The organism is Treponema rectale (genome assembly GCF_014202035.1).
GTDB classification, from domain to species: Bacteria; Spirochaetota; Spirochaetia; order Treponematales; family Treponemataceae; genus Treponema_D; species Treponema_D rectale.
On the sequence record NZ_JACHFR010000002.1, the window covers coordinates 57672 to 115342 of the forward strand.

Sequence of the window (57671 nt, forward strand, 5' to 3'; positions counted from 1 at the left end):
CAGCACATTACAGATTCCATTAAAATGAGCAGCGTAAAAAAAATGAATCCTGAAGAAGTTTTCAAAGCTTTTTATTATGACAGAACGGAATCAGAACTCACCGAAGAACAGACAGAATATTTAAAAACTGTTATCGAAGAAATCTGGAGCAATGAAGAATGAAACCTATAAAACTTAAAATGACAGGCTTTGAATCGTACTGCAAGCCGGTGGAAATTGACTTTGAAAAAGCCGGGAAAAACGGTCTCTTCCTTATTTGCGGTCCAACCGGAAGCGGAAAAACAACTATCTTTGACGCAATTACCTATGCTCTTTACGGCGAACCAAGCGGTGACACAAGAAAAGAAAGCATGCTTCGCTCTACACTTGCAGATGAGACAATCCCGACAGAAGTTGAATTTACTTTTGAAATAAATTCAAAACGTTATACTGTAAAAAGAAATCCAAAATATACACGCAAAGCAAAAGTTGGTAATAAAACAGTAACTGAGAATGCAAATGCTGAACTTATTTTTCATGACGGAAGAGAAAGCATCGTTCAGAGTTCCAAAGTTACGGCAGCGGTAGAAAATATTTTAAAACTCGTAAAAAAAGATTTCTGTCAGATTTCAATGATTGCACAGGGAGCTTTTCAGAAATTCCTGCTGGCACCGACAGAAGACAAAAAGACTATTTTCAGAGAAATATTTAAAACCTCAAAATATCAGCAGCTGGAAGAAAAACTTGATGAAAATGCAAAACTTCTTGAAGCTCAGTGCAGGGATGCCTACACATCCATATGTCATTACATCAGTCTTATGGATGTATATGAAAATGAAGTCCTTCAGCAGCAGCTTGAAACAATAAAACAAAAAAAGATACCGGAAGAAAACGATATTACGATATTAAAAGAAATTCTAAACGATAATTCAGTTAAGCTTGAATTGAATGAAAAAGAAATTAAAAAAACAAATTCTGCACTGAACAAAATCAACGAAAAAGTAACCCGCGCAAATGAAAAAAGAAAAATCATCGAACAAAAGAATAATCTCGAAAAAGAAAGCCTCAGCATAAAAGAAAAAATAAACGGCGCTCAAAAAATCCTTGAAAACGCACTTTCCCTTGAAACCGAAAAAAATAAGCATACAGAAGAACTGACTCTAATAAAAAATTCCCTTGCGGACTACAGCACGCTTGAAGAATCAGAAAAAACAATCAGCAGCCTGAATAAAAAAAATGCAGAGCTTCAGAAAAGCATAACTTCAATTACAAAAAAAATAACGGAACAAAAAATTGAACTCGAAGAAAAAAACAAACAGCTTCCGCTTTTAGAAAAAGCCGGAGAAAATTATATTTCAATAAAAAACAAACTGGAAGAAAGCTCTACAGATTTTGACAAATTAGATAGCCTGCTGAAAAAAATAAAACTTTTCACTGACGAAAAAAAAGAATTGTCTTCCTGGCAGGAAAAATCAAAAGCTGCTTCCGAAGAATATAAAAAAACAAATACTCTTTACATAGAAAAAAAACAGCTGTTCTTTATGGAACAGGCAGGTATTCTTGCACAGGATCTTTCTGAAAATACTCCGTGTCCGGTATGCGGTTCTTTAACTCATCCGTCTCCTGCAAAAAAATCAGGACATGCACCTACAAAAGAAGAACTGGATATTTTTGAAAAAGATGCCGAAGACGCCAGCAAAACCTTTATTTCCATTTCAAAAAAAGCATCAGAAATGAATGCAAGTATTTTAAATGAAGAAAAAAACATTTATGAAAGTGCAGGACAATTTTTTTCTGACGAGGAAATAAAAAGCGAAGAACTGGAATTAACTGTAACGGAGAAAAAAGCTGAATTAAAACAGACAATAACTTCACTGCGTCAGGAACTTCTAATTGAAAAAGAAAACGCTGAAAAGAAAAACAAACTTCAGGAAGAAATACCTGCATTAAGAAATTCCATACAGAACGCAGAAGCAGAACTTTCAGAATTAAAAATTAATGAAGGTAAAACAAAAACAGAACTTCAGGAAAAACAGAGTTTCATTGAAACACTCAAATCAAAGCTTTCATTTGATTCAAAAGCAGAAGCAGAAAACCAGCTGAATAAACTTTCCAGCCTTATTACTCAAATTGAAAAAAAGATAACTGAGGCAAAAGAAACAAAAGAAATTCTTGAAAAAAAAGATGCAGAAATTTCAGGACAGCTTAACCAGAGCAGACAGTTATTGGATTCCTTTAAAGATATTGATGAAGGTAAAATTTTGAAACAGCAGGAAGAACTGCAAGAAAAAAATGAACAGCTTGAGAGAATTCACAATACATTACTGCCGGTATACTCTACATGCAAAAACAGTATTGCCAGTATAGAAAAAACATTCTCAGAAATTTCTAAAATAGAAAACAGACGAAGAATGGTAAGTGACCTGGCTTCAATTGCAAATGGTGCTGTTTCTGCAAACGGAAAAGTAAGGCTTGAAACTTATGTACAGGCCGCTTTCTTTGACAGAATAATAGCAAGAGCCAACAGACGGTTCCTTGCCATGTCATCAAAACAGTTTGAGCTTATTAGAGATATTTCTGTAGAAAACCGCCGCAGTCAGATAGGATTAGATTTAAATGTAATCGATCATCACAATGGAAGCATCCGGGCTGTAAGCACGCTTTCAGGAGGAGAACAGTTTCAGGCTTCATTATCCCTTGCCCTCGGGCTTTCTGACGAAATACAGGAGTCTTCTGGAGGCGGTGGAATTCATTTAGATTCCATGTTCATAGACGAAGGTTTCGGAAGTCTTGATTCTGCAACACTTGATAAGGCAATGACTTCCCTCTCCGGTCTTACGGCAAATGACAAAATCATCGGAATCATTTCTCATGTCGAGGAACTGAAAAACAAAATTGACAGTAAAATAATTGTTAGCAAAGATATAAACGGAAACAGTTCAGTTATAATTGAAAACTAAACAGGAAATAAACATGGAAGAGAACAACATCATAAAAAAAGCAATCACAGAAAACATTACAAATCAAAATACAGTATTTATTTTTCCTACACAAAACGCAGCAGATTTATGGGCAGACTATATAACTTCAAACGGTCCGGTAAAAGCTGTTGCCATGGAACGCTTTATTGCATGGGACAACTTCAAAGGGACATCCATACGCTCCCAAAATCAAAACAAAAAATCTGTTCCTTCTACAATGAGAAAAATATTTGCTGACAGACTCATCTCTGAAAACGCAGAAAATCCTTTTTTTAAAAATCTTATTACTCCGGAATACGCAGCTTCTGCTTCAGGTTTTACAAGCTGGATAGCCTCTCTCTTACCGGGACTTGCAGTATGGAAAAAACAGTTCGAACTAAAAAATCTTACCCCTGATGAAGAAGATGCAGACCTTCTTGAACTTTACAAAAGATATTCAGCCTTTCTTGATTCTCATTCGCTCTTTGATCCGGCATGGGAAACTCCGCCTTTTAAGAAAGACGGCAACACATACATCCTGTTTTTTCCTGAAATCCTATCTGACTGGTTTGAATACAAAACAATTCTGGAAACAACCCCTGACATAAAAATAATTCATCTTGATAAAAAAGAATACGTTGAAGCTCCTGTAAAGATGTTCAGTAATTCCAGGATTGAACTTACCTATGCTGCACTTCAGATAAGAAAACTTCATGAAGAACAAAATATTCCATGGACCGACATTGCCCTCAGCATTCCAGATATGGAAAACTATGGTCCCTATATAGACAGGGAACTGACCCTCTGTGAAATTCCTCATGTCATGAGAATGGCAGCGCCGTTAACAGCAAATCCTACAGGTGCTTTTTTTAATCTTGCACAGGAATGCGTTACATCAAACTTCAGTTATGAATCCGTAAAAAATCTTTTACTGAACCAGCAGCTTCCCTGGATTGAAAACCTGCCTGTAAACCGTTTTATAAGTTACGGTCAGAACAATCACTGTCTATGCAGTTACGAATACAAAAATGAAAAAATCGACATCTGGAAAAAATCCCTCGCTAAAAATTACGACATGGAAGTAGAAACTTTTTATAATGATTTTTCCAGCCTGCTGAAAAAAATGGTAAACAGCAGCAGTTTCTCACAGATTCGTGATAACTATTTTGCATTCCGGAACAGTTTTTTTGACATGGACTTATGCCCTGAAAAAAGCGACAGAATAATAAGCCGGTGCATCAGCGAACTTGGAGCCCTTATTGATCTTGAAACAGAATTCTCTGAGTGTAATTTAAAGAATCCCTACAGCTTTTTTGTAAGCTGCCTTTCTGAAGCAAATTATCTTGAGCAGTCAAAAACAAATGGTGTTACGGTTCTTCCATACAAAACAGCAGCATCATCACCCTTTAGCTATCACGTAATTATTGACTCAAGTCAGAAATCGTTATCTGTAATTTACAAAGAGCTTTCTTTTCTGCGAGATGACAAACGTAAACAACTTTTTGGAACTGATTATGAAGACAACAATGCCTCACAGGAATTCATTCAATTGTACTGCATGAACTCTCTGAAAGGACTTCCGATTTTTACCTGCAGTGCAAAAACCTTTACAGACTACGCTCAAAGTTCAAGTTATCTGATTCCAGAAAACCTTACAAAATGTACAGATGAAAATATTCTCAACGCAGGCGATACATACAATGAAGAAAAAAACTGGCTGCTTAATAACGCTGCAGTACCGGAAAAATTTTCATCCATACAAAAAAATGGTGCGGACTTCTGGATAAACTGTCAGTCAAAAAAAGATCAGACAATTCCTCAGGAAACCGTCAGACTTATAGAAAATACAATAAATGAAAAAAGAATGTCCGGCGATAAAATAAATATTTCCGCAACAGTGCTGAATCAGTTCTTTCAGTGCCCAAGAAAATGGCTTTTCAATTCAATTGCAAAATTACGTGAAGAAACAACAGAAGCTGAACTCATGCGCAGTACTGAACTGGGAGATTTATATCACAAGGTTTTTGAGCTCTACTGCAACTTTCTAAAATCAAAAGACATGGCGATTATTGTAGAAGATGAAAAACTACCTGAAGAGAATAAAAAAATTCTTAAGCAGGCTGTTACCACAGCAATAAAAGAAGCACAAAAAAGCTTTCTGACGACAGAGCTTCTTTCAACTACCGAAAAAGCCCTTTCAGATTTGATGAACACCAGCATCACAGGATTTTCCAGAACTTTCAACGGCTGCAAAATTATTGCAACAGAAAAAAATTACAGTTATACCGACGAAAAAACAGGAATCCTTTTTGAAGGAAGAATAGACTGTCTGCTTTTAGACCCGGATGCAGAAGAATACATTCTTGTAGATTTTAAAAGCCGCAGCATTCCTAAAAACATATATCTGACGGAGGATGACTCAAATCTTCTTCCACTTGAAGAACAGGAACTTCCAGATTTTCAGATGCCGTTTTATATATACCTGCTTAGAAATCAGACACCGGCTGTTAAAATTGAGAACTGCTGCTTTTTTAACGTAACAAAAGCAGAAGCTGTCCCTGTTACAGGAATTTCCATCTATAACAGGATTTATAAAAAAACAAAAATTTCACCGGAAGATTTTGAACCAGTCATTAGCAAAATGATTGAATGTTCAGAATACTATGCGCAGCATATAACAGACAGAAATTTTTCTGTAAATGACAACGCTCAGGATTTTTCAACTTGCAGCAGCTGTTACTACAAAGCAATCTGCAGACGAACCTTTACAGTCAGCAGAAAAAACTAAAACCATAAAAGAAGGACTGATTACAATGGCAGATACAAAAAAAAATATTCCTGATGAATTTCAATCCGCAGCAATAAAAGCAAAAAAAAATTCTGTAGTAAGCGCAGGAGCAGGCTCTGGAAAAACAAGTGTTCTTTCCCAGCGATTCTTAGATCTTGTACAGAACCGGAACTGTAATGTAGATGAAATACTTACCCTTACATTTACAAAAAAAGCTACAATAGAAATGTCCTCAAGAATTTACGATGTCCTCAAAAAAAATTCACCGGAAAAAGCAGCTGATTTCTATAAAGCAAACATAAAGACCTTAGATGCATACTGTAATTCCGTAGCAAAAGCAGGTTCGCATTTTTACGGTATATCACCAGACTTCACTCAGGATAAAGAAACCGCTCAAAGAAAAATTCAGGAAATGGCCCTCCCATTCATTTTAAAACACAGGGACAATCCTGCAATAAAAGCCCTGGTAAAAACAAACGACTATGCAGAGACTGCACAAGCAATTTTTGTAGACGTTATTGCAAACAACTCTACTGTCGTAACTCCAATTGATTTTGATGCAGACCTTAGCCGTCAGAAACAGCTCATCATCAAAGCCTGGGATGAAAACCAGAAAAAAATATTTTCTGACATGGATAATTTTTTAGGCCTCTGGAATTCTGTCCCGGAAAATCCAGGCTCCAGTATCTACGTAAAAGCACAGGAATATCTTAGAGACTTTACAAAACCATATAAAACAGAACTCACTTTGACAGCTGTAGAAAACCATTCAACGGAAGAAATAGAAGAAACCTTCTCTACCCTGGCATATTTCTGCAATACACCAAAAGTCGGCAGGTTAAAGAATTTAAAAGAAGCAAATGAATACCTGATATCTGCAGCAGAAACTCTGAAAATACTTCAGCAGATAATAACATACGTTCAGAGCCTTGATATTATAGAAGCACTCTTTCCGCTGTTAAAAGAATTTCAGAAAGCCGCAAATGACTTTAAGAGACAGAGCGGAATACTGTCATTTAAAGACATTTCAGATATTGCACTGAAAACTCTCATTGAGCATCCTGAAATAAGAAAAATTGAAAAACAAAAATACAAAGCAATAATGATTGACGAATTTCAGGACAACAACCAGACACAGAGAGACATGCTGTTCCTTCTTGCAGAAAAGCAGGACCGCATGGACAAATCCGTTCCTTCTGTTGACGAACTGGAAGAAGAAAAACTTTTTTTTGTAGGCGATGAAAAGCAAAGCATTTACAGATTCCGTGGAGCAGATGTTTCTGTATTCCGAAAACTGTCAGAGGACTTTAAAGACGGAAACCTTCAGATGTCCACAAACTACAGATCACATCAGTCGCTTATTGCAAGCTTCAATACAATCTTCGGAGGAATACCTTTTCCGCCTGCATTGAATTCCACAGAGAAAAAAGACTTGCAGCCGTCTGTATTTTATACGGAACAAAATGAAGAGGAATTAAAAAAAGAAGGACTTTCCATTCCAGAATACGAAGCCGTATATCATGAAGTAACGCTTTCTAAATCTGCAAAAGAACAAATTACTGCTGAAACTTACAAAGACATTTATCAACCACACATTCACCTTGCATTTACAGATGATTCAGAAACAGAAGCTGAATGGGTTGTACAAAAAATAAAAGCCCTGATTGAAAACGGAGCTGATGAAAATAAAAAAGTTTCTCCGGGAGATATTGCAATACTTTTCAGAAGCTATGAATCACAGGCACTATACGAAAGAATTCTCCTCAAGCATGGAATTCCATATAACACGGAAACTGTAAAAGGTTTTTTCTCTGACGGACCGGTAAACGATATTTTCTCTTTCCTCAGATTATGTGCCTACCCTTATGACACGCTTTCCTACGCACAACTGCTTCGCTCTCCTTTTGTTAATCTTTCAATTACAGAAGTCAATGCAATACTTATTAAAAACAAGGAACCCTTTTCTTCAGAAAATGAATCCCTGCTTTCTCCAGACGGATGCCTTCACTACAAAAAAGCAGCTGAACTTTTTATTGAATTAAAAAACAAATGCAGGACCGCCTCACTCACCGAACTTATAGACACATTATGGTACGAAGCCGGTTACAGATATGAAACTCTATGGAACACACAGGTTTCAATGTATTCAAAACTCTATGATCTTATATTTGAATTTGCCAGAAAATGTGAATCAGAAAATATGAGCGTAGCTGCCTTTGTCGATGAATTAAGAAACTATAAAGATGACAGGAAAAAACTTGAGGATATGGATATTCCTATTGTACAGCACGAAGGCGTTCACCTTATGTCCATTCATAAAAGTAAGGGACTTGAATTTGAAATTGTATTCATTCCCGTTACAAACAAAAAAGGAATGGCTGAAAAAAACACCCTGCCTGTATACTTCAGCAAAAACTACGGCTTTACAATAAATACAGTTGCAACAGAAGACTCACACAGTGACAATAAAAACATAAACTATTTCTTTACGCTTGCAGAAAAAGAAAACATTCAGAAAGAAAATGCTGAACTGCGCCGTCTTACATATGTAGCTTTGACCAGGGCAGTAAATTCCCTTTACATTTCAAAGTCAAAAGAAGATCCTGCAAATATTTCTCCAGAAAAATTTACACCGGGAAATGAAGAAAGATTAAGTACAATTTACAACACACTTTTCCCGGTAATAAACTTCTACAAAGAAAAAGAGGAGCTTAACTTCTGCCCTTTTACCTTTGAAGATATAGAACTTAATGATGAACCTGAATCATCCCTCAAGCACAGACGGAATACACAGGAAGCAAAATACATGCTTCTGGAAGATATAAAAAAGCTGGATGTCTACAGCGAAACCTCCGGAACAAAAATCCTTTCTCTTGATAAAGTTCAGCCACGATATATTCTCCCGAGTCAGTTGTACCATGAGGAAGAAAACCTCAGCAGGGAACAGTTCTCAGAATTATCAGAACAGGAAAAAGCAGCTCCATATAAAGAAATAGATGAAATCATTATTCAAAGCATACCTGAAAAAAAATCCGACAGTCCCGTCAGACCAAGATTCAGTTTTACTGATTTCGGAACAATTGCCCATTCCTTTCTTGAATCAGCCCTGTCTCCGGAAAAAAATCTTCCTAAATACTCAAACAAAGACATTATCGGACTTGAAAACAGCAGGACAAAACTTGAAACCGTAACAAAGGCATGCAATAAAATGACGGATGCATTTCTAAACAGCCCGCTGGGTCAAAAAGCCGTTAATGCAGAATGGAAGAAGTGTGAATATGAATTTAAATATCACGCTGACGGCTACATCATCCACGGAACCATGGATCTTATTTTCAAGAATTCAGACGGTACCTATACTGTTGTAGATTACAAAACAAATCAAACAATAAAACCGGAAATGTACTATAACCAGCTCAGCGCTTATAAAGAAGCAGCAAGCCAGATGCTGGGGCTTCCTGCAGAAAAAATAAAATGCTCACTGTTTTATCTGAGGTACGGAAAGGAAGTTGACATTACAGAAAAGTGCAGCAAACCTTTAGACTGGAAAAGCATAATTACCATGTAACCCCCATTCCAAAAGAATAAGTTACATAGTCCTCACGCTTTACGTCCGTTAAAGATGAATTGACAAAATCATTTATCAGCGGCGTAAGGTTCCAGTCAAAATTATAATTTGCTGCTGCCGTAAAAAGAAGATAACCTATTTTAAAATCAAGACCAGCGCTTGCCTTTAATGTAAAATGATTATCGGTTGCAATTTCTGCAGCCCCCTGAACATAAGGCCTGAAAAATTTAGTAATACTCATATTCAAACCTGCAAGCAGTCCAAAATCATATATTGCCGTACTGTCTATGGAAGTAAGGTCATAACCAACAGTCGCTCCTGCAAAACCAAACCGTCCCATTCCCCATGTAAGGCTGCCCCTTACAAAAACAGGCTCCTTCTCCCTGATCTCAACTTCACCAAAAAATACCCGTCTTCCACTCTGCAATGAATCATTTCCGTCTTCAGATTCATCCTGAAAATCTGAGTTTTCATCAATCCCGGCTTCAGATTCAAGTATTGAAGCACAGCGTTCATAATCTACCTTAATCTGATAGTCACTTCTTATTTCAACCTGAGTCTTTTCTATAAAAGTAACATGCTTAAGATTTTTTTCTCCGACAGAAAACAATGGTTTATCAATTCCATTTCTGCTTTCATAAAAAACAACTGAATGAGGAACAAATCTATATTCAGAAGCTGCTGCCCATTTTTTAATAGAATAATTAAGTTCAGCAGAAAGAATTATTCCGGAATTATTCAAGAGTTCATTATAAATCTCTACAGAATATTCATAATCTTCCTTCTGATGAGATGTCATCCGTTTAACCGGTGTAAATTTCTTTCCTGTAAAAACGGAATAAGGAAGAGACAGCTTTTGGTTAAACAGTTTTTTTCTTCCTGCAATATCTGCTTCAAGAAAAACATCCCACCCCTGCTTTTCCTTATCATAATTTCCTATCCGCAGTTTTAAGCCGTTATCAGTTTTTACGACAAAATTTTCATTTTCAAAAAGGTCATATATATCAGACAACTCATTACGAAGCTGACGAACAGTTCTGGAAGAAACATTATCATCTGATTTAACTTCATTTATCTGAGTCTTTAAGTTTTCAATATACTCAATATATTCCCCGGGAGTCTGTGCAAAAAGACATCCTGACGCAAATATATAAACAGTTATAAAAATTATTTTTTTCAGCATAAAAGTACTCTCCATTTTAATGCAAAAACGTATTTTCTTAAACGACTTTTTTTTAAATTTATTGTATAGTAACGAAAAGAGGTTTTTAATGTTAAAAAATAAAACAGTTATACTTGGTGTTTCAGGAAGCATTGCAGCTTACAAGGCAGCATCCCTTGCCAGCCTGTTAGTCAAAGCCCATGCAGACGTTCACGTAATAATGACAAAAAATGCACTTAACTTTATCAATCCAATTACCTTTGAAACCCTTACAAACAATAAATGCCTGACAGATACTTTTGACAGAAATTTCCAGTTCAACGTTGAACATGTTTCCCTTGCAAAAAAAGCTGATCTGTTTATCATAGCACCGGCAACGGCAAATGTTATTGCAAAAATTGCAAACGGTCTTGCAGATGACATGCTCACAACAACATTTCTTGCAGCCTCCTGTCCGAAAATAATTTCACCTGCAATGAATACAGGCATGCTTGAAAATCCTGTAACACAGGATAACATAAATAAATGCACTCACTACGGAATTAAAATAGTAGAATCAGAAACCGGCCGTCTGGCCTGCGGAGACACAGGAAAAGGAAAGCTTCCTGAACCGGAAGTACTTTTTGATTCAATCATAAATGAAATCGCATTTGAAAAAGACCTTTCCAGTAAAAAAATATTAATTACAGCAGGACCAACTCAAGAAAGCCTTGACCCTGTCAGATTCATTACAAACCACTCCAGCGGAAAAATGGGATACGCACTGGCACAGGCAGCAGTAATGAGGGGTGCCACTGTTACACTTATAAGCGGTCCTGTAAACTTAAAACCACCGGCCGGAGTCACGGTTCACAAGATTGTATCAGCACAAGACATGTTTGAATGCGTAAAAAAATACTCTCCGGAAAACGAAATAATAATAAAAAGTGCCGCCGTTGCAGATTATAAACCTGCAGATATTTCTGATGAAAAAATAAAAAAGAGCGACACTGAACTTTCTATAAAACTGGCACGTACAAATGATATTTTAAAATGGCTCGGAGAAAACAAACGCCCGAATCAGTTTCTCTGCGGATTTTCAATGGAAACACAAAATCTTATTGAAAACTCCAAAGCAAAACTTCTCAAAAAAAATCTGGATTTAATCTGTGCAAACAACATAAAAACAGAAGGAGCCGGATTTCAAAAAGACACAAACGTTATAACAATGATTTCAAGGAATTTTATTGAAGAACTTCCGTTACTTTCAAAATTTGAAGCCGCAAATAAAATTCTTGATGAAATAATTCAGCTGAGCAATTAAAACACAGGAGAATATATGGAAAACGAAAGCACAGAAAATGTTTCTGAGACAGTATCTGAGTCTGTTCGAGAAGCAAAAAAAGTTCTTCACCTGGATGACCTTAAAGAATTCATCACCTGGCAGAATCTGGCAAAACTTACTACAACAATAATTGCAATCCTCATTTTTTACATCGTATACCGTATCATAAAAAATGTCGTACTGAAAAAAGCAAAAGATAAAATGCAGCCCCATAATGCAATGCTTTTGAACAAAGTTGTAAGTTATGTTTTTTACATTCTTATTTCAATGTACATTCTTGGTTTATTCGGAATCAACTTAAGTGCAATATGGGGTGCAGCCGGAGTTGCCGGTCTTGCCATTGGTTTTGCAGCACAAACAAGTGCAAGCAATCTTATAAGCGGACTCTTCGTGCTCAGCGAAAAAACAATTAAAATGGGAGATTATATTTCCATCGGAGACGAAAGTGGAATCGTTGACAGCATAGGTTTACTCAGCATAAAAATCCATACGCTTGACAATCAGCTTGTCAGAATCCCAAACAGCACAGTAATCAACAGCAATCTGAAAAACTATAACAGTTATACTAAGCGGCGTCTCGTTTTTGATATTCCGATAAGTTACGAAGCAGATTTAGATAAAGCCCTTAATGCAATAAAAAAAGTTCCGGCTGCATGCCCTGCTGTTTTACCGGTACCGGAACCAAATATCTTTTATGATGGATTCGGTGATGCCATCAGCCTTAAACTCGCAGTCTGGTTTGAAAACGGCCAGCTAGCAGAAGTAAAAAATCAGGTCTACACAAACATTGTAAAAATATGTCGGGCTGACAACGTAGAAATTCCTTACACCCGCTACGACGTAAAAATCATCAACAATAAATAATCCTGAAAATTTATTCCGGAGCACCATGGTCTGCCAAACCGGCTTTCCATGGCTTGCCCTCACGGCCGGTCTTCCGCCCTGCTCCAGACGTGCTGCGCACCCATTCCAATCCGGGCTAGCCTGGTTCTAATCTTTCAAGCTTAAAACTTCATCAACAGAAAGTCCTGTTCCCTGTGCTATCTGTTCCGGTAATATATTCATGCGTAAAAATTTTCTTGCCGTTTCAATTCTGGCATTCCGTGTTCCTTCTTTAAGTCCTGCTGCATGTCCCCGGCGTTCAGCTTCTTCCGTCTTTACCTGTATGTCCGTTTCGTAGTCATATTCGTTGAATACCATGCTTATTACCTCCGAAGCCTTGCGGCGCAGGTAATCGGGAAGGAGGTTCTGCTTCTGCGCCTTAAGTACTGCCCTTGTCATGAAGTCGGATGCTCCGCTGCTTTTTTCTTCTTCTACAAGGCAATCTCTATTTAACTTTCAAGATCTCTTCTTCCGAAAGTCCTGTGCTTTTCATAATCGTCTGCACGGATACACCTTCTTTAAGAAGTATTTCAGCCATTTCAATCCTGGCATTCCGTGCTCCTTCAGTTCTGCCTTCGCTAAGTCCGGCAGCACGACCTTCACTAAGTCCGGCTGCATGTCCCCGGCGTTCAGCTTCTTCCGTCTTTACCTGTATGTCCGTTTCGTAGTCATATTCGTTGAATACCATACTTATTACCTCCGAAGCCTTGCGGCGCAGGTAATCGGGAAGAAGGTTCTGCTTCTGCGCCTTAAGTACTGCCCTTGTCATGAAGTCTGATGCTCCGCTGCTTTTTTCTTCTTCTACAAGGCTGATGAATTTTACATAATTATCCAGCGGCTTGCAAGAAGAAAAGTCCAGCGTACATTCTGGATGCTTTATGTTGAACACCTTTACGTTAAGCTCCAGGGGAACTTCACTTCCTGCCTTTTTATCAATGAAGGAATCCGACAGCCTGAGTATTTTCTGCGGAGGATAGTTCCTGCTTCCGTTGTAGATGACGTAGAACTCCGGTGAAGGAATCATCTTTCGCTCCGTTGAAAACTTGAGCCTTGAATCCACGATCCTTTCATAGATGCGGGAACAGTAAATCAGAAAGCGCAGGGGCATATTCTCGTTTACTGAAGACTGGTGCTCCAGAAGGACGACAAGCTTTCCGTTGACGAGCATGGATATGTCGTTGCAGAAAGACTTGTAGATTACCTGCTCAATCTTTACGTCTTCAAGAACCGTATCTTCAGGCGAAAGGGAATTCCCAGAAATGCAGTTGTACAGCTCAATGAAGTTTTTCTTTCCAACGACTGCATCCTTTGAAAAATAGTCTACGAAGAGACTGTCCTTAACCGTTCGGTTTTCATTTTTGTCCATACATATATATTTGCACTGAATTTTAAAAATCACTACAAATGGACAAAAAAAAGACTGGCTCCCGTTATAACACAGAAACCAGTCTTTACTATTTTTACACTCTAACTAAATGCTGTTTTTTACTATTCTATAACAACAAACGTCCATGTATGGCAGTACCAGGTCGAATTCCAAGCAGAATTACTTCCAGTAACATCTGTTGTATCTTTAGAAGCATAAGCACGGAATGTATTACCTGCAAGATAATAAGTTTCATCTGCTGCAAGGGCAAGAGTAAAGTTACCTGATTCATCATCTTCCGATTTTATAAATGTTGCGTACTGTTTACCAGTTTCTGTTGCAGGTTCATCTACAAGAAGCAGCGGCATTGTAACAGGACATCCGGAATCACTATATCCCCAATCAAATTGCTCTCCTTTTACACCAACCTTACCATCTGTAGTAAGATCCCCTGCACTAAGACTTGTGTCTACATTCCTATCAGAAGAAATCTGAAGATACTTTCCAGGTGTCAGATAACTTTCAAATGATACTCCGCTGCCATCAGAAAGTCCTGAGTGAACAATCCATTTGTTTTCAACAGCAGCTGTATATGCGGCGTCAGTTATTCCCGGAATATATGTTCCGATTCCGGTACCCCCCCCCTTTGTATTTCCTGCACTTCCTACAAGATACTTTGTTCCTCCACCACACTGAGTGTTGCCAGTGCAGTTTTTAATATATACAACGTTACAAGCTTCACAACTTGCAGTTGAATCAACAGCAGAAGTATATTCAGTTGCATCTTTTACTGCTGTAACTTCGAATTTATAAGTGGTTCCAACAGTCAGATCCGTAAATACTGCTTCCTGAGTTCCCTCTGCAATATTGTCAATTTCTGTTACCCCGTTATCACATGATACTTTATATGTATAACCTGTGGCAGCAATATCTGTCCATGTTACTGTAATTGCCTTTGTTGCAGAAACAACAGCCTTTACACTTGTCGGATATTCAATCAAAGCTTCTGTAGTTACATTTATACTCTGAGCAGCAGTACACTCATTTCCAAAGAAATCCACAGTTGTTACTGTGAATGTATAAGTTGTTCCTGCAGAAAGCCCCGTAATTGTTGCACTCGTTCCAGTTGAAGTCTTAGTTGCAACACCACTGTCTGAACAAGAAATCTCTACATGATCAAAATCTTTATCTGTCGGGTTTGTCCATGTAAGAGTAACAGAAGAATCTGTTATATCGTTTGCAGCAAGAGCTGTTGTTGAAGCAGGCGCATCTGTAAATTCTTCTCCAGTCCAGATTGTCTTAAGTACGGCAACATCACTGTCACCATTTGTAGCAATCGTTGTCTGAACAGAAATATTGAAGCATGAACCAAACATTGCATATGAAGAATTCTTTGTACTATATACGTTATACCAGCAGTCATAGCCGGCAATTGAAGTAGCTGTATAACCTGAAGTACTGCTTACAAACTTAAATCCAGCTTCACTCTTCTGAGTTTCAGTCAAATCATTTGAAACCCACACCTGTGCACTACCAGAATAACCATATCCCCATCCACTCTTATTTGAGCAATTGCTGCTCCATGACTTTTCTTTAGCAAGATCAGCGTACATGTAGTAACCGCTTGATTCACATTTATAATTAGTAGCTTCAAGTGAAACTGCATCTCCGTCATTTACATCTGCATCAGCAACAGAAGGATGAACGATCCAGTCAGTATATGTTGCACTTTCAAACATCATATCAGAAGTCTGGCCTGCACCAGACATACAGGCTGCAACAACATTAGAAGCTGTTACGCCAGAAGCAATATGAGGAACAATTACCGGAGGAATATCAGTAGGCCAGAATGTCCTTAAACGATATACAGTTATAGTTGGAGCAACTGCTTCTCCAGCCGTAACAGGAGGATATGTAACAGTTCCGTTATCAAACTTTTCTACAAACTGAACTGTTGGTGCAACAGAAACTCCAGGCTCAAGTCCGTTAACAAATACCTTTTTATTTGCAACATCAACACCTGCACTTGTACCATCATCAGCAATAATTTCATATTCAGAATCTTCATTAAGAGTAACGTCAGAAATTACAAGCTGACCTGTCCATCCTGCAGTTACAGAACTACTCAAAGCCGGTGCTGTTCCTATTGTAATTTCAACACCATCACTTTCATTTCCTACTGTATCAACAGTTGTAACTTTTACAGAAGAAGAAACAGTAGCAGTATAGCTTGTTTCATTCTTTGAAATCAAAGCACTCTTAACTCCACCAACATATACATATACACCTGCAAAATCAGAGTCCATGTTATCTGGCAAAGTCCAGCTGATTACATTTGTATTAAGATTTACATCAACACTCTTAACATTTTCAGGTACTGTTGTATCAGCTACTGTTTTTGCAGCAATACTTGCACTTGATGCATAATTATAGCATCCGTCATAACCGGTAACCACTACCGTGTAATTTTTATCAACAGTTGCAGCTGTTAATCCCGATACAGTAACTGTAATTTTTGCACCGGCTGCAAGTGAAGCAACATTAATACCTTTTGCCACAACAGTTCCATTTTCATCATCAACATTCTTAAGTGTAACAGTTGAATCTGTGTCATAATTATTATCAATAGAACATTCAACAACCTGATTTTCAGAATCCTTTACGCTGATAACAAGTCCTACAGTATCATCTGTATCATCACCCTTTGTATAAACAACAGTAAATGAATCTTCCTTTGAAGTTCCAAATTCAACAGCAGGCTCAACCGGAGGTGTAATATCGTCAGTTGTTGTAATCCATCCGCCGTCTGAATCACCAATAACAGTTGAATACCATCCGTCTGTACCAATTACTTTTACTGTTACACGATAATCTGATTTACCTGAAAGTGTTGTCGCAGATGTAAGCTCTGTTGCATTAGATTCAAGAGCACCAGATTCTACAGCAGTAAATACAAATTCACCTTCATTATCAGTTGAAACTTTTTCAATTACATATGTAACAGAAACAGGTTCTATACCAGAACCATAAGACCACTTAACGGTTAACGAATGTTCTGCCATTGCTTCAGAATCCTGAGCTGCACCGATAAGTTTATATGCTTCGCTTTCCTGAATAAAGCTTGCCTTTACATTCAGATTGAAAGAAAGAGCTTCATATTCAGATTCAGAGAACATAACAACAAAGCTGCATTCTCCATCAACAGCTTCCGTCAGTTCATCATTAACGCTGTAAGAAACAACAGACTTCCATGCACCGGATCCTACGGCATCAGAGTCCGAAGTAGCAGTAAAAGCAGAAGATCTTATTGAAACATCAGACACGCTGTTCTTTACCAGCAGTTTGGCAGGCTTTACGTTCTTAACGAAAACCGTAAAAGAACCGTCGCCTTCTCCTGGTAAAATATTACGTTTATCAAGAAGATAAACATTTTCTTCATCGCCAGAAACAGCAGTAATTCCAGCAACAGAAAGAACAGGATCTTTACCTGAACCGTCTACATAATCAAAGCCGTCTCCCGATTCACAAGATGTAAAAAGCATCGCAGCCGTAAAAATCACAGCTGAAAAGACTTTTAAAGTTTTTAACATTTTGTCCTCCAATCTAAAATGCAAAAATACATTTTTTATGAAAACCTTTTCATAACATTATCAGTTGAGATTTTTCAACTGTCAACAAAAATTTATCTTTTTATAAGAAAAAATTAGGCTTTTATTAAATTTCAGTTAAAGAAAGCAGCCTGCCCCAGACCGCTGAAAGAAACTCTGTATATGCAGTGCAAATGTATAAATTTGGCAAATCATTTTACAAATCGAACTTTGCGTAATATAATGTTCTGTATGGCAGATTTATTAACCGATGCAGAATTCAATCAGTTCCGCAAGATTATTTACGACGCAAGCGGAATTACATTCTCAGAGACGAACCGCTCTATACTTGACAGCCGTTTAAAAGAACGTCTTAGAGAAAAGAATATAGAGAAGGTTCAGGATTATTATGCCCTGATAACAAGCGACCAGGGAGAATTCAAGACATTCCTCGACAGCATAACGACTAACCTTACGCGCTTTTTCCGTAACCAGCCACATTTTGACGCTCTCATCAACTATGTAATTCCTCACTTGATAGAAGAAAAAAAGGCAACCGGAGACAGAAAGATCCGCATCTGGAGTGCCGGCTGTTCCACAGGAGAAGAGCCATACACAATTGCAATGCTTCTTAAGGACAAGCTTCCGGCCCCATATACTTTTGAAATCATTGCATCAGATATTTCCCTCAAGTCCCTTATGGTCGGACAGCAGGGATTCTATGCTGATTCAAGAATTGCAGGAATTCCGCAGAATTACCTTGCAACCTACTTCAACAAAGGAGAAGGCGGTTATCAGGTAAAACCGGATTTAATGAAGACAATACGGTTTGACTACCATAACCTCCGCAATGACAGCGGTTCCCGAAACCTTGATATTGTTTTCTGCCGTAACGTTCTCATCTACTTTGATGAAGCTGCGCAAAAAGCAACAATAGACCGTTTCTGGGCTTCCATGGCTAAGCATTCATACCTTTTCATAGGACACTCAGAAAGTCTTTTCGGAATGGATACAAAGTTTGAGTTCCTTAAGACTCAGTGGGCTTGTCTTTACGAAAAAAAAGAATAAAACAATAAAAAACAAGTGCTTTTTAGAATCTTTTTAAAAAGCACTCATTTCAAAACAGGGATGGCTGACTCAAAGAAAAAGAAATTTCCTCTGCAAAATCTCTTTCTGTCAGCTTTTTTTTAGAAAATGCGGTTTTTACCGCTGCAATATCAAAGGACTGATTTTATGGATAATATTGAAGTTTTAGTATGTGACGATTCAGCTTTGATGCGTAACCTTATCTCACGAATCATTGATTCTACAGACGGAATGACTACCATCGGAACAGCAATGAACGGAAAATTCTGTCTCCAGAAAATTCCTCAGCTTAAGCCGGACCTGATTCTTCTTGATATAGAAATGCCGGAAATGACAGGCGTTCAGTTCCTGGAAGAACGTAAAAAACAGGGAATAGATATTCCTGTAGTCATCCTCTCATCAATAGCTACTAAAGGTGCTGCCGTAACAATGCAGTGTCTTGATCTTGGCGCCAGTGACTTCATTACAAAGCCGGGCGGTTCAACATCAAGCAACATCTCATCCATCACAAGTTCCATAATCGAAAAAATTGCCTCATACGGAAGCCGCTATGCCCGCAGAAAGGGTAAGCAGATTTATCCAATTGAAGCATTCATGCAGCAGGCAAAGCTTAAAGAAGCTACTGATGCTGCAATAAAAACAGGGCTTCTGGACAAAATAAATCCTCAGGCTACAAAAGTTTCTGAACTTCCGCCAACACTCTGGCAACCTAAAAAGAAAGAACCTCAGACAATTACTCCGGAACGGGAACCGGGACCAATTGATATCGTTGCCATAGGAATTTCTACGGGAGGCCCTAATGCCCTCAGGGAAGTTCTTGCAAAAATAGATCCTAAATTCCCTAAACCGATACTTATAGTTCAGCACATGCCGGCAGGATTTACTAAAGAATTCGCTTCCAGTCTGGACAGAATATGCCCGCTGAACGTAAAAGAAGCAGAAGACGGAGATCTGATACATCCGGGACAGGTTTACGTAGCCCCGGGAGACTATCATATCAAGGTCGAAAAATCCACCCTCTGCAACGTAATCAGGCTTTCCCAGGAACCACAGAGAAACGGACACAGACCATCGGCAGATGTTCTCTTTGAATCAGTCGCAAAAATGTACAAAAACCGTGCTCTTGGTGTAATCATGACCGGAATGGGTAAAGACGGAGCCGTTGAACTTGCAGAAATGAGAAAGCAGGGAGCCTGGACTCTGGGTCAGGATGAAAAAAGTGCAATCGTATACGGAATGCCTCGCGCAGCCTTTGAGCTTGGAGCCGTACAGAAGCAGGTAAGTCTTGAAGACATGGCATCAGAAATGAACAAGCTTCTTGCAGAACATGCTTCACATTAAACCACTGTACTGAATTTAATTTTTCTACAGCAAGGGCTGCCTGACAAAAAAGGCAGCCCGATTCTTTAAACTCCTCCATCCTCGACAATACCTTTTATACAAGTTATAATATGATGATATGACTTTACAGATAAACGAAATACTTAAAAAAATAGAAGAAAATATATCCTCAGCACTCAGCACGGAATGTTCCCCGGAATGGAAGTCCCTGGCATTCGGAAAACTTGATTCTGCCATAAGTGATTCACACCTTGAACCTCTGATACAGCCAGCTGTAGAACTCATTCAGGCAGGCGGAAAACGCTGGAGACCTCTTTTTCTAGTCCTTTGTGCCCTTACAAAAGCAGAAAATCCAGAACTTTCAGAAGATGAACGCAATTCAATTACAAGCAATGCATTTCATCTTGCACCCCTCGTGGAATTTATCCATACCGCAAGCCTCATCCATGATGATATAGAAGATTCCTCTGATTCAAGAAGAGGCAAACCTGCAGCATACATTACTTACGGAACCGACACGGCAATAAATGCAGGCTCATGGCTCTACTTTGAAGCATTTACAATAATCGACAGCATGAACTGCTCTCAGGAACTTAAAAACCGGCTTTACTCAGCAGCCCTTATGGAAGTACGCCGGCTTCATCTGGGACAGGCTATGGATATTGCATGGCACCGCAGCAAAGACTGCATACCTTCAGTAAACGAATATCTTGCAATGGTAAAAGGAAAAACCGGAACCCTTTCAAGCCTTGCGGCAAAAACCGGATGTATTGCAGCCGGATATTCAGAAACAGAAGCCTCACAGGCAGCCTTATATGCTTCTGAAATCGGAGCAGGCTTTCAGATAATAGACGACGTCATAAACCTTACTTCCGGAAACCCGGGAAAGCTTAGAGGGGACGACATCGTTGAAGGAAAAAAATCCCTGCCTGTACTTCTTTTTGCACAAAAGGAACCTGAAAAATTTAAGACTCTAAGCCAGTATTTCATTCAGGCACAGAACGAAGGAATAAAAAGTCCAGCCGTAGAAAAAGCTATAACTCTTCTTGAAACCTCCGGCTGCATCCAGGAAGCAAAAAACCGGGGAATCTCCCTGATAAATTCAGGAACTGATTCACTCCTTGAACTTTTTGGAAAAGAAAAACAAAGTTCAGCTCAGATTAAAGAGCTTTTCACAAGGATGATACCTGCATGATGAAAGAAAATGTAGAAGAACTTAACAACAATGCAATTCATCTCGCCCAGAAAGGAAACTTTGACGAAGCAGTCGCCTGTTTTAAAAGAGCACTGACCCTGGATAAAGAAAACTATCTCCTTTGGTTCAATCTTGCCCTTACCTATCGTGATGCAGGATATATTGATAAGGCAATTTCATCAATGGAAAAGGCCCACATCATGAATCCTGAAGATCCGGAAATTCTTGAAACCCTTGCAAACCTTAATATTTCCGTAGACAGAACACAGACAGCCCTGCAGTATCTCTTTTACGGTTTGAGCCTGAACGAAAACAACGACCATCTGTGGAACAGTCTTGGCGTTCTTCTTTTTCAGAACAGCGAATACATGAGTGCCTGTGAATGTTTTGAACATGCAGTTACGATTAATCCTTTCTACTATGATGCATTTTACAATCTTGCCGACTGCTATGATGAACTTGGCAACAAAAATGCAGCACAAATATGCCGTGAACAGCTGAAAAACCTTACCAAGGGGCAGTCATGAATAAAAAAGCACTAGTTGTCTCTACCGAAGATAAAATAATTACCGTACAGCCGCTTCTTAAAGATTCCTGTGCAGGCTGTACTTCTACCTGTGAAAAAACAGGAATTCAGTTTACTGTATCAAATCCCATGGAATTATCAGTAAACCCCGGGGCTGTAGTCACTCTTGCAGCTTCAAGTATAAGCCAGGCCGTCCAGGGAATTTTAAGCCTTATTTTCCCTGTACTCTGTGCAGTTGCAGGATACTTTCTTTCTGATCCTATTGCTTCCAAACTGAACCTGACTCGGGGAGACGGAACAAGAAGCCTTTTTGTTCTTGCTTTTCTGTTTACATCTTCCCTCGCTGTTTTTTTAATAACACGGCTTATTCCACTTCCGGGAACTCCGCAAATAATCAATGTAGACGAAGACATTTACCAAAATCCCGCATCATGTTAAAATGCCATGCATGAGTAAATATATTCTTGTAACCAGTGGTGTTTGTTCCAGTTTAGGAAAAGGTGTTGCTTCAAGTGCAATCGCAAGTCTTCTTGAATCCAGCGGATTAAAAGTTGCAATGATGAAATGCGACCCGTATATAAATGTTGATGCCGGAAACATCAGTCCGTATCAGCACGGAGAAGTCTACGTAACAGAAGATGGAGCAGAAACAGATCTTGACCTTGGCAATTTCAGCCGTTTTACAAATATAAATCTTACAAATGAAAACTGTATTTCCATCGGAAAAGTTTACGAGAATGTTATCAGAAATGAACGTGCAGGCCGCTACAATGGACGTACAGTTCAGGTTATTCCTCACATTACAGACGAAATCAAACGCTGCATCCGTCACCTCGGTACAACAAGCGGTGCTGATGTAGTAATTGTAGAAATCGGTGGAACCGTAGGTGATATAGAAGCAGTACCTTATCTTGAAGCAAGCCGCCAGTTTGCCAGAGAAATGGGTAAAGAAAATGTAGTTTCAATACACCTGACTCTTATTCCTGTTATTACAGGCGGAGAACTTAAATCAAAGCCTACTCAAAACTCCGTAAAACAGCTGCAGCAGGTTGGTATCCAGCCGGACATTCTTATCTGCCGCTGTGAAGCTCCGGTAGAAGAATCCCTTAAGAAAAAAATAGGTCTTTTCTGTAACGTATCCGCAGAATCTGTATTTGTATCTCCTGACGTTGAAAAATCTATTTATGAACTGCCTGTAATTTTCCATGAACAGAACCTTGATTCAAAAATTCTTAATAAGCTTAAAATAATGAACCGTACTACAGACGTGCATCAGTGGACAGATTTCTTAAACAAGCTTAATCATCCTGAATCAAAAGTTACGATTGCTCTCGTCGGAAAAAAAGACTACCTGGACAACTGCTATAAATCCGTTCAGGAATCCCTGTTCCATGCTTCAGTAACCGGAAATAATGCTGAACTGACAATTAAAAAAATAGATGCAGAAACCCTCGAAAAAACAAATGACATTGATTCTTTCTTTAAAGATACAGACGGAATCGTAATTCCCGGCAGTTACGGCCAGAGAGGGTTCCTTGGTCTCTTAAAAGCTGTTACCTATGCCAGAGAAAACAAAATTCCTTATCTTGGAATTGATCTTGGAATGCAGCTTATGGCTATCGAGACAGCCCGTAATCTTTGCAACTGGGAAGATGCAGATACTACAGAATTTATATCAAATTCAACCCACCCTGTTATAAGCCTTCCGGAAGAACAGCAGGGACCGTCTGACGGCGTTATGAAACTCGGTTCTTCATCAGTTAAAATAGTAGAAGACTCAAAGCTCTTTTCTATTTACAATTCCAGCCTCATAACAGAACGGCACCGCTCAAAGTACGCTTTTGACCGTCACTATACTAAAGATATGAATGACAAAGGACTTTATATTTCTGCAATGTCTGCTTCCGATAACCAGACAGAAGCTTTTGAATGGCAGAATCATCCCTGGGGAATTGGAGTTCAGTATCATCCGGAATTCATCAGTAAACCGGCTAAACCGCATCCTCTGTTCAATTCATTCATTCTTGCTGCAATAAACTGCAATAAAAAATAATGAAACTTTCCGCAGCCCTGATAACTATGACAGCAGTTTTCTCATTCTCCTGTTCTCTGGACTACGGAAAAGAAGTTTTTGTTAAAGATAAAATCCCGGAATTTATTTTTATAAATTCCAGTTTTGCCAGATACGAAAACAATAAAAAAACCGCTGAACTTTCTGCTGACAGGCTTGAGCAATATAAAAGTGACAATGCCTCCTTTGCAAGCAATACTACGTTCACAACCTGGAGTCAGGACGGAACAGTTCAGACCGAAGGCAAATGCGGGCTGTTAGGAATGGATACAAAAAATGAAATATACTCACTTTTCAACGATATTGAAATAAAAAACTCAGATCCAAAGCTTGAAATTAATGCACAAAATCTTAAATGGAATGCAAAAACAGAACAGCTGGCCTCAGGAAAATCCGATACAGTCCGTATTTTTAAAAATGATGTAGAGGTTAGCGGCAAAGGGTTTTCCGCAAGTTCCATTACAAATGCCTTTAAGTTTGAGTCAGAAACTGAAGGAACTATAATTCAGCAGGATTCAACGGAAAATGCAGCAGAGGAAGGAGCTGAACAATGAATTCGTTTAAGAAATACATCCTTTCATATCTCCTGGTACTGCTTTTTATTTTAACCTCTGCATATTCAGAAAAAATTACTTTTTCCGCATCCTCCATGAGCGGAACCGCAGGAGATTCAAACGGAAAAACCGTACTGTCAGGAAATGCCCATATCCTGACAGAAACTATGGAAATTTCTGCAGATCAAATCGAATTAAGCGGCAAGGATTACAGAATAATCTCTGCCTCCGGAAATATAAGCGGCAAAAATCTTGAAACAAAAATGACCTTTACCTGCCAGTCCATGAGTTATGACCGGGAAACAAAAGTTGCCCTTCTGGAAAATGCCGTTCATCTTGTTGATACAGAAAATGACGTTACGGCAGATGCAGAAATCATTGAATACAGTCAGAATTCAAATGTCGCTGTCATGCAAATTCAGGTAAACCTTACACAAAAAGATAATAAATGTACTGCAGCACATGCTATTTACCGCAAAAATGAACAGATGCTGGAAATGAGCGGCAACCCAAATATAACACAGGGAACTGATACTTTCCGTGCTCAAAACATTACTCTAAATCTTGAAACACAGGAAATAACCCTTGACGGCCGCGTTAAAGGTTCGGTTACCACAACTCCAAAAGAAGAAAAGAGTCCGTCAGAGCCGGTTCAAACAGAACCACCTGCAGCTGAAGGATCAAAGGAGCCCGAAAATGAATGAAAACACGGCAGTTGATTTTACACAAGAAACAAATATACAGTCATCAGATATACTCAGAATTACCTCCCTGTACAAATCTTTTGGTCGTAAAAAGGTTGTACGAGGAATAGACTTTTCAATGAAAACCGGTGAAGTAGTTGGTCTTCTCGGACCAAATGGAGCCGGAAAAACAACCAGCTTCTACATGATTGTAGGATTTTATAAGCCTACTTCTGGTGATATTTTTTTAAATGACAAATGTATAACAAAACTTCCAATGTACAAACGTGCCAAACTGGGTATTTCGTATCTCCCTCAGGAAGCCTCAGTTTTCAGAAAATTAACTGTAGAAGAAAACATCTGGTCAATTTTGGAAAGAAGAAAAGATCTGTCTAAAATTGAAAAAAAACAGAAACTGGACCAGCTTATCGAAGAATTTGCAATCGGAAGAATACGCAAACAGCTGGCTTTTACACTTTCCGGAGGGGAACGTCGTCGCACAGAAATAGCCCGTTCCCTTGCAATTGAACCAAAATTCCTTCTTCTAGATGAACCATTTGCAGGAATCGATCCAATCGCTGTAGCTGATATCAAAAGTATTATAAAACTCCTGGCAAAACAGAACATTGGGGTTTTAATCACCGATCACAATGTCAGAGATACTCTTGAAATAACAGATCGTGGAATTATAATTTCAAACGGTCAGATTATTACACAAGGTAACAAAGAACAGATTCTTCAATCTCCAGAAGCTCGTGAAATCTATTTAGGCAAAGATTTCAGTATGTAAAGTTTAATCCTAAACTTTTTAAATCCAGACAAAAAAAAACGCCGCCCTTTCATATGAAGAGCGGCTTATGTCTACATGGTAGACTTATGCTTCAGCAGATGTTTCTTCTGCAGCTGGTGCAGCAGGAGCAGCTTTCTTAGCAAGCTTAGCATCTTTCTGTGCCTTGTTCTTTAAGTTTGCTTTACAGAACTTACAGATTTTTACTTTTTTCCCGTCGATTTCCTGATCATAAAGAACTTTAACCTGTGCAGTACCGCAAACAGGACATACTCCACGACCATGATTCGGCTCATTTCTGATTCCAGTTCCACGATGTGATTTAGACATAGTTTACTCCTTATCTGTAGACTTCTTTTCTTTAGAATCTGCTGATTCAGGTTCTGGAAGTTTATAGTCTACCAATTCAAGAATTACAACGTCTGCAGCATCACCCTGACGGAAACCCATTTTAAGAATGCGTGTATAACCGCCATTGCGATCCTTCATACGTGGACCAAGCTCCTTAAACAATTTATTGAGGATTTTTTCATCTGCAATAAATTTAGCAGCTTCTCTTCTGTTATGTACACTGTCAACTTTGGCACGTGTAATTAATTTTTCAGCAGCCTTGCGTACTTCAAGAGCCTTCGATTTAGTTGTAGTAACACGTTCGTATCTAAACAATGAAGTTACCATATTGCGTGTCATAGCACGACGATGGGCTGTTGTACGTGAAAGCGGATTAAATCCATTCATGTGGTTCATTCGTTCTCATCCTTCTGATTATGGAAGTCAGTATCCTTAAGATGGCTATAGTCAGTCATTCCTAAAGTTAATCCGTGTTCTTCAAGCTTAGCCTTGATTTCTTCAAGACTCTTCTTTCCAAAGTTACGGGTCTTAGTTATATCATCTTCCGTTTTCTTAGTTAATTCACCAATAGTGTGAATATTTGCATTCTTAAGACAATTTGAACTGCGTACAGAAAGCTCAAGTTCTTCTACAGATGTATTGAGCAACTTACGAATTTTCTCATCACCTTCATCAAGTTCTTCAGTTGTAGAATACTCACTTTCGTTGAAGTTAACGAAAATTGCAAAGTAATCTTTTGCAATCTTAGCAGCTTCAGCAAGAGCATCCTCTGGGCTAATAGAACCATCAGTCCAAATCTCAAGAATAAGTTTATCGTAGTCGTTACGCTGCCCTACGCGACAAGGTTCAATAGAATACTTAACCTTTGGCACAGGTGTAAATATACAGTCCATTGCAATTGTACCAACAATTTCAATGTAATGTTCATTTACTTCAGCAGGAACATATCCACGACCCAAGTCAACCTGAATTTCAATTTCAAGGTTTGCACCTTCCATCATGGTAAAGATTTCCATACCTTTAGTCATGATTTCAAGCTGACCTTCTTTTTCGAAGTCGTCGCTTTTTACTGTTCCAGGTCCTTTGAATTCATAAAGGATAGTATCCTGCTCAAGATCACCAGGCAGACGCAAACGAATCTGTTTTAAGCTATTCAACACTTCCAAAGTGTCTTCAGAAACATTAGGAATGTTTTCAAATTCACTTGAAATAACATGAGGTACACCATCAACATCATAAGATGTAATTCTAACAGAAGAAATTGCATATCCCTGAATTGATGAAAGAAGAACACGACGGAGTGTATTTCCGACAGTTGTTCCAAATCCAGGTTCAAAAGGATAAGCAGTAAACTTACCGTAGTTAGGATTAGTCTCAAGATGCTCAAATGTAATGCCCTTTGGCTTCTTAAAGCCTTTAAGCAGATTTTTGCGAGCCATCTGAACTCCTTATTATTTAGAATAGAGCTCGACTACGAGCTGTTCTTTAACACCAACGAGATCCGTAACTTCTTCGCGTCTTGGATACTGCACAAAAGTTCCTTTTACTGCATCTACGTCAACAGTTACCCATGAAGCAACACCAGACTTAGAAACTTCTTTCAGACCATCCTGAATAATTGCAAGTTTCTTGCTGTTTTCTTTTACTTCAATTACATCACCAGGTTTTACCTGATAACTAGGAATGTTAACAATGCGTCCGTTTACAAGAACATGGCGATGAAGTACAACCTGACGAGCCTGGTTTCTACAAGCTGCAAAATGCATTCTGTAAACAATGTTGTCAAGACGACTTTCAAGCAAGCGAACAAGGTTCTCACCTGTTACACCTGGCATGCGAAGAGCATGTTCAAATGTAAGATGGAACTGTTTTTCCTGCATACCATAAATTCTCTTAATCTTCTGCTTTTCACGAAGCTGAAGACCGTATTCACTTCTCTTACCAGTTCTAGCTTTAGGATCTTTTCCTGGAGCTGCACGCTTCTTGTTAATAGGACATTTATCGCTCTTACAACGATCACCTTTAAGACACAGCTTTGTACCTTCTGTTCTACAAAGTCTGCATACTGGTCCTGTATATCTTGCCATATCTGTCTATTCTCCTTACATGCGGCGTGTTTTGCGTGGGCGACATCCGTTGTGTGGAATAGGAGTAATATCTGAAATAGACTTTACTTTCAATCCCAATGTTCCCAGTACGCGAATAGCATTTTCACGACCCATACCAGGACCCTTTACAAACACGTGTACTTCACGCAATCCGTAGCTAGCTGCACGCTGTACTGCTGTTTCAGCTACAGACTGAGCTGCAAACGGTGTAGATTTTTTTGCACCACGGAATCCAAGTCCGCCTGAAGAAGCCCAAGCGATTGCATTTCCCTTGATATCTGTGATTGTTACAATAGTGTTATTGAAAGTAGCCTGAATATAAACGTTACCTTCGTAAACACTCTTCTTCTCTTTTCTCTTTTTTACGGTTGCCATTCTAATCCTCCGCCTTATGCCTTCTTCTTGTTAGCAACGGTCTTCTTCTTACCCTTGCGTGTACGAGAATTAGTTCTTGTCCTCTGTCCACGAACAGGAAGACCTTTTCTGTGGCGTAATCCTCTATAGCTACCAATATCGATAAGACGTTTAATGTTAAGACCGATTTCTGAGCGAAGACGTCCTTCTGTCTTATACTCTTCATCGATAGTCTTACGAAGCTTATTCAAATCATCTTCTGAGAGATCATTGATCAAAACATCAGGATTTACCTGTGTTTTCTCGCAGATAGTATTTGCTGCTGAACGGCCAATACCGTAAATATATGTTAACGCAATGTTAACATGCTTATTAGGAAGATCAACTCCCGCAATTCGAGCCATGAATTACTCCTCAACCCTGTCTCTGCTTATGTTTAGGATTAGTACAGATAATGCGGACAACGCCGTTTCTCCTAATAACCTTACACTTATCGCAGATGGGCTTTACGCTGGTTCGTACTTTCATAAAAGTCCCCTTAGAAATAATGTTACAATCATCGAGTCATGGCAATTCGCTATGAATTACAACCCAATGAGCCACATATAAAAATATGTGGCAATCAATATAACATAATTCTTGTTTTTTATTCTAGTCCTAAAACCTTTTTTTTAGAGATTTCTGGACTTTAATCCCTTCTTTGTAAGACCATCATGGTGATGCATCTTAAGAAGAGCTTCAACCTGTGCCATCGTATCGATATCAACACCAACAAGAATCAGAAGCGAAGTTCCACCCATCAACATAGAAATTGATGCAGGGAAACCAAATGCAATCTGAATCAAAGTAGGTATCAAAGCAATAAATGCAAGATACAAAGATCCAGGAAGAATCAGACGGTTTAACACCTTCTGAAGATAACTTTCAGTCTTGTCCGTACGGATTCCGGGAATCGAACCGCCGTTTTCACGAATATTCTTTGCGATTTCAGTAGGGTTCAGGGTTACCTGAGTGTAGAAGTATGCAAAGAAAATAATCAGCAAGACTTCAATTACATTATACCAAACTCCCATCGGATTCAGTTTTGCAGCCAGCCAGTTAAGCCATCCGGCTTTTTTCTGAAGACTAGTAGCAATCTGCAACGGGAATGTAAGAAATGCTGATGCAAAAATAATTGGGATTACACCAGATGGATTAATTTTAAATGGAATATAAGTGCTCTGTCCACCATACATTTTACGTCCAACAACGCGTTTTGCATAATGTACAGGAATCTTACGTTCTCCAGACTGTTCAAAAACAACAAGACCGATAATAACAAGGAACAAACCAAGTGCAACGATTACGTACACAACGTTAAGTCCATCGTTTCTTACCATAGTTATAAGTTCCCAAACAGCTGAAGGAAGACGTGCCACAATACCTGCAAAAATCAACATGGAAATACCATTACCAATTCCATGTGCAGTTATCTGATCGCCCATCCATACAGTAATCATAGAACCTGCTGTAACAGTAAGAATAGCCATCCAGTTACTATAATACTTAGTAACAGCAGCACCCTGTGTTGCAGCATTGATTGAGCTTACATAAGCTGTAATGGCAAGAGCCTGAATTATACATACAATTACAGTTCCGACTCTTGTCCACATCTGTACACGACGCTGGCCACCTTCTTCCTGTGCAATTCTCTTAAGAGAAGGGAAAATTACCAGGGCAAGCTGAAGAATAATCTGTGTAGAAATGTATGGCATTACACCAAGCATAAACACAGAAAACTTTTCAAATGCTCCACCGGCAAAAAAATCCATATAGCTGGCGAATGCGCTTTCAGCCTTGTTGCTTTTAGCAAGATCGCTAAAATAGTCAACAAGAGCTGCGGCATTTAATCCAGGAATAGTTAAAACAGTTCCAAGACGGAAAACCGCCAAAATCAACAAAGTAAAGAGGATACGATTGCGAATTTCCTTAACTTTGAACATGTTTACAACAGGATTGTTAGCCATTCGTCACACTCCGATTATTTTGATTCTTCTTTTTTTGGAGTAACCAAAGAAACTGTTCCACCAGCTTTTTCAATTTTAGCTTTAGCAGAAGCAGAAATCTTGTCTACAACAACATTAAGCTTCTTTGTAACTTCACCGTCACCAAGAACCTTTACGCCGTCCAAACATTTATTAAGAAGACCTTTCTTAACAAGAGATGCAACGTCAACTGTTTCACCATCTGCAAATTTTGCATTCAGTTCTGAAACGTTGAAGATAACATATTCCTTTCTAAATACGGCGTTAGAAAAACCGCGATGTGCAATACGACGATACAAAGGCATCTGACCGCCTTCAAATCCAACGTATGTTTTTCCGCCGGAACGTGACTGCTGACCTTTGTTTCCTTTTCCAGCCGTTGTACCACGACCTGAAGAAGAACCACGACCAACAATGCGCTTCTTTTTGTTAGCACCCTGTGGTGCTGATAAAGTAAAGTCTGACATCAGCCGATCTCCTCAACTTTTACTAAGTGAGAAACAGAAGCAACCATTCCTTTGATAGAATCATTTGCTTCATGTTCAACAACAGAATTCAATTTTTTAAGACCAAGGCTGCGAACAGTTGCTTTCTTTTCTGGTTTCTGACCAATGGTACTCTTTACAAGTGTAATTCTTAATTTTGCCATAAATCAGCCCCACAAATCATTCAAAGACTTTCCGCGGTTTGAAGCAACAGCACGTGCATCCATAAGGCTTGCAACAGCATTAAATGTTGCACGAACAACATTTACTGATGTGCTTGAACCAAGCGACTTTGAAATAACATCTGTAATTCCTGCAGCATCCATAACTGCACGAACAGCACCACCTGCAATAATACCTGTACCAGGACAAGCAGGCTTCAACAATACTGAAGAACTCTTATATTTTCCGACAATTTCATGTGGAAGAGTGCCATTCTTAGAAGAAAGAGTTATAAGGTTAGACTTAGCCTTATCAATACTCTTTCTAATTGCTTCAGTAACATCATTTGCCTTACCGAATCCGTATCCGATACGTCCTTTTTTGTCACCTACTACAGTAAGTGCAGAGAAAGACATCCTGCGTCCACCTTTTACAGTTTTAGCAGTACGATTAAGCTTTACAAGCTTTTCTACGAATTCATCAGCAGGCTTTCTTTCATTATTCTTCTGGTGTTCCATAGCCTCTCCTAGAATACAATGCCAGCGGCACGTGTAGCGTCAGCAAGGGCCTTAACAACACCATGATAAAGATAACCGTTGCGGTCAAACACTACAGTTGTAATGTTCTTTTCCTTAAGGCGTGAACCCAAAGCTTCTCCAAGTTTTGCAGCACCGTCAACATTTGCCTTGAGTGATACAAAATCCTTTTCAAGAGTTGAGATGGAAGCAAGAGTCTTGCCTTCATCATCATTGATTACCTGTACGTAAAGATTGCGTCCGCTCTTGAACACAGTCATACGTGGACGTTCAGCAGTTCCGTAAATTGACTTACGAATGTGAATTTTTCTGTGCAGGCGTTTTCTCTGTTTATCATTTAACTTCTTAAACATATCAACTCACCTTATTTTACACCAGTCTTACCGACTTTGCGTCTGATAACTTCAGTTTCATAACGAACACCCTTTCCCTTATAAGGTTCAGGTTTTCTAAGCTTACGAATCTGAGCACTGAATTCACCAACTCTCTGCTTATCGATTCCAGTAATTGTAATTTTTCCTGTCTGATCAGCTGTAACTGTAAGGTCATCTGGAATAATTGCAATAAAATCTGATGAATATCCAAGGTTCATTACAAGTTCTTTACCCTTTACTTCTGCACGATAACCTACACCAGTAATGACCAAAGACTTTGTAAATCCCTCTGAAACACCTTTAACCATGTTAAAAACAAGGTTACGGTACAAACCATGAGCTGCACTTGCAGCTTTTGATTCATTAGAAGGAGTAACAACTACTTCTGAACCTTTTACTTCAACTTTTACCAAGTCATTAAAATCCTGTTTAAGTTCTCCCTTTGGTCCTTTTACAGTAACCATGTTAGAAGCAACTGTAACAGTAACACCTGCAGGTATAGCAACAGGAAGTTTACCAATTTTTGATGCCATTGTTCTCTCCTATTACCATACTGTACAGATCAACTCGCCGCCAACAAGCTTTTCAGCTGCTTTCTTGCCAGTTGTAACACCTGTAGAAGTTGAAATAATCAATGTGCCATAACCGTTGTAAACACGTGGCAAATCCTTATAACCTGAGTAAACACGGCGACCTGGTGTTGAAATCTTTTTCATACCATGGATAACTGCCTTGTTTGCATCGTCATACTTTAAGAAAATGCGGATAATACTGTGACCGTCATCATCCTGAACTTTCTTGAAGTTTTTAATATATCCTTCAGTTTTCAAGATTTTTACGATCTCAAGTTTCATCTTAGAAGTAGGTACGTCTACTTTTTCGTGACCAACTTTTGCCGCATTCTGAACTTTTGCGAGCATATCTGCTACTGGATCTGAAGCTGCCATTCTATTCTCCTGTCACTACCAAGATGATTTTGTGACGCCTGGTAAAAGGCCTTCACTTGCTAATTTGCGGAAGCAGATACGACAAATCTTAAACTTGCGCAAATATCCGTGCGGACGTCCACACACCTGACACCTGTTATACTGACGTGTACTATATTTAGGTGTGCGGTTCGCCTTGATAACCATTGATTTCTTAGCCATGAACTTAATCCTTACTTTCTAAATGGCATGCCAAACTTAGTTAACAAAGCACGAGCTTCATTATCAGTTCTAGCACTTGTTACAATACTGATGTTCATACCAGAAATCTTTACAATTTTATCAAAGTCGATTTCCGGGAAGATAATCTGTTCTGTAATACCAAGAGAGAAATTTCCGTGTCCGTCAAAACCGGTAGCTTTAATTCCGCGGAAATCCTTTACACGAGGAAGTGCAACATTGATCAGGCGATCGAGGAATTCATACATAATTGTTCCACGAAGTGTAACCATTGCACCAACTTCCTGGCCTTCACGAAGTTTGAAGTTTGCAATACTTTTCTTTGCTCTTGTTTTAACAGCCTTCTGACCGGTAATCTGAGTGAGATCTGTAACTGCAGCATCAAGGAGTTTCTTATTCGTGAGAGCTTCGCCAACACCCATGCTTACAACTACCTTTTTAATAGCTGGAATCTGCATTACAGATGTATAACCAAGTTCCTTAAAGAGCTCAGGGGCGATTGTTTCCTTATAGACTTTCTTAAGCCGTGGTACGTAATTTTCCATTACAGTGTTTCTCCACACTTGCGGCAAACGCGAACTTTCTTGTCACCGTCAAGTTTGTATCCAATTCTTGTAGGACCGCATTTTTTGCATACGAGAGCTACATTTGAAATATCCAGAGGAGCTTCTACTTCAGCGATTCCGCCTGCATCCTGCTGGGATCTTCTCTTTATTGCCTTCTTAACGATATTAGCACCGCTAACAACAACACGTACTTTGTTATTCTTTTCGAAAACACGTACAACAGTTCCGCGCTTACCTTTATCTTTTCCAGCAATGATTTCTACGTTGTCGTCTCTACGGATCTTTACTTTCTGATTCATAATCACGACTCCTTACAGTACTTCCGGAGCGAGTGAAACGATTTTCATAAAATCCTTATCACGAAGCTCACGTGCTACAGGTCCAAAAATACGTTTTCCTTTTGGATTATGATCTGCATCAATGAGAACGCAAGCGTTATCATCAAAACGGATATATGTTCCATCTGGACGGCGGTATTCTTTTGCTACACGAACGATTACTGCCTTCTGTACTGTACCTTCTTTAATTGTAGATGTAGGAATTGCTTCCTTAACAGCTACCACAACAATGTCACCAATACCTGCATAGCGGCGGTGTGATCCACCTAAAACCTTAATGCACTGAACCAATTTAGCTCCGGAGTTATCGGCAACAACCAAATTTGACTGCATCTGAAGCATCGTCTTACTCCTGCTTATTTAGCCTTCTCGATGATAGCATCGAGACGCCAACACTTATCTTTGCTAATCGGACTGCATTCTACGATACGAACTGTGTCACCAATGTGAGCTTCGTTCTGTTCATCGTGAGCCTTGCATTTCTTGGTCCGTGTTACGTATTTCTTATAAAGGCGGTCCATTTTCTTTGAATCAATAGAAACAACAATGGTTTTATCCATTTTGTCACTTGTTACGATTCCAACAAATGAACGTTTTGCAGCCTTATTCTGAACATTCTGTTCTGCCACGGGTCAGCTCCTTACTTTGCAGCTACAGCTTCAGCAGCAGCTGCTCTGAACTTAGCCAGATCCTGCTGATGAATAAGTGTATTCAAGCGTGCGATTTCGCGGCGCAAGGTACGCTTCTGCATTGGATTATCTACATGGCCTACAACTGCCTGAAAGCGAAGATCCATGTACTGTTTTTTTACGTCATTGCGCTTTGCAACGAGTTCGTCATAAGAAAGATCTTTATCTTTTTTCTTTGAATCAGCCATTTCTTACTCCTTACTCAACTGTTGGGCGGAATGCCACTTTTGTCTTAATTGGAAGTTTGCTTGCTGCAAGGTGCATAGCCTTTTCAGCCTTATCCTTTGCAACTCCGCCTACTTCAAACAAAATCATACCAGGTTTGATTACTGCAGCCCAGAATTCTGGAGCTCCCTTTCCCTTACCCATACGTGTATCAGCCGGCTTTTTTGAAACTGGCTTATCTGGGAAGATACGGGTCCAAACCTGACCTTCACGGTTAATGCAACGGTTGATAGCAACACGAGCTGCTTCAATATGCTTTGCACTAAGCCATACCGGTTCCATAGCAACAAGTGCTACTTCACCAAAATCTACATGATTATCACGTGTAGCATTTCCAGTTGGTCTGCCACGCTGCACCTTACGGTGAGCAACTCTTTTAGGACTAAGCATTTTCTACTTTTCCTCCCTCAGACTTTGGAGCACGTGCTTTACGTTCACCTGATGAACGATCGCGGCGATTCTTCTTAACGATATCACCAGCATCTTCATTCTGTTCATGACCGTAATTCATTCCATTGTAAACCCATACTTTGATACCGATTTTTCCGTATGTAGTAAGAGCTTCGTAGAAACCGTAATCAATGTCTGCACGAAGAGTATGAAGAGGAACACGTCCTTCCTTGTGCTCTTCAGAACGAGTCATATCAGCACCAGCAAGACGGCCAGAGATACGGATCTTAATACCCTGTGCTCCACCCTTCATTGCATTTGCAGCAGACTGTTTAAGAGCCTTACGGAATGAACCGCGTCCTGCAAGCTGACGTCCAACATTCTGAGCGATAAGAGAAGCGTTGATTTCAGCACGTTTAACTTCTTTAATCTTAATCTGTACTTTCTTAGTCAACTGCTTCTGGATATCAGTGCTAATCTTTTCGATAGTAGCACCTTTAACACCAATGATCACTCCAGGGCGTGCTGTATGAATAACAATAGTCACACGCTGTGGATGACGTACAATTTCAATTTCAGCAATGTCTGCGTTCTTACATTCAGGAAGGCTGTTAACAAGCTTACGAATCTTGATATCTTCCAAGAAAAGGTCTGCATATTCACGAGAATCTGCATACCAACGAGACTGCCAGGTCTTGTTTACGCCAAGACGTAAACCAATCGGATTAACTTTCTGACCCACTTTACTTTCCTGCCTTTTCGTCAACTACAACAGTGATATGGCACATACGTTTCAAGAGCTGATCAGCACGTCCACGAGCACGGAACCATACTCTCTTCAGTCTTGGACCTTCGTCAATACGAATTTCCTTAACATAAAGCATATCTTCATCGAGTTGTTTATTAGAATTGAGTGCATTTGCAACAGCTGACTTTAATGTACCGCTGATAAGCTCTGCACCTTTCTGAGGCATAACATCAAGTATTGCCAAAGCTTCTGAACAAGACTTTCTCTTAATAACATTAGCTACAGGGCGAACCTTTGTAGGTGATGCAATAAGGAATTTTGTTACGGCTCTATAACCTTTATTTTCTGCCATTTCTACACTCCTTATTTACCTGCAGCTTTGTCACCGCCGTGGCCCTTGAAAGTACGAGTACCAGCAAACTCACCAAGTTTATGACCTACTAAGTTTTCTGTTACGTAAACAGGAATCCAAGACTTTCCATTATGTACTGAAATAGTATTTCCAACCATTTCAGGAATAATTGTAGAGCAGCGTGAGTAAGTTTTAATCATTTTCTTATCAGCAGCTGCTGCTTTGTTCATTTCTGAAACCTTTTTATAAAGTGATTTATCTACAAAAGGTCCCTTTTTAACTGATCTTGACACTTTTAACTCCTAGCCTACTTCTTGCGGCGACTAATGATAAAGCGATCAGAGGTCTTTCTCTTATTACGAGTTTTGTAACCTCTACAAGGCTGTCCCCAAGGAGTAACAGGCTGATGTCCTTTACCAGCACCTTCACCACCACCAAGTGGATGATCTACTGGGTTCATAGCCATACCACGTACAGTCGGACGGATACCGCGCCATCTGTTGCGACCAGCTTTACCAAGCTTTGTATTCATGCGTTCTTCGTTTCCAACAATACCGATTGTTGCATAACACTTACCATGAACACGACGAAGTTCTCCAGAAGGAAGTTTGATTGTTACATAATCACCTTCTTTTGCAGCAACCAAAGCTCCTGCACCTGCAGAACGAACAAGCTGACCACCACGACCGAGTGTAAGCTCAATGTTGTGAACTGTGAAACCTACTGGAATAGCTTCCAATGGAAGAGCATTTCCAACTGTTGGTGTAGCAGTTTCACCAGACATAATCTTCTGTCCTACAGTCAATCCTTTTGGTGCGATTACATAGCGTTTCTCGCCGTCAGCATAGAATACCAATGCAATGTCTGCACTTCTGAATGGATCATATTCAATAGTCTTAACTGTTCCAGGAATACCGTGCTTATCGCGTCTAAAGTCGATTTCACGATACTTTCTTTTATGACCGCCACCCTGGTGACGTACAGAAATACGACCACCCTGTCCACGACCAGCCTTTGATTTGCGGCCAGAAGTTAAGCTTTTCTCGGGTTTATCGGCTGTCAATTCATCACGTACTAAGTCAACACGACCACGTGTACCTTTTGTATAAGGTTTGTATATTTTAAGAGCCATATGGTTCCCCTTACTCATTACTTAAAGGCTCAGACGCCTTCAAATACCTTAATTTTTTCTCCAGCTTCAAGCTTTACGATTGCTTTCTTGTAGCTGGCAGTTCTTCCCGGTCTTCCGCGAAGTCTTCTAATCTTTCCAAGTACATTAACAACTGTACAATCAGCAACTTTTACGTTGAAAAGTCTACGAACAGCTTCTTTTACATCTGTTTTAGTAGCATCTGATTTTACAATGAACGTATATTTATTCTGTTCACGAAGAGCAGTTGCTTTTTCTGAAAGTACAGGCTCAATAAGAACATCTTCGTAATTCATTATTCAGCCTCCTTTGAGTCAGCATAGAAATCAGAAAGATTCTTAGCTGCACCTTCAAGCATGATAACCTTTCTTCCGTAGTAAAGGTCATGAGCACGAAGACGGTTATAAGAAAGGAAGTAAACATTAGGAAGATTCTTTCCTGCCTGTCTAATGAGCTTATCATCATCCTTAAGAAGGATTACAGTGCGCTCACCCTTAGTAAAGTTATTAAGAATCTTTACAAGGTCCTTTGTCTTTCCGCTTTCAATTGTGAAGTCTTCAACAACTGTAAGTCTGTCGCTCTGAGCCTGAAGACTCAAGATAGACTTCATTGCAAGACGTTTTTCTTTCTTTGGAATTGAATAGCTGTAATCACGTGGTTTAGGTCCAAAAATTGTACCGCCGCCAACAGTGATTGGTGACTTTTTATCACCACGACGTGCATTACCAGTTCCCTTCTGTTTGTAAGGTTTAGCATTGCTGCCATGAACTTCTGCACGTGTTTTTGTACAAGCTGTTCCAACACGTTTATTTGCTAATTCGTTAGTGATGGCATAATAGATAACATCTTCGTTGACTGGGAGTCCGAAAATTTTATCATCAAGATTAATTGTCCTGAGTTCTTTACCATCGATTGAATAGACTTTCTTTTCCATACTATTCCTCGACCTTATTTCTTAACAGCAGCCTTAACGATAAGTGTTGCATCTTTAACCCCAGGAACTGCACCACGAACCATCAAAACTTTCAACTCAGGGTCAACTTTGATAACCTTGAGATTCTGTACTGTAACACGATCATTACCCATGCGGCCTGCCATTTTAACGTTCTTAAGGCAGTGTCCTGGAGTTGTTGAGTTACCTGTACCACCGGCCTCTCTATGGAACTTAGAACCGTGAGTAGCACGTCCACCATGGAAGCCCCATCTCTTCATAACACCCTGGAAACCCTTACCCTTAGAGGTAGCGGTTACATCGATGAAACGAATTGAATTGAATAATTCCACACCAATCTGGTCGCCAACTGCAACTTCGCCTTCAAAATCGCGAAATTCTTTAAGATGACGTTTTGGTGTCACATTTTCAGGAAACTGCTTTGCATAAGGCTTTGATACTTTTGATGCTTTCAAATCATCAAGACCAAGTACCACTGCGTTATAACCGCATTTTTCCTCTGTCTTTGTAGCAACAACTGTGTTTGGCTCAACGCGGATCACGGTTACTGGTGTCAGATTTCCGTTTTCGTCGAATACCTGTGTCATTCCTACTTTTTTTGCTATCAGACCTTTCATCTGAAATCTCCTATTTGGAAGTAAGGTTTAATCTTCTTCCCATCGGTCGCCATTCCCGATCCAGGGAACCGTCCCGTTTATTTTACAGTAATCTGAAACCCAGAGTAAAAACTCTACAATTACTGTTTAATTTCTACGTCAACACCTGCAGGAAGCTCAAGCTTCATAAGTGAATCCATAACTTCTGAGCTTGGTTCAAAAATATCAATAAGGCGTTTGTGAGTTCTCATTTCAAACTGTTCACGTGACTTCTTGTTAACGAATGGTGAACGAAGAACTGTTACTTTATTAATTCTTGTTGGAAGCGGAACTGGTCCTGAAACCTTTGCTCCAGCCTTCTGAACCTGCTGTACAATGTCTTTTGCAGACTGATCGATAAGAGCTACGTCAAAAGCACGAAGTCTTACACGAATCTTGCCGTTTGCCATCATTTACTCCTAAGAATGAAGACCCGCCCGAGTAATCCCGAGCGAAATCTTCATTCAATCAATAACTATTCGATAATCTTTGTAACCTGTCCGGAAGCGATTGTACGACCACCTTCACGGATAGCAAGCTTAAGACCTTCGTCCATAGCGATTGGGTGAATAAGTTCACCAACAATCTTTGTATTGTCACCTGGTTTTACCATGTCTACACCAGCTTCAAGATTTACAGTACCTGTAATATCTGTTGTGCGGAAGTAGAACTGTGGGCGGTAACCAGTAAAGAATGGGCTGTGACGTCCACCTTCTTTTTCTGTAAGAACGTAGATCTGAGCCTCGAACTTTGTATGTGGAGTGATTGATTTTGGTGCAGCAAGAACCATACCGCGAAGTACGTTTTTCTTTTCAATACCGCGGAGAAGGATACCAGCGTTATCACCAGCCATACCTTCGTTAAGTGTCTTGTTGAACATTTCGATACCAGTACATGTAGATGACTGTGTTTCGCGAATACCAACAAGTTCAACCGGGTCATTTACATGGATTACACCACGTTCGATACGACCAGTAACTACTGTACCACGTCCAGTAATAGTGAAGATGTCTTCAATTGGCATAAGGAATGGTTTCTGATCATCACGAACTGGATCATCAAACCATGTATCCATAGCTGTAAGAAGTTCTTCGATACATTTTGTATTTTCTGGATTGTCAGATTCGTTAAGAGCTTTGAATGCTGAACCTGGGATGATTGGTGTATCAGCAGAGAATCCGTATGACTGAATTGTGTCACGAACTTCTTCTGTTACGAGCATAAGCATTTCTTCATCACCATCAAGCTGGTCAACTTTGTTAAGGAATACGATAATCTTTGGTACACCTACCTGACGAGCAAGAAGAAGGTGTTCTTTTGTCTGAGCCATAACACCGTCAGAAGCTGCGATTACGAGGATAGCACCATCCATCTGAGCAGCACCAGTAATCATGTTCTTGATGTAGTCAGCGTGTCCCGGGCAGTCAATGTGTGCGTAGTGGCGCTTGTCTGACTGATACTCAAGGTGACGAGAGTTAATTGTAATACCACGAGCTTTTTCCTCTGGAGCATTATCAATTTCATCGTACTTCAAAAGCTTATCACCATACTTTTTAGCACAGTATGCAGTGATAGCAGCTGAAAGTGTAGTCTTACCATGGTCTACGTGACCGATAGTACCAACGTTCATGTGAGGTTTAGTTCTGTTGAACTCTTCCTTTGCCATGATGTTCTCCTTGTCCTGTCTTTTTTACAGGATAAAAATTATTTTTATGTGTTGCACTTTAAGCCAGAAAATGCCATTCCTAAAAGGCTAATGACACTTTCGCATACACACTTTTCACATGTTTGTTGAGATGATAGTGATTTATTTATCAATCTCTGTTTCATCTATTCGAAGCAGCCGTTGATTACCACCAGCATCACACGATCAAGTGATTGGTATGGACTTTCAACATTAGATTTACTGGCGTAAACCGATAATCAGAACCACCAAACACTCTTTTTTTAGAAAACCGTCAACGACGCTTTTCAAGCATTCAGGGTAAGGAAACCTGAAGGTCTTTCGACCAGCTTTACGACTCCCCTCAGACATTAACTGTCCGTCCGATATACAAAGAACCCTGCAATCTATTGCACGCCCAACTAGGGCATTAGTTCGCTATTTATACCTTTTTTTGTATCTTTTGGCAAGGGAATTTAAAACAAATTATGCGATTTTTTTTAGAATTTTACCGCGGAGACCTGCAGCGCGGATTTTTAGGAGTTTTATCCACGTCACAGATCATCAGTATTGCAGGATTTGCCGCTGGTTGTATTTTATTTTACAAAACTAAGGTGCAACATTTGTGAGAATTCCATCTTCACCTATATACCAGTTGACAGTTACAGTTTCTCCATTTTCTTCATAAGTCTGGGAAACAATACTGAACCTTGTATACTGAGTTTTCAGCAAGTCTTCATCGTCAGAAGTTAAAATGACTCTGTTCTCTGTATCCCAATATGGAGGTCGAATTCGAGCAACGGTATCTTCTTCCAATTCGCTGATAATCTTAAAGTTAGAATTAGTAGAGCTGATATATACACAATGATTTCCATCTGAGCCAGACGGAATAGAAATACTGCCACCAATACTGACTGTCACCCAATTCTCCAGACGCAGAGCCCCCGAAAAATAAGTTTGCTCACTTACAGAATTATCCCGTATAGTTCCGCCAATAAGAGTAGACGATTTTCCAAGTGTCATTCCGCCACCTTTAGGACCGGCGTTATAAGCTACTGTCCCGGATGCCATCATTAATGTTGCATTTGAATAGACACCTCCACCACTATAAGCATACGCATCACTTCCGCTGTTATAATTCTGATATATACCGCCGGTAAGTTCTGCTTCAACACGCGTTCCCGTTTCATCCAGTTTATAACCCAGGAAAATACCACCATTTGCCTTATACTCAGCATAGATTCCGCCTCCATAAGCTTCTGCCTTATTACCATAGGATGATGCAGAAGCAACAGAAGATGCATCTTTTGTACCGACTACAGCCGAACCGTAAATATACAGAGAACCACTGCTATTTATGCCTCCACCGTTGTAACTGCTGTTACCGGTAACAAGAGCTCCGTCTGCAAGCAGGACAGTTGATACACTCGATATAGTTATGCCGCCACCTTTATCTTCTTCGTCACCACTAAATTTTCCACCAGTAATTTTTAAATTCGTTACAGTCACGGGAACAGCAGTATTTACAGTAAGCGTCGTACCGCTCTGATTTGCATCAAGGGCATCTAAAGGTATTCCATCATCATCAAGACCATGCTGTCCTGCAAGTACAAGAGCCTTTGCATTAGATGCCGTCATGGAATCTGGAATTATCTGGTTCCCGCTTACACTTCCATCAATAAAGATAGTCCAAACGTAATCGGCCGCACTCATTGAAGAAATGTTGGCAACTGCCGCATTTAAGGTTGCTAAAGGAGAATCTGCTTTCCATCCGGCAGAATCTGAATCTATACCTGTTGAAGAAACGTATAGAACCGGCTCGACAAAATGTGCATATAAAGTCAAATTATTCTTTAGTGTACTTACGTTTATTGATGAAACTTTTGCCGTATATTCCGAATCTGAGTACCATCCGTCAAAAATAAAGCCTTCCTTTGTAACCGAAGGAACTGTTACAGCGCCACTTTTTCTGGAAACCTTATTTATAAAGGTTCCGGAACTTTCTCCTCCGTTTAATTCATACTGAATTGTGTATACATCATTTAAATCCAGTGCAATATCTGCAGAAGTAACTCTATCTGATGCTATACGGATATAATCTTCATAAACATTCAGCGCGTCATAAACTCCATCTGCGTAAAACTTTACTATTATATAGTAAGTTCCAGGTGAAAGCCGCTCAAAATCATCCTGAATATCACGTGTATAAGTAAAATGGTTCATTCCCTCTGACGCTGTAAAAGATTCAATGTTTTTAGACTCTATCTGCATCTCCTGCTTATCATCTAAAAGCAGCAGTTCAGCTTTATCAGCGGTTCCTGTAAATGAAAAATTAAGCTTAAGACCACCATATTTATATGAAGGAGAAAGTTCAAATGAAACAGGATTTATTTTTTCAAATTCAATAGAAGTTTGACATTCTGCCGAGAATTCAGATTCCCCATATTCAGCAGTAAGCCTGAAGGTCCATCTTCCATCTGTAACAGGAATTTTCATTGCCGCGAGTTCAGAAAATGAACCTGCTTCTGCAAGTTCCTCATATTCAGAAGAAGTATCATATTTGCCTGAAAGAATAAAATCTGTTAATTTGCCTATTTCTGCATCAGAAACCGGGGCATTTATCGTTCTGGCGGAACTCATTGATGCATTAATACTGATATAGGTTTTACCGTCAGATGATTCTTCTCTATTTAAATGAAATTCATCAGAACAGGACGTAAGAGAAAAAAACAAAACTGCAGAAACAATTGCTATAAAGTTTAATTTAGAATTATTTTTCATTTTCCGCCTCCTATTCAATTAAGATCTGTGTTCTGAATGAATAATATTTAATTTCAGAATCTACGGTCTTTGATGCCAGAAGAGTAATATCATAAGAACCGGAAGCTCTTCCCGCTGTATTGAATGCAAATTCATTTGTTGTACCAAACGGTGTTCCATCTGCAGCTGAGGCTTCACCATCAATTTTCCATGTATAAGAATCATAACCGGAATCAGCCGTAAAATTATAAACAGCACCATCTGCTCCAGCCGGCTCTTCTTTTGTCATAACGACCTCAATTTCTGAAAGATCGTCACTTCCTATAAAGACCTTCATTAAAGTCCATTTAGCATACAGTTCTGTTGTTTCCGTTATGGAAGCTGTAAAATCAAATACCTCATTTGAATCATCTGCATACCAGCCGTTAAAAATGTAAATTTCCCCCTCAGAAGTACTTTCCTGTTGCGGCGGCTCAGGTTCCTCCAGACATTCCCCTTTACGGACATATAAGGTTTTATAAAAAACATTGCCGGTGTTATACAAATTAACGGCAATCATTTTTTTCAAGACTAAAGGAACAGTATTTTTACCTGGCTTTATGGAGAAAAAATCAGTTATTCCGCTATAAACAGGTTCTTCTGAATCACCTGTTCCTGAAGAGCTGCTGTTTTTATAGACAGTAGCAGTTGCTGAAACAGAAATACCTGCCGGAATATCTGAAAATGTAACGGAAGAACCTTCTGCTACAGGTATCTCCGCAGAAGCCTCATAACCTCCGGATAAAGAAATTTTCATAATCAGTTCACTGTTTTCCGGAGCATTGTAACTGACTGAACGGGAAGCAATTCTATAAAACAAGTCTTTATCAATTGAAAAGGAAACAGAACCATTGTTTTCTTCTGACTTTGAAAAAGAACAGGATAAAATAATGCATGTAAAAAATGCACACAATAATAAAAGCATCTTTTTCATCAGAATTCCTCCTTACTTTAATAAGTATAATGCGTAGTTCCAGAATTCCATATTCATTCAATAAAAAGTTTCAGGACTATAAAAAAATATTAAAAACTGATAATCTTCTTTCTATGAATACTAATGAATTACTTTCACTTGAATATACTCCGTCCCTCTTAGATCGTTTTTTAAGATATGTTAAAGTCTGGACGGAAAGTGATGAAACTCTGGCTGATCAGGGTAAAATTCCCAGTGCAGACAGGGAAAGAGATCTTGCAGATATTCTGCGGGAAGAACTTAAGAAGCTTGGACTTCAGAATGTTCAGACAACTGCTGAGTGCTATACATACGGTTTTCTTCCGGCAACCCCTGCTTTTGCAGACAAGCCCTCTTTCTGTCTTCTTGCTCACATAGATACAGTTGATGAAGTTACGGGTAAGGATGTTAAACCTATTATATGGAAGAATTATGATGGAAAAGACATGGAACTGCCTTACGGAATAACTCTTAAAGCCTGCGAAGATAAATATCTTGAACTGGCAGCACAGGAAAAAGATACAGTCATTACCAGTGACGGTTCAACTCTGCTGGGAGCTGATGACAAGGCCGGGGTTGCCGAAATCATGACAGCCCTTGAATATTTTTCAAAACATCCGGAAGTGGAACACCGCGCAATTGAGGTAATTTTCTCTCCTGATGAAGAAACAGGTCACGGTATGGATAAAGTTCCCCTGAATCTTCTGAAATCAAAATATGCCTATACCGTTGACGGCGGACACAAGGGCGAACTTGAAACTGAATGTTTTAATGCTTACAAATCTGAAATTACATTTACAGGAAAACCTAAACACACAGGCTCTGCACGTCCGGATATGGTTAATGCCGTAACAATGGCTTCATATTTCATTCATAATCTTCCGCAGAATCAGATGCCTGAAACTACTGACGGATATCAGGGATTCTTTGCACCGATGGCTCTTGAAGCAGACATGGAAACTGCAAAAGCCGTTCTTTTCTTAAGGGATTTTACCAGAGAAGGCATGGATAAACGAAAGAAACTTGTTGACACTCTCGCAGAAACAACAGCACTGGTTTTTGGAGGAAAAGCAGAAGTTCACCACACCCGGCAGTACCTTAACATGAAGGAAGGTCTTGAGAAGAGTCCTTTTGTTACCGAAAATCTTATGGAAGCCTATAAAAAAGCCGGTATTGAACCTGAATTTACCCCGATAAGAGGCGGTACTGACGGTTCAAGACTTACAGAAATGGGCATTCCGTGTCCTAATATTTTTACAGGCGGACATAATTTTCATTCAAGAATTGAATGGGCTTCTTTAAGCCAGATGGCTCTTGCTGCAACAATACTCATCAACTTGTGCCGCATATAGCTTAGGAACGCTTAAAAAACGAAAAACAAGGGAGATATACATGTACGAATATCAGATTGAAGGCGGATTTCCTATAAAGGGAACTATTACTGCCAGCGGAAACAAAAATGCAGCCCTGCCATGTATTGCAGCATGTCTTTTAACCGAAGAAGAAGTAATTCTGCGCAATATTCCTGAAATTGAAGACACAGGCGTAATGCTGAAAATTCTTCAGGCTCTTGGTGCTGAAGTTGAAAAAACGGAAGAACATGTCTGGAAAATCAAAGCAGAAAAAATAGAACATTCTGACATTCCTGCAGAACTCAGCAAAAAACTCAGGGCTTCCATTCTGTTTGCAGGACCGCTTGTTGCACGCACAGGAAAAGTTACGACATTACCGCCTGGAGGTGACGTTATCGGACGCCGCCGTCTTGATACGCACTTTCTTGCCCTTGAAGAACTTGGTGCACGCATTACTGTAGACAGCAAAATTGAATTTACGGCAAATAAACTTAAGGGAGCAGACATCTTTCTGGATGAAGCTTCCGTTACGGCTACAGAAAATGCCGTTATGGCAGCAGTTGTTGCAGAAGGCATGACGGAAATTACAAATGCCGCCAGTGAACCTCATATTCAGGATCTCTGCAACATGCTTAACCTTATGGGAGCAAAAATTTCAGGAATCGGCAGCAACATCCTTCACATTGAAGGCGTTAAAAAGCTTCATGGCTGTGACTTTACAGTTGGTCCTGATTTTATGGAAATCGGTTCTTATATCGGTCTTGCAGCAGTTACAAAAGGTTCAATTACAATTAAAGGAGTCCGTGAAAAAGAACTTAGACCCCTTAAAAATTCTTTCAATAAACTTGGCATCAGATGGGAACTTCAGGACGGAACCCTCACAGTTTCTGCAACCCAGGCTTTAAAAGTAAACACTGATCTTGGGGGCATGATTCCTAAAATCGATGATTCTCCATGGCCGGGATTTCCAACTGACTTAACATCAATAATGACTGTAATTGCTACTCAGGTTGAAGGAACTGTTCTTATTTTTGAGAAAATGTTCGAAAGCAGGATGTTCTTTGTTGACAAGCTGATTTCTATGGGGGCCCGCATAACTTTATGTGATCCGCACCGTGCAGTTGTTTCAGGACCAAGCTCCCTTCATGGAGAACATCTGGTAAGCCCTGATGTACGTGCAGGAATGGCTATGGTTATTGCGGCCCTTGCAGCTCATGGTGAAAGCCGCATAAGCAACGTCTATCAGATTGAAAGAGGATATGAACACCTGGTAGAAAGACTTCAGTCTTTAGGTGCGCACATCGAAAAAGTCTATATTGATTAATTAATAAATCCACAGGGAGTGATACTTTCCGTATCATTCCTTGCGGGAAACAAAGAGTACCGAAGCACAGAACAGCATGATTATATAGCAGACCGCAGCCATGACTACGGATGCAGAACCAAAAAGTCCTACTATTACGTAATTAAGAATACCCGAAACATATTCAGTCAGTTCAAATATTCCAAAGAAAACACCGGTACACAAAGGTAAAAAGAACATCCATTTAAATCTGAAGGTACTTGTTTTATCTTCAATACGGTAATTCCATCCCATTGCAGCAAGAAACAGAAGCACTATAAGAATGAACATCGGATACATGAGACGGCTGACAACGCATTGATAAAAAGTTTCTACAGAAAAACCATACTGAGTTGCTTTTGAAATAAAACTCATCAAAGCAAGAAGCGGCATTTGAGACGGACCTGCGGAAGCTTCACTTATTGCAGCAAAATCATCAAAATTCATAGGAAGAATCATTGAATTTATGCGACTGATTCGAGCCTGTTCTTCCTCAGAAACAGAATTCTGATATTCAGATATATCTGAAACATCATCTTCTATAAAACTATACTCTGGACGACATACGAGCCCTTCCGTATTCCTGTCAACAGACTGAAGAATTACATAAGGAACATTCTTCCATTTTTTTCCACCAATATCAGCACTTGGAAAAGCCATAACCTTGGCAAAAGGAACTTTTACTGAATACATAAAAGTACCGTCCTGACGATATTTAACAAGATTAAATCCTTCAAGATAACGTACAAGACCGCCATTTTTCTTTATATCCATCGAATTTCTTATAAAAATAACGTTTTTTGTTCCATCATCTTCTGTCAGAGAAAAATAAATATCATGACGGTTTGCAAGACGATTCATATGCTCAGTTTCGTCGAAGAAGAAATACTCACTTTCTACATTTTCTTTTGCCAGTTCGAAAAAACGCTTTACGTCAGGAGTCGGCTTTACATTTTTTGCATCCAGAAGGTTTTTATAAATATAATAAGCCTTTAAATTGTCTCCTGAATTAAGGGCAACATATCCTTCCTTTTTTTTGAAATAATAATTACGTTCATCCTCATTTTCATAAGCTTCTGAATGCTGAAGTTTATTCCAGGAATCATTGGCAAGAATTATTGCAGCCTCACGGTTTGTATTCTTTTCATCACAGGATTCAACGGCAAGCTCTGCCCAGTAATGAGCTTCAAACCATTCTTTTCTGTTCATTGCATCTTGTGCTTTCTGAACAAGTTCATACGGACTTCTGTCTGCATCCTGCGTATGGACAGGCTTTTGAGTTCCGATGACCCTATGAAAAATTTCATCTGCGGAATGCTCGGAATTAATTTCTATTTCAAGAAGATCTGAGCTCTCTTTTAATACAGCTGCAGCTTCTTTACTTCCTGGTGAAACAATAACCGCTTTCTGGGCATATTGAACTGCAAGATGGTACTGCTGTTCATTTATAAAATATCTTGCAGTGTGAATGGCTTCACTTAATTCTGAAGGAGCCTTTCTTTTTACTTCCAGGGAATTCTCAAGATTAAAAAGAAAAACTTCTTTATTAAGAAAAAGAACAAGTACAACAAACAGACCTATAACCATGCAGTTTCTGTAACGGATAAACATTCCCTGAGAAAAACGTTCCTTACTGTTTGATGTTTTATGCTGCCACTGAACGGAACAGGCCATTAAAAAACCACTTAAAAGTATAGCAGGAAGCATGACAAGATAATTATGAAGTCCTGTCTGAAACTTATATGCACTTAAATCTTCTGCAAGAAGTTCCGGAGGATTAATAAGAAAAACTGTAAGCAGCACAATTGCAATAAACGATATTACTGCATAAACAGAAAGAATAAGGAGTAACTTTTTCATTCTTCAGCTCCATAAAAAACTGATTCTGATGCAGTCTCAACTGCCTTTTTTCTGTAAGAACTGATGAAAATTCCTGCAAGAACAAATATAACCGTCAGAGAAAGATTCAATATAAGTACAAATGCATTTCCAGGAATAAACGGCATTGCTTCCATTAATGCATGGCTTACATAAGGCAAAATATCTCCTGTGTATATATACAGATCTAAATTAAACAGACCGACATAAACCACAAGAATAAAAAACACATTTACAAGACGCCACACAGAAAGACGGCGGATCTCAAATACAGCAAGATAAACCAGGCCGATTGACGAAAAACAAAGCCATGACAAAAAATCTCTTGAACTTTCTGCCCCGATGTCAAACATTTTATTGTATGAAGAAACAAAAAAACTTATCACAGAATTCATTTCAAGACTGTCCCGGATTATCGGATCTGCAAAAACAGAGCCTGAAGCATGAATTTTTCTTTTATTATAAGTGGTAATGTTATGATCAGAAATTGAAACCCCTTCTACCGTAGCATCATCCCGAACCTGAGAATAAAAAAGAACTTCATTTTCATCTTCTGAATTCCTGAAATACCCGGCCGAAACCAGTGTTTCTGTTGCTACTATGTGTTCCTCTTTACTTATAGATTCATAAACCCTGAAAGTAAGGGGAATAAGAATAAGCCAGCTCAATACATACCAGATTGCATAGACAATAAAATCAGCTTTTGTTCCCCATTGATGACGAATAAGATAAAAGAGTAAAAAAGCACCGCTGGATGAAATTGCTACAGGAGCAAAAAGAAAAACACCTTTTAAAAACAGCATTCCGCTTACAAGCTGAATTTCTCTGCCTGCAACAAGAGTTGTACAAAGGGCATAAATCATATACACACAACCGCCGCAGACACTTTCTATTGCAAGAAGAAGAATCAGCAGCAGTAAAATTTTTACAGAAGACAATACCGTAGGTTTCATCTATTAAATGATAATTGATAAGTTTAAAAAAGAAAAGTATGAATTACACGGAAATAAGTTTTTATGTCATTACCGTGCCTCTTACGATAATGACATAAATCTTATAAGGATTAGTATTTTTAACCTAAGAAAACATGTCCTGACTGATCAATTGCAATGATTGACTTACAGTCTGAACATCTGAAACGTCCGCTCTTTGTAGCCTTGAGACGACGTGAACATACAGGACAGCTTACAACCTTTGGGAATGCTGAAACAGAAACATTTTCACCACCCTGTGTAAAGTATCCCAATGCATCAGCCATATTACTCTTAATGTTAAAGAACTGGCTGAATCCAAGAAGCTGGAAAACTTCATAAACCTTAGGCTGAATATTCATAAGAACGATATCACCACCCTTCGGTTTTACAAGTTTAAGGAATGATGTAAATGAACCTATTCCTGTAGAAGAAACATAATTAAGGCTCGAACACCCGAAAATAAGATTATATTTTCCGGCGGAAATAACTTTACCTATCTGCTTCTGAAAATAAACTGAGTTATATGTATCAATATAGCCGTTCAAAGTGATAAGCACGCCATTTTCTACATCATCTAACTTATCAAGAGAAATTTTAAGACTGTCGTCGCGGTCTTCGTCAAAGCCCGGCACTATATCATTATTCATACTTAAATACTAATTAAAAATGTCCATTATGTCTAGTAAAGTCGAAATAAATTATAAAATTCTGAAATTTCTGTAAAAAAAAGTGCTGTCGCCCGAAAAAAAACACCAAAAACCTCTCAGTTTTTAAATAGAACTGTTAAAGTGATTTTCGGATCTTAAGAATGACACTGCGGACATATTATTATATACTGAAAAAATGGAATTAGAAGAAACAGTCCGCAACTTTTTACAGAATCAGGACAAAAAATTCAGCAGTGAAGCCTGCGTGCAGTTTAACGAAAAGATGAGCCGCCATACGACATTCAAAACAGGTGGAATTGCAAAAGTATATGCCTGTCCGCAGACGGAAAATGCACTGACTTCCATACTCAAATTTGCTGCAGATAATAAAATCCGCACCTTTGTTACAGGAGGCGGCAGTAATATTGTTTTTTGCGATGAAGATTTCAACGGAATCGTAATAAATACTCTTTCTATGAATTCCATCAGGATTACCGAAGAAGAAAAAGACGGATTCATTCTGGTCAGCACACAGTCAGGAGCCATGACTTCTGCTTTTGTAAACTGGTGTACAAAAAATTCCATTTCCGGAATGCAGGAATTTGCAGGTCTTCCGGGAAGCATCGGTGGTGCCGTTTACATGAATGCAAGATGTTTCAATAAAGAAATAAGCAATGTTTTTTATTCAGCACGAATCCTAAAAAAAGACTTTACTATAGAAGAGATTTATTTTAATTCAAATCAATGGGAATATAAAAAATCACCTTTTACTGACAGGGAAGATATCATTCTTGAGGTAACGTTCCGGCTTGAAAAGAATAGTAAAACAGAAAAAGAACTGGCTGAGGAATGCAGGCATTTTGTAGAAGAACGAAGGTCCAGGGGACATTTTAACTTTCCAAGTGCAGGAAGCGTGTTTAAAAACAATCATGAATTCGGCAAACCTTCAGGAGCAATAATCGACCAGTGCGGTCTGAAAGGTCTTACAAACGGTGGTGCAAAGGTCGCTGACTTTCATGGAAACATAATTATAAACACAGGGAATGCAACTTCTTCACAGATAGCTGAGCTTGTAAGAACTGTCCATGACAAAGTTCTTGAAAAAACCGGTTTTAGTCTTGAACCTGAAATTATTTTCATTCAACCTTAATAATTAAATTCCGATAATTCAAGAAGAAGTAGAATTCATATTGAATTTCGTGTTAAAATATCTCTGTCTCGGACAGGAAGACAGATAAGGTGGTAAAACGTGCTGCAGCTCGGAACAGTTGTTTATAGACCAAACTCATACATATTTGTTGAAGATACACCTGCAACAGATTATTTTCTCATAATTCAGCGTGGTAATGTGCGCTGTTATCACGAGACCTTTGTTCCCGGCTCTGCTCCTTACATGCTTGGAGCAGGAGACTTTGTCGGCGTTATATCCTGTATGACCGGACATACTCAAAATGAAACAGTTGTTGCAGCTACAGATGTTATTGCCATTGTCGTAAAACGCACCCAGTATTCAGACCTTATTGCCCAGAACACAAGTATAGCCATGAAAATCGTCCGTGCTTTTGCCAAGAACATGCGTCAGGTAAACGACAGCCTTACAAGAGCAACGACAAATAAAACAAATATTGAATCTTCTGAGCAGCTTTACAATATTGCAAATTTCTTTGAAAACAATGGAAATGAAGATGCTGCCGTATACGGTTATTATCAGTATCTGAAAAAATGTCCTAACGGACTCTATAAAGATGATGCCATCCGTCATTTTAAAGCACTGAAGCCAAGAACCACTCAGCCGTACCTTGAACCGGATAATGCAATGCTCCGGGGTTATAATAAAGGAAACATGATTTTCAGTGAAAGTCAGCCCGGCGCAGAAATGTTCATAATTCAGGAAGGAGTTGTCCGTATTTCTAAAGTTGTTGACGGTAAAGAAATTACTCTCGCACTCCTTAAGAAAGGTGATATGTTCGGCGAAATGGCTCTTCTGGAAAACAAACCCCGTTCAGCCTGCGCTATTGCTCATGAAGCATGTAAGGTAATGGTTGTTAACCGTGCAAACTTTGACATGATGGTTTCTACACAGGCACAGCTTATTTCCAGACTCACAACAACCCTTGCAGACCGTTTGTGGACAATGTACCGTCAGCTTGTAAATACACAGCTTTCCGATCCGCGTGAAAGAATGATTGACATGCTTGCACTTCAGATTGAATCTAAAAAAATAAGTGCACCAAAAGGTTCTACGTGTAAAACTTCATTTACTCCAGTAGATATTTTTAATCTCTGTGCACTTGATGAAACTACCATGCCACAGACGATTTCCCTGTTCTCAAGAGACCAGAACGTACGTATAGTTGACAATAAAATTGAAGTACCTGAACTTCCTGCACTGATAAAGCAGGCTGCATTCTACCGAAAGCAGAACTACAAGCACTCTATGGAAAAAAACAATATGTAACGGGGCGCATCCTGCCATGAAAAAATTCATATTTTTGTTTTTTACATTTTTATGTACATCACTTGCATTCAGTGAAGAATCCCTGCCTTCAGGATACAGAAACATAAAACTTGGCATGACGCTGGATGAAGTAAAAGATGCCTTAAAGAAAGATTATCAATTCGGCTACAGAGGTGAACGGGATGTATCCCTTATGCCGGACCATCAGAAAATACTTATAGAAACAGACACTTCAAGAACTGCACCTTCTTCCTTTCTGGATAAATGCTGGTTTCAGTTTTATGAAGATAAGCTTTATATAATAACAATAAATGTTAAACCGACCCGCATGGATCATTATTCAATCTTTTCTACACTGTCAAAGAAATATGGCAATCCTGGAAATATCAATCCGCAGAAATCTGAATGGTCAAACGATTCGGTAATAATGACTTTAGAAAGACCCTTGACCCTTAAATATACAGATAAAAAAGTTTACGAAAAGCTGATGGAAGAATCTCTTGTACAGAATACTGCGCAGGAAATGTCAGCCCAGGCTTTTCTTGAAGGACTCTGATAATGAAAAATACTGTTCGCGCAAAATTTATTGCAGTAATTCTTACTGCAGTTTTTCTTATACCTGCAGTTACAAGCTGTGAGAACTCAAAAAAAAAGTTTAACCTTCCTGTAGCAGACGTTGTCATTCAGAAAGCCGACGGTTCTACACTTACCGTAAAAGCAGAGCTTGCCATAAAGGAAGAAGAAAGAAACTACGGCTTTATGAACCGTAAAGAAATTCCTGACGGAACAGGAATGCTTTTTATTTTCGAAAACGAAGAAAAACGCAATTTCTGGATGAAAAATACTCCGCATCCGCTGAGTATTGCATATATTGATGCCGGCGGTGTAATAGCTGATATTCTTGATATGAAACCCTATTCCCTTGCAAGAGTAACAAGCTCCCGTTCGGTAAAATACGCTCTTGAAGTTCCACAGGGATGGTTTACAAAAAACGGCATCCGTGAAAAGGATACCGTTATAATTCCTGAATACTAATATCTGATAACATTATCTGTTTTTTTTCAGACTTCCCTCTCCATCTGCTCAAGCTGCATTTTTGCAATCTTGTCATTCGGATCTATTTCAAGCACTGTCATAAAGAACTTGCGTGCCTTCTCTTCTTCTCCGGTTTTTAAGCAGAGGAATCCCAGATTACTTATGATTTTTGTGTTGTCTGCATCAATTGCAAGGGCATCATACAGAGTTTTCTTGGCTTCTTCGATCTGTCCTGTTTCCATATAACAGATTGCAAGTTCATTAAGCGTGTCGGCATTTTCATCACCACCCTCACACTCTCTTGCTTTAAGGAATGCCTGCTTTGCATCTTCAAAACGTTCAAGGCGCCTTAAACCCCAGCCAAGCATAAACCACGCATTCCATACAGCAGGATTGCTCTGAAGGAATTTCCTGATTTCATCAAGTCCTTCTTCTTCCTTACCTGTATTTATAAGTTCATATGCCTTATGGAAACTGTCATCCCCAAGATTTCTGTTGGAGATTTTGTCTATAAGTTCCTGCGCACGTTCCCGCTTATAAATTCCATTGTCACCTAATTCATCATCTTTTAAATCTGATGTAAGTGCCATATAGCTTTCGAAACAGTTTTTTGCTTCACTGAAGTTCTGCTGTTTAAGATAGAAAAATCCTGCATTGAAAAAAGCATCCGGCAGTTCAGGATCACTGTCCATTGCATCGTGATAATAAACGCCTGCTGTTGAATCATAGGCATCTGCATCTTCAATAAGCCCGGCTTTTCTGTAAGAATCAGCCTTCTGATCAAAAAACAAAGCCATATTAAGAGTAATTGCCCTGTCTTCCGGATCAAGACCATGTAATGCCATCCATATTTCTTCAGCAAGATCCCAGTCTTCATTCTTAGTCTTAAGGATTCCTGCTTCACCAAGTTCTTTTTTTATCCCCGGACGAACTTCATTAATGAACGAACGGTAATAATCAAGATTTTCGTTCTGACGGTCATAGGCAAGTACAGTAAGAATACCTGACAGAATCTGTTCCTGAGTAATATTCTTTACATCAAGCTTATCACTGTCATCGCCATCCTTTTTTTGAACAGGAATAGGTATATTCTTATCGATTTTTAAATTCTTACACGAAAATGAAAAATCTTCCGGAAGTTTTACAAAAAAAATTGACTCTAATGGATTACTGCCGTTCATTAACTTTCCTTATGATGAGATAAAAATAATACTCCCTGAAAAAAATCGAGAGTAAAATTACATCTAAAACATACCAAAAACTAATATCGTTAGTAAAGATGTTTATTCTGACTTTGGAGCTGCTTCAGGAGAAGGAGTCTGTGGAGTTTCTGCCGGTGCTGCCTGAGCAGGTGCCTCTGCAGCCGGTTGAGCAGCAGGTGCTGCCTGTGGAGCCGGTTGAACTGCCTGAGCAGGTGCTGCCTGACCAGCCTGAGCCTGCTGAAGGGCGGCCTGTACAGATACAACAGGCTTTTCACCTTCAAACTGAACACCGTTATCTTCTTTACGGACAGTAGAAAGATAATTATTTATACGAAGTTTATATGCAAGAGAAACAGAAGCTTCTGCAAACCGAATTGTAGCAATGGCAAGTTCCTTGCGGTTTTCTATCGGATTTGCAGCAACAATAGTTCCATCAAGACTTATAATCTCATGAGGATCTTCAAATTCAACCTTTATGGTAATGTTCTTTCCTTTAAGGAACTGAGCAATTCCCATAACGATTACTCCACAACCTCCAAATGAAAGATTATGAAGAATACAATTACGCTGAATTGTATCTATGGTTAAATTTACTTCCTTTTTTGTAAGATTAAGTTTACGGGAACTTTCCGGTGTAATTACGATTTTTTCGTCCTTACGCCTTACAGAACCTACGTTTGCATCCAGAAGACGTCCTACCATAAGAATAAGGTCATCCGGCGGACGCTGCGTAAAGCGGATAGTAACAATAGCCAGATCATTACTGTTCATGTAAGGCTGAATATTCTGAACCTTTCCGGATATGAAAAAACTCATTAACTGTCCGTCCTGCTTGTAAAAACAGAAACGAACGCTTACCGGTGGTATATCCTTTTTTACTAACTGCTGAAATGCCCCGCCTTTTGTTCCTACAATAATACGAGCAATATTAAAAGATGTTGAATTTAAAATACAAGGCCACTGAGAACCTTCACTTTTTATGGCGATCTGTCTTGGATCCATTGCCAATGTGTGAATAATATCCTTAGTAAAGGTCAGTTCCGTGTCTTTATAATCATTGTAGAGTCTGTTCGTAATCTGACTTGTTATAACTGCTGGCATTATGTTCTTAATTATAATCCAAACCTTCCCTTTTGTCATCCTTTCGCAACATATAGATTGGCTAAAATTATTGATTATAATTCTACAATTTGTCATTATTCAGCCATGAATAACTTTGATACAGTACTTTTTGACTTTGACGGAACCCTTTTTAATACTTCTCCCGGTGTCTTTGACTCTTTTGATGAGGTTGTAAGGCATTACGGGCTTAATGTTGACAGAAACATCTACAATAAAATGATCGGACCGCCATTAAAATTCAGTTTCGTTCATTATCTTGGGCTTCCAGAAAGTGAAATTCCTTCTGCAATTGATGTTTACCGAGAATACTATACAAAAAGCGAGGGAATGTTTAACTGTACGGTATATCCAGGCGTAATTGAACTTATTGAAAAACTGCGTAATAACGGAAAAACCATCTGCGTTGCCACAAGCAAGCCGGAAGATTTTGCAAAGGCAATTCTCAAACGTAATAAAATGCTGGAACTGTTTGACTTTACAGGCGGCAGCGACATGGAAGAAAAATACCGGGTAGAAAAAGTTGATGTCGTTAAATATGTCCTCAAAAGTATGAATCTTGAAAATAAAAAAGACCAGGTCCTTATGATTGGAGACCGGCTCTACGATGTTAACGGAGCCCACAGTGCCGGATTAAAATGCATGGGAATTCTCTGGGGCTTTGGTTCAAGAAAAGAATTTGAAGAATGCGGTGCTGACTATGTTTGCGAAACAACAGACGATGTATTTAATTTTTTATGTAAATAAAATGTATCTTTAATAAAAACACCCCTCCGGCTGAACTTG

Annotated in this window: 63 protein-coding genes (1 of these 63 only partly in view); 22 read left to right on the plus strand and 41 right to left on the minus strand. The window is 39.1% G+C overall.

Annotated elements, in window-relative coordinates:
* The 4 genes in view from HNP77_RS04825 to HNP77_RS04840 are tightly spaced (at most 13 nt apart) and all read left to right on the plus strand, a layout consistent with a single transcriptional unit that may run on beyond the window.
* Positions 1–162: the 3' portion of an exonuclease SbcCD subunit D gene (locus HNP77_RS04825; protein WP_184652043.1), read on the plus strand. The gene continues 975 nt to the left of window position 1, outside the view; the window shows 162 of its 1137 coding nt (coding positions 976–1137); its start codon lies off the left edge, out of view; its stop codon occupies positions 160–162.
* Positions 159–2939 carry an AAA family ATPase gene (locus HNP77_RS04830; RefSeq protein ID WP_184652044.1) on the plus strand — a complete coding sequence of 927 codons (2781 nt, stop codon included), beginning with the start codon at positions 159–161 and terminating at the stop codon, positions 2937–2939. Before HNP77_RS04825 ends, HNP77_RS04830 begins: the two co-directional genes overlap by 4 nt.
* Positions 2940–2952: 13 nt before the next feature.
* Positions 2953–5727 carry a PD-(D/E)XK nuclease family protein gene (locus tag HNP77_RS04835; RefSeq protein ID WP_184652045.1) on the plus strand — a complete coding sequence of 925 codons (2775 nt, stop codon included), beginning with the start codon at positions 2953–2955 and terminating at the stop codon, positions 5725–5727.
* Positions 5639–9295: a UvrD-helicase domain-containing protein gene (locus HNP77_RS04840; protein WP_184652046.1), complete on the plus strand. Its 3657-nt coding sequence runs from the start codon at positions 5639–5641 to the stop codon at positions 9293–9295. The genes HNP77_RS04835 and HNP77_RS04840 overlap by 89 nt, the downstream gene beginning before the upstream one ends.
* Here the strand turns inward: HNP77_RS04840 and HNP77_RS04845 are convergent.
* Complete coding sequence (locus tag HNP77_RS04845; protein ID WP_184652047.1) at positions 9285–10478, minus strand: hypothetical protein; 1194 nt, start codon at positions 10476–10478, stop codon at positions 9285–9287. The genes HNP77_RS04840 and HNP77_RS04845 overlap by 11 nt on opposite strands.
* 88 nt (positions 10479–10566) lie before the next feature.
* Here HNP77_RS04845 and coaBC point away from each other — a divergent pair, with 88 nt between their 5' ends.
* The gene (gene coaBC / locus HNP77_RS04850; protein WP_184652048.1) at positions 10567–11760 is read left to right on the plus strand and encodes a bifunctional phosphopantothenoylcysteine decarboxylase/phosphopantothenate--cysteine ligase CoaBC; all 1194 of its coding nucleotides are present in this window, start codon (positions 10567–10569) and stop codon (positions 11758–11760) included.
* A 15-nt stretch (positions 11761–11775) separates the two neighbouring features.
* Positions 11776–12645, plus strand: coding sequence for a mechanosensitive ion channel family protein (locus HNP77_RS04855; protein ID WP_184652049.1), 870 nt, complete (start codon positions 11776–11778; stop codon positions 12643–12645).
* A 126-nt stretch (positions 12646–12771) separates the two neighbouring features.
* Here the strand turns inward: HNP77_RS04855 and HNP77_RS04860 are convergent, their stop codons facing one another.
* From HNP77_RS04860 to HNP77_RS04870, 3 genes are all read right to left on the minus strand, one after another.
* Positions 12772–13062: a hypothetical protein gene (locus tag HNP77_RS04860; RefSeq protein WP_184652050.1), complete on the minus strand. Its 291-nt coding sequence runs from the start codon at positions 13060–13062 to the stop codon at positions 12772–12774.
* Between the two features lie 46 nt (positions 13063–13108).
* Entirely contained in the window at positions 13109–14029 is a 921-nt protein-coding gene (locus HNP77_RS04865) for an Rpn family recombination-promoting nuclease/putative transposase (RefSeq protein WP_184652051.1), read from the minus strand.
* Between the two features lie 122 nt (positions 14030–14151).
* Positions 14152–17619: a fibronectin type III domain-containing protein gene (locus tag HNP77_RS04870; RefSeq protein WP_184652052.1), complete on the minus strand. Its 3468-nt coding sequence runs from the start codon at positions 17617–17619 to the stop codon at positions 14152–14154.
* Positions 17620–17868: 249 nt separating this feature from the next.
* Here HNP77_RS04870 and HNP77_RS04875 point away from each other — a divergent pair, with 249 nt between their 5' ends.
* The 9 genes from HNP77_RS04875 to lptB all read left to right on the plus strand — a co-directional run bounded on the left by HNP77_RS04875 (position 17869) and on the right by lptB (position 25862).
* A complete protein-coding gene (locus HNP77_RS04875) occupies positions 17869–18684 on the plus strand; it encodes a CheR family methyltransferase (protein ID WP_184652053.1) in 816 nt (271 codons plus the stop codon).
* 165 nt (positions 18685–18849) lie between these two features.
* Positions 18850–20043 carry a protein-glutamate methylesterase/protein-glutamine glutaminase gene (locus tag HNP77_RS04880; protein WP_184652054.1) on the plus strand — a complete coding sequence of 398 codons (1194 nt, stop codon included), beginning with the start codon at positions 18850–18852 and terminating at the stop codon, positions 20041–20043.
* 118 nt (positions 20044–20161) lie between these two features.
* Positions 20162–21238 (plus strand): polyprenyl synthetase family protein, encoded by a 1077-nt coding sequence (locus HNP77_RS04885; protein WP_184652055.1) that lies wholly within the window; start codon positions 20162–20164, stop codon positions 21236–21238.
* Complete coding sequence (locus HNP77_RS04890; protein WP_246428870.1) at positions 21235–21765, plus strand: tetratricopeptide repeat protein; 531 nt, start codon at positions 21235–21237, stop codon at positions 21763–21765. The genes HNP77_RS04885 and HNP77_RS04890 overlap by 4 nt, the downstream gene beginning before the upstream one ends.
* Positions 21762–22202 (plus strand): SoxR reducing system RseC family protein, encoded by a 441-nt coding sequence (locus HNP77_RS04895; RefSeq protein WP_184652056.1) that lies wholly within the window; start codon positions 21762–21764, stop codon positions 22200–22202. The genes HNP77_RS04890 and HNP77_RS04895 overlap by 4 nt, the downstream gene beginning before the upstream one ends.
* 10 nt (positions 22203–22212) lie before the next feature.
* A complete protein-coding gene (gene pyrG / locus HNP77_RS04900; protein WP_184652057.1) occupies positions 22213–23817 on the plus strand; it encodes a CTP synthase in 1605 nt (534 codons plus the stop codon).
* Complete coding sequence (gene lptC, locus HNP77_RS04905) at positions 23817–24389, plus strand: LPS export ABC transporter periplasmic protein LptC (RefSeq protein WP_184652058.1); 573 nt, start codon at positions 23817–23819, stop codon at positions 24387–24389. Before pyrG ends, lptC begins: the two co-directional genes overlap by 1 nt.
* A complete protein-coding gene (locus tag HNP77_RS04910) occupies positions 24386–25093 on the plus strand; it encodes an LptA/OstA family protein (protein WP_184652059.1) in 708 nt (235 codons plus the stop codon). Before lptC ends, HNP77_RS04910 begins: the two co-directional genes overlap by 4 nt.
* Positions 25086–25862 carry an LPS export ABC transporter ATP-binding protein gene (gene lptB / locus HNP77_RS04915; RefSeq protein ID WP_184652060.1) on the plus strand — a complete coding sequence of 259 codons (777 nt, stop codon included), beginning with the start codon at positions 25086–25088 and terminating at the stop codon, positions 25860–25862. The genes HNP77_RS04910 and lptB overlap by 8 nt, the downstream gene beginning before the upstream one ends.
* An 84-nt stretch (positions 25863–25946) precedes the next feature.
* Here lptB and HNP77_RS04920 read toward each other — a convergent pair whose 3' ends face one another.
* From HNP77_RS04920 to HNP77_RS05075, 32 genes are all read right to left on the minus strand, one after another.
* Entirely contained in the window at positions 25947–26189 is a 243-nt protein-coding gene (locus tag HNP77_RS04920; protein ID WP_184652061.1) for a hypothetical protein, read from the minus strand.
* A 3-nt stretch (positions 26190–26192) separates the two neighbouring features.
* On the minus strand, positions 26193–26606 hold the full coding sequence (gene rplQ, locus HNP77_RS04925; protein ID WP_184652062.1) for a 50S ribosomal protein L17: 414 nt from the start codon (positions 26604–26606) through the stop codon (positions 26193–26195).
* The gene (locus HNP77_RS04930; RefSeq protein ID WP_184652063.1) at positions 26603–27649 is read right to left on the minus strand and encodes a DNA-directed RNA polymerase subunit alpha; all 1047 of its coding nucleotides are present in this window, start codon (positions 27647–27649) and stop codon (positions 26603–26605) included. Before HNP77_RS04930 ends, rplQ begins: the two co-directional genes overlap by 4 nt.
* Positions 27650–27661: 12 nt before the next feature.
* On the minus strand, positions 27662–28297 hold the full coding sequence (rpsD, locus tag HNP77_RS04935; protein ID WP_184652064.1) for a 30S ribosomal protein S4: 636 nt from the start codon (positions 28295–28297) through the stop codon (positions 27662–27664).
* A 15-nt stretch (positions 28298–28312) separates the two neighbouring features.
* Positions 28313–28693 (minus strand): 30S ribosomal protein S11, encoded by a 381-nt coding sequence (gene rpsK, locus HNP77_RS04940; protein WP_184652065.1) that lies wholly within the window; start codon positions 28691–28693, stop codon positions 28313–28315.
* A gap of 14 nt (positions 28694–28707) precedes the next feature.
* A complete protein-coding gene (rpsM, locus tag HNP77_RS04945) occupies positions 28708–29076 on the minus strand; it encodes a 30S ribosomal protein S13 (protein ID WP_184652066.1) in 369 nt (122 codons plus the stop codon).
* Between the two features lie 10 nt (positions 29077–29086).
* On the minus strand, positions 29087–29200 hold the full coding sequence (gene rpmJ / locus HNP77_RS04950; RefSeq protein ID WP_184652067.1) for a 50S ribosomal protein L36: 114 nt from the start codon (positions 29198–29200) through the stop codon (positions 29087–29089).
* 143 nt (positions 29201–29343) lie between these two features.
* Entirely contained in the window at positions 29344–30678 is a 1335-nt protein-coding gene (gene secY / locus HNP77_RS04955; protein WP_184652068.1) for a preprotein translocase subunit SecY, read from the minus strand.
* A gap of 14 nt (positions 30679–30692) precedes the next feature.
* Entirely contained in the window at positions 30693–31163 is a 471-nt protein-coding gene (rplO, locus tag HNP77_RS04960; RefSeq protein ID WP_184652069.1) for a 50S ribosomal protein L15, read from the minus strand.
* Positions 31163–31345, minus strand: a complete 183-nt coding sequence (gene rpmD, locus HNP77_RS04965; protein ID WP_184652070.1) for a 50S ribosomal protein L30 — start codon at positions 31343–31345, stop codon at positions 31163–31165. The genes rplO and rpmD overlap by 1 nt, the downstream gene beginning before the upstream one ends.
* 3 nt (positions 31346–31348) lie before the next feature.
* Entirely contained in the window at positions 31349–31861 is a 513-nt protein-coding gene (gene rpsE, locus HNP77_RS04970) for a 30S ribosomal protein S5 (RefSeq protein ID WP_184652071.1), read from the minus strand.
* A gap of 8 nt (positions 31862–31869) precedes the next feature.
* Positions 31870–32232 (minus strand): 50S ribosomal protein L18, encoded by a 363-nt coding sequence (gene rplR / locus HNP77_RS04975; RefSeq protein WP_184652072.1) that lies wholly within the window; start codon positions 32230–32232, stop codon positions 31870–31872.
* Positions 32233–32243: 11 nt separating this feature from the next.
* Entirely contained in the window at positions 32244–32786 is a 543-nt protein-coding gene (gene rplF / locus HNP77_RS04980; RefSeq protein ID WP_184652073.1) for a 50S ribosomal protein L6, read from the minus strand.
* 12 nt (positions 32787–32798) lie between these two features.
* Entirely contained in the window at positions 32799–33200 is a 402-nt protein-coding gene (gene rpsH / locus HNP77_RS04985) for a 30S ribosomal protein S8 (protein ID WP_184652074.1), read from the minus strand.
* A 15-nt stretch (positions 33201–33215) separates the two neighbouring features.
* The gene (locus HNP77_RS04990) at positions 33216–33401 is read right to left on the minus strand and encodes a type Z 30S ribosomal protein S14 (RefSeq protein ID WP_184652075.1); all 186 of its coding nucleotides are present in this window, start codon (positions 33399–33401) and stop codon (positions 33216–33218) included.
* Between the two features lie 11 nt (positions 33402–33412).
* Positions 33413–33964: a 50S ribosomal protein L5 gene (rplE, locus tag HNP77_RS04995; protein WP_184652076.1), complete on the minus strand. Its 552-nt coding sequence runs from the start codon at positions 33962–33964 to the stop codon at positions 33413–33415.
* Positions 33964–34284, minus strand: coding sequence for a 50S ribosomal protein L24 (gene rplX, locus HNP77_RS05000; protein WP_184652077.1), 321 nt, complete (start codon positions 34282–34284; stop codon positions 33964–33966). The genes rplE and rplX overlap by 1 nt, the downstream gene beginning before the upstream one ends.
* 12 nt (positions 34285–34296) lie before the next feature.
* Positions 34297–34665: a 50S ribosomal protein L14 gene (gene rplN / locus HNP77_RS05005; RefSeq protein WP_184652078.1), complete on the minus strand. Its 369-nt coding sequence runs from the start codon at positions 34663–34665 to the stop codon at positions 34297–34299.
* Positions 34666–34679: 14 nt separating this feature from the next.
* Positions 34680–34952, minus strand: a complete 273-nt coding sequence (gene rpsQ, locus HNP77_RS05010) for a 30S ribosomal protein S17 (RefSeq protein ID WP_184652079.1) — start codon at positions 34950–34952, stop codon at positions 34680–34682.
* Positions 34953–34963: 11 nt separating this feature from the next.
* Positions 34964–35200, minus strand: coding sequence for a 50S ribosomal protein L29 (gene rpmC / locus HNP77_RS05015; RefSeq protein ID WP_184652080.1), 237 nt, complete (start codon positions 35198–35200; stop codon positions 34964–34966).
* A 10-nt stretch (positions 35201–35210) separates the two neighbouring features.
* Positions 35211–35627, minus strand: coding sequence for a 50S ribosomal protein L16 (gene rplP, locus HNP77_RS05020; protein WP_184652081.1), 417 nt, complete (start codon positions 35625–35627; stop codon positions 35211–35213).
* On the minus strand, positions 35620–36369 hold the full coding sequence (gene rpsC, locus HNP77_RS05025) for a 30S ribosomal protein S3 (RefSeq protein WP_184652082.1): 750 nt from the start codon (positions 36367–36369) through the stop codon (positions 35620–35622). The genes rplP and rpsC overlap by 8 nt, the downstream gene beginning before the upstream one ends.
* A 1-nt stretch (position 36370) precedes the next feature.
* The gene (gene rplV / locus HNP77_RS05030) at positions 36371–36727 is read right to left on the minus strand and encodes a 50S ribosomal protein L22 (protein ID WP_184652083.1); all 357 of its coding nucleotides are present in this window, start codon (positions 36725–36727) and stop codon (positions 36371–36373) included.
* Between the two features lie 11 nt (positions 36728–36738).
* On the minus strand, positions 36739–37020 hold the full coding sequence (rpsS, locus tag HNP77_RS05035; protein ID WP_184652084.1) for a 30S ribosomal protein S19: 282 nt from the start codon (positions 37018–37020) through the stop codon (positions 36739–36741).
* 14 nt (positions 37021–37034) lie between these two features.
* Entirely contained in the window at positions 37035–37859 is an 825-nt protein-coding gene (gene rplB, locus HNP77_RS05040; protein WP_184652085.1) for a 50S ribosomal protein L2, read from the minus strand.
* A 29-nt stretch (positions 37860–37888) separates the two neighbouring features.
* Positions 37889–38173 (minus strand): 50S ribosomal protein L23, encoded by a 285-nt coding sequence (locus tag HNP77_RS05045; RefSeq protein WP_184652086.1) that lies wholly within the window; start codon positions 38171–38173, stop codon positions 37889–37891.
* Positions 38173–38811 carry a 50S ribosomal protein L4 gene (rplD, locus tag HNP77_RS05050; RefSeq protein ID WP_184652087.1) on the minus strand — a complete coding sequence of 213 codons (639 nt, stop codon included), beginning with the start codon at positions 38809–38811 and terminating at the stop codon, positions 38173–38175. Before rplD ends, HNP77_RS05045 begins: the two co-directional genes overlap by 1 nt.
* 14 nt (positions 38812–38825) lie before the next feature.
* Positions 38826–39446, minus strand: coding sequence for a 50S ribosomal protein L3 (gene rplC, locus HNP77_RS05055; RefSeq protein WP_184652088.1), 621 nt, complete (start codon positions 39444–39446; stop codon positions 38826–38828).
* A gap of 119 nt (positions 39447–39565) precedes the next feature.
* Positions 39566–39874, minus strand: coding sequence for a 30S ribosomal protein S10 (rpsJ, locus tag HNP77_RS05060; RefSeq protein WP_184652089.1), 309 nt, complete (start codon positions 39872–39874; stop codon positions 39566–39568).
* 65 nt (positions 39875–39939) lie between these two features.
* Positions 39940–41130, minus strand: a complete 1191-nt coding sequence (gene tuf, locus HNP77_RS05065; RefSeq protein ID WP_184652090.1) for an elongation factor Tu — start codon at positions 41128–41130, stop codon at positions 39940–39942.
* 606 nt (positions 41131–41736) lie between these two features.
* Positions 41737–43908, minus strand: coding sequence for an InlB B-repeat-containing protein (locus HNP77_RS05070; RefSeq protein WP_184652091.1), 2172 nt, complete (start codon positions 43906–43908; stop codon positions 41737–41739).
* 10 nt (positions 43909–43918) lie between these two features.
* Positions 43919–44860, minus strand: a complete 942-nt coding sequence (locus HNP77_RS05075) for a hypothetical protein (protein WP_184652092.1) — start codon at positions 44858–44860, stop codon at positions 43919–43921.
* Between the two features lie 29 nt (positions 44861–44889).
* Here HNP77_RS05075 and pepT point away from each other — a divergent pair, with 29 nt between their 5' ends.
* On the plus strand, positions 44890–46230 hold the full coding sequence (gene pepT / locus HNP77_RS05080; protein ID WP_343042525.1) for a peptidase T: 1341 nt from the start codon (positions 44890–44892) through the stop codon (positions 46228–46230).
* Positions 46231–46270: 40 nt separating this feature from the next.
* Positions 46271–47554, plus strand: coding sequence for a UDP-N-acetylglucosamine 1-carboxyvinyltransferase (murA, locus tag HNP77_RS05085; RefSeq protein ID WP_184652093.1), 1284 nt, complete (start codon positions 46271–46273; stop codon positions 47552–47554).
* A gap of 33 nt (positions 47555–47587) precedes the next feature.
* Here murA and HNP77_RS05090 read toward each other — a convergent pair whose 3' ends face one another.
* The 3 genes from HNP77_RS05090 to HNP77_RS05100 all read right to left on the minus strand — a co-directional run bounded on the left by HNP77_RS05090 (position 47588) and on the right by HNP77_RS05100 (position 51071).
* Positions 47588–49432 (minus strand): hypothetical protein, encoded by a 1845-nt coding sequence (locus HNP77_RS05090; RefSeq protein ID WP_184652094.1) that lies wholly within the window; start codon positions 49430–49432, stop codon positions 47588–47590.
* Positions 49429–50403: a hypothetical protein gene (locus tag HNP77_RS05095; RefSeq protein WP_184652095.1), complete on the minus strand. Its 975-nt coding sequence runs from the start codon at positions 50401–50403 to the stop codon at positions 49429–49431. The genes HNP77_RS05090 and HNP77_RS05095 overlap by 4 nt, the downstream gene beginning before the upstream one ends.
* Before the next feature lie 119 nt (positions 50404–50522).
* Positions 50523–51071, minus strand: coding sequence for an STAS domain-containing protein (locus HNP77_RS05100; protein ID WP_184652096.1), 549 nt, complete (start codon positions 51069–51071; stop codon positions 50523–50525).
* A gap of 196 nt (positions 51072–51267) precedes the next feature.
* Between HNP77_RS05100 and murB the strand changes: the two genes are divergently transcribed.
* The 4 genes from murB (at position 51268) to HNP77_RS05120 (ending at position 54564) form a co-directional block, all read left to right on the plus strand.
* Positions 51268–52221, plus strand: coding sequence for a UDP-N-acetylmuramate dehydrogenase (gene murB, locus HNP77_RS05105; protein WP_184652097.1), 954 nt, complete (start codon positions 51268–51270; stop codon positions 52219–52221).
* A gap of 99 nt (positions 52222–52320) precedes the next feature.
* Complete coding sequence (locus HNP77_RS05110) at positions 52321–53529, plus strand: cyclic nucleotide-binding domain-containing protein (RefSeq protein ID WP_184652098.1); 1209 nt, start codon at positions 52321–52323, stop codon at positions 53527–53529.
* Between the two features lie 16 nt (positions 53530–53545).
* Positions 53546–54085 (plus strand): hypothetical protein, encoded by a 540-nt coding sequence (locus tag HNP77_RS05115; RefSeq protein WP_184652099.1) that lies wholly within the window; start codon positions 53546–53548, stop codon positions 54083–54085.
* Between the two features lie 2 nt (positions 54086–54087).
* Entirely contained in the window at positions 54088–54564 is a 477-nt protein-coding gene (locus HNP77_RS05120; protein ID WP_184652100.1) for a DUF192 domain-containing protein, read from the plus strand.
* 26 nt (positions 54565–54590) lie between these two features.
* Here HNP77_RS05120 and HNP77_RS05125 read toward each other — a convergent pair whose 3' ends face one another.
* Positions 54591–55745 (minus strand): tetratricopeptide repeat protein, encoded by a 1155-nt coding sequence (locus HNP77_RS05125; protein WP_184652101.1) that lies wholly within the window; start codon positions 55743–55745, stop codon positions 54591–54593.
* 102 nt (positions 55746–55847) lie between these two features.
* Entirely contained in the window at positions 55848–56867 is a 1020-nt protein-coding gene (locus tag HNP77_RS05130) for a PilZ domain-containing protein (protein WP_184652102.1), read from the minus strand.
* A gap of 105 nt (positions 56868–56972) precedes the next feature.
* On the opposite strand from HNP77_RS05130, the gene HNP77_RS05135 reads away from it, so the two are divergent.
* Complete coding sequence (locus tag HNP77_RS05135) at positions 56973–57632, plus strand: HAD-IA family hydrolase (protein ID WP_184652103.1); 660 nt, start codon at positions 56973–56975, stop codon at positions 57630–57632.
* Positions 57633–57671: the final 39 nt, after the last annotated feature.

Bases quoted from the DNA above. Each gene is read 5' to 3' on its own strand.
- rplE (WP_184652076.1), bottom strand. From the start codon at position 33,964: ATGGAAAATTACGTACCACGGCTTAAGAAAGTCTATAAGGAAACAATC.
- rpmC (WP_184652080.1), bottom strand. From the start codon at position 35,200: ATGGCTGATTCAAAGAAAAAAGATAAAGATCTTTCTTATGACGAACTC.
- rpsE (WP_184652071.1), bottom strand. From the start codon at position 31,861: ATGGAACACCAGAAGAATAATGAAAGAAAGCCTGCTGATGAATTCGTA.
- HNP77_RS04990 (WP_184652075.1), bottom strand. From the start codon at position 33,401: ATGGCTAAGAAATCAATGGTTATCAAGGCGAACCGCACACCTAAATAT.
- HNP77_RS05120 (WP_184652100.1), top strand. From the start codon at position 54,088: ATGAAAAATACTGTTCGCGCAAAATTTATTGCAGTAATTCTTACTGCA.
- HNP77_RS04880 (WP_184652054.1), top strand. From the start codon at position 18,850: ATGGATAATATTGAAGTTTTAGTATGTGACGATTCAGCTTTGATGCGT.
- rplF (WP_184652073.1), bottom strand. From the start codon at position 32,786: ATGGCATCAAAAATTGGTAAACTTCCTGTTGCTATACCTGCAGGTGTT.
- HNP77_RS04860 (WP_184652050.1), bottom strand. From the start codon at position 13,062: ATGACAAGGGCAGTACTTAAGGCGCAGAAGCAGAACCTCCTTCCCGAT.
- rplQ (WP_184652062.1), bottom strand. From the start codon at position 26,606: ATGAACCACATGAATGGATTTAATCCGCTTTCACGTACAACAGCCCAT.
- HNP77_RS04875 (WP_184652053.1), top strand. From the start codon at position 17,869: ATGGCAGATTTATTAACCGATGCAGAATTCAATCAGTTCCGCAAGATT.
- rplP (WP_184652081.1), bottom strand. From the start codon at position 35,627: ATGCTTAGTCCTAAAAGAGTTGCTCACCGTAAGGTGCAGCGTGGCAGA.
- HNP77_RS04870 (WP_184652052.1), bottom strand. From the start codon at position 17,619: ATGTTAAAAACTTTAAAAGTCTTTTCAGCTGTGATTTTTACGGCTGCG.
- HNP77_RS05130 (WP_184652102.1), bottom strand. From the start codon at position 56,867: ATGCCAGCAGTTATAACAAGTCAGATTACGAACAGACTCTACAATGAT.
- HNP77_RS05125 (WP_184652101.1), bottom strand. From the start codon at position 55,745: ATGAACGGCAGTAATCCATTAGAGTCAATTTTTTTTGTAAAACTTCCG.
- rpsM (WP_184652066.1), bottom strand. From the start codon at position 29,076: ATGGCTCGAATTGCGGGAGTTGATCTTCCTAATAAGCATGTTAACATT.
- rplD (WP_184652087.1), bottom strand. From the start codon at position 38,811: ATGGAAAAGAAAGTCTATTCAATCGATGGTAAAGAACTCAGGACAATT.
- tuf (WP_184652090.1), bottom strand. From the start codon at position 41,130: ATGGCAAAGGAAGAGTTCAACAGAACTAAACCTCACATGAACGTTGGT.
- rplV (WP_184652083.1), bottom strand. From the start codon at position 36,727: ATGGCAGAAAATAAAGGTTATAGAGCCGTAACAAAATTCCTTATTGCA.
- secY (WP_184652068.1), bottom strand. From the start codon at position 30,678: ATGGCTAACAATCCTGTTGTAAACATGTTCAAAGTTAAGGAAATTCGC.
- rplX (WP_184652077.1), bottom strand. From the start codon at position 34,284: ATGAATCAGAAAGTAAAGATCCGTAGAGACGACAACGTAGAAATCATT.
- HNP77_RS05135 (WP_184652103.1), top strand. From the start codon at position 56,973: ATGAATAACTTTGATACAGTACTTTTTGACTTTGACGGAACCCTTTTT.
- HNP77_RS04830 (WP_184652044.1), top strand. From the start codon at position 159: ATGAAACCTATAAAACTTAAAATGACAGGCTTTGAATCGTACTGCAAG.
- rpmJ (WP_184652067.1), bottom strand. From the start codon at position 29,200: ATGAAAGTACGAACCAGCGTAAAGCCCATCTGCGATAAGTGTAAGGTT.
- lptC (WP_184652058.1), top strand. From the start codon at position 23,817: ATGAAACTTTCCGCAGCCCTGATAACTATGACAGCAGTTTTCTCATTC.
- HNP77_RS04890 (WP_246428870.1), top strand. From the start codon at position 21,235: ATGATGAAAGAAAATGTAGAAGAACTTAACAACAATGCAATTCATCTC.
- lptB (WP_184652060.1), top strand. From the start codon at position 25,086: ATGAATGAAAACACGGCAGTTGATTTTACACAAGAAACAAATATACAG.
- HNP77_RS04910 (WP_184652059.1), top strand. From the start codon at position 24,386: ATGAATTCGTTTAAGAAATACATCCTTTCATATCTCCTGGTACTGCTT.
- rplO (WP_184652069.1), bottom strand. From the start codon at position 31,163: ATGTCAGACTTTACTTTATCAGCACCACAGGGTGCTAACAAAAAGAAG.
- HNP77_RS05090 (WP_184652094.1), bottom strand. From the start codon at position 49,432: ATGAAAAAGTTACTCCTTATTCTTTCTGTTTATGCAGTAATATCGTTT.
- HNP77_RS04885 (WP_184652055.1), top strand. From the start codon at position 20,162: ATGACTTTACAGATAAACGAAATACTTAAAAAAATAGAAGAAAATATA.
- rpsH (WP_184652074.1), bottom strand. From the start codon at position 33,200: ATGGCAGCTTCAGATCCAGTAGCAGATATGCTCGCAAAAGTTCAGAAT.
- rpsJ (WP_184652089.1), bottom strand. From the start codon at position 39,874: ATGGCAAACGGCAAGATTCGTGTAAGACTTCGTGCTTTTGACGTAGCT.
- rplB (WP_184652085.1), bottom strand. From the start codon at position 37,859: ATGGCTCTTAAAATATACAAACCTTATACAAAAGGTACACGTGGTCGT.
- murA (WP_184652093.1), top strand. From the start codon at position 46,271: ATGTACGAATATCAGATTGAAGGCGGATTTCCTATAAAGGGAACTATT.
- HNP77_RS05045 (WP_184652086.1), bottom strand. From the start codon at position 38,173: ATGAATTACGAAGATGTTCTTATTGAGCCTGTACTTTCAGAAAAAGCA.
- HNP77_RS05095 (WP_184652095.1), bottom strand. From the start codon at position 50,403: ATGAAACCTACGGTATTGTCTTCTGTAAAAATTTTACTGCTGCTGATT.
- murB (WP_184652097.1), top strand. From the start codon at position 51,268: ATGGAATTAGAAGAAACAGTCCGCAACTTTTTACAGAATCAGGACAAA.
- HNP77_RS04930 (WP_184652063.1), bottom strand. From the start codon at position 27,649: ATGGCTCGCAAAAATCTGCTTAAAGGCTTTAAGAAGCCAAAGGGCATT.
- coaBC (WP_184652048.1), top strand. From the start codon at position 10,567: ATGTTAAAAAATAAAACAGTTATACTTGGTGTTTCAGGAAGCATTGCA.
- HNP77_RS05115 (WP_184652099.1), top strand. From the start codon at position 53,546: ATGAAAAAATTCATATTTTTGTTTTTTACATTTTTATGTACATCACTT.
- HNP77_RS04840 (WP_184652046.1), top strand. From the start codon at position 5,639: ATGACAACGCTCAGGATTTTTCAACTTGCAGCAGCTGTTACTACAAAG.
- rpsD (WP_184652064.1), bottom strand. From the start codon at position 28,297: ATGGCAAGATATACAGGACCAGTATGCAGACTTTGTAGAACAGAAGGT.
- HNP77_RS04920 (WP_184652061.1), bottom strand. From the start codon at position 26,189: ATGTCTAAATCACATCGTGGAACTGGAATCAGAAATGAGCCGAATCAT.
- pyrG (WP_184652057.1), top strand. From the start codon at position 22,213: ATGAGTAAATATATTCTTGTAACCAGTGGTGTTTGTTCCAGTTTAGGA.
- HNP77_RS04845 (WP_184652047.1), bottom strand. From the start codon at position 10,478: ATGCTGAAAAAAATAATTTTTATAACTGTTTATATATTTGCGTCAGGA.
- HNP77_RS04865 (WP_184652051.1), bottom strand. From the start codon at position 14,029: ATGGACAAAAATGAAAACCGAACGGTTAAGGACAGTCTCTTCGTAGAC.
- rplN (WP_184652078.1), bottom strand. From the start codon at position 34,665: ATGCTTCAGATGCAGTCAAATTTGGTTGTTGCCGATAACTCCGGAGCT.
- rplR (WP_184652072.1), bottom strand. From the start codon at position 32,232: ATGTTTAAGAAGTTAAATGATAAACAGAGAAAACGCCTGCACAGAAAA.
- HNP77_RS05070 (WP_184652091.1), bottom strand. From the start codon at position 43,908: ATGAAAAATAATTCTAAATTAAACTTTATAGCAATTGTTTCTGCAGTT.
- HNP77_RS05100 (WP_184652096.1), bottom strand. From the start codon at position 51,071: ATGAATAATGATATAGTGCCGGGCTTTGACGAAGACCGCGACGACAGT.
- rplC (WP_184652088.1), bottom strand. From the start codon at position 39,446: ATGAAAGGTCTGATAGCAAAAAAAGTAGGAATGACACAGGTATTCGAC.
- pepT (WP_343042525.1), top strand. From the start codon at position 44,890: ATGCGTAGTTCCAGAATTCCATATTCATTCAATAAAAAGTTTCAGGAC.
- HNP77_RS05075 (WP_184652092.1), bottom strand. From the start codon at position 44,860: ATGAAAAAGATGCTTTTATTATTGTGTGCATTTTTTACATGCATTATT.
- HNP77_RS04855 (WP_184652049.1), top strand. From the start codon at position 11,776: ATGGAAAACGAAAGCACAGAAAATGTTTCTGAGACAGTATCTGAGTCT.
- HNP77_RS04835 (WP_184652045.1), top strand. From the start codon at position 2,953: ATGGAAGAGAACAACATCATAAAAAAAGCAATCACAGAAAACATTACA.
- rpsK (WP_184652065.1), bottom strand. From the start codon at position 28,693: ATGGCAACCGTAAAAAAGAGAAAAGAGAAGAAGAGTGTTTACGAAGGT.
- rpmD (WP_184652070.1), bottom strand. From the start codon at position 31,345: ATGGCAAAATTAAGAATTACACTTGTAAAGAGTACCATTGGTCAGAAA.
- HNP77_RS04895 (WP_184652056.1), top strand. From the start codon at position 21,762: ATGAATAAAAAAGCACTAGTTGTCTCTACCGAAGATAAAATAATTACC.